Below are 57671 nucleotides of genomic sequence, written 5' to 3'. Positions count from 1 at the left end.
ATTTCGCGGTCGATCTGAGTTTGCAGTCCTACCCAGTCGATCTCAAGCTGTCCATCATGACCAACTGGACGGGCAAATTCATGCCAGCGATCGCGCAGGACGGTATCAATCGCAGTTTCGATAGCGGTTTGGAGCTTAGATCGCTCTAGCGATGTCACCACACCGCTCAGGTGAATTTGAGGCTTCGCCATCAGTGCTCCTGTCCAGCCGATCGCAGCAGCGACGGTCACAATGCCATCACCTGCTAGTTGCTGGCGTTCACGCAGCACTTTGCTGTTTACCACACCAGAGCGAGATGTATCCACAAGCTCAATGCCCGACGGCACTTTACCTGCAATCCGCATTGAGGTTGCAGTCAGCTCAACTACATCTCCGTTGTCAATAATCACCATGTTCTCAGCAGGTACGCCCACACTTTGAGCCGTCTGAGAATGCTTCACCAGCATTCGGTGTTCACCGTGGACAGGCAGAAAGAATTTGGGTCGGGTTAAGCCAAGCATAAGTTTTTGGTCTTCCTGGCAACCGTGTCCAGAAACGTGGATGCCATGCTCCTTGCCGTAGATCACCTTGGCACCCTTCATCATGAGCCGATCGATCGTGTTAACAACGGCGATCGTATTGCCAGGAATCGGATTCGCCGAAAAGACAACCGTGTCGCCCTCACGGATTTTAACCTGACGATGGTCGCCATTCGAGATGCGAGTCATCGCTGACATCGGCTCACCCTGCGAACCAGTGGTAAGAATCAAAACGTGTTCGTCCGCTAGTTTTTGGAGTACTTGCAGCGGCTGAAACAAGCTGTCTTCGCACTTGATATAACCCAGGGTACGAGCATGAGCAATAAGGTTCAGCATCGATCGCCCGACGACCGAAACCACACGCCCATTCTTCTTTGCCAGATCCAGAATCATGTTGATGCGGTGGACTGACGATGCAAACGTTGTGACTAGCAAACGCCCCTTCGCCTGAGCAAAAATGCGATCGAGGTTGGGATACACCGATCGCTCGGAAGGGGTACTGCCTGGAATTTCTGAGTTGGTCGAGTCGCTGATCAGGCACTGAACGCCTTTTTCGCCATATTCTGCCAATCGTTGAAAGTCAAAGTACTCGCCATCAACAGGCGTGTGATCAACTTTAAAGTCGCCTGTATGAATGACCACACCGACTGGGGTACGAATGGCAACGGTGAAGCTATCTGCCATTGAGTGCGTATTGCGGATAAACTCCACAAAAAACGATTTGCCGAGGCGAACCGTTTCACGCGGTCCAACAGTGCGCAGTTCCGTCCGCTTGGTCACGCCTGCCTCGCTCAGCTTATCTTTGAGCAACGCCATTGCTAGGCGAGGACCGTAGATGATAGGAATTTCAAATTGCTTGAGGTGAAAAGCAATACCGCCAATATGGTCTTCGTGACCATGCGTGACGATCATGCCCTTAATTTTGTGACGATTTTCCCGCAGATAGGTCATGTCTGGCAGGACGATGTTCACCCCATGCATCCCATCTGTCGGGAATGCAAGCCCTGCATCAAGCAAAATAATTTCGTCATTAATTTCAAAGACGCAGGTGTTTTTGCCGATTTCATGCAAGCCACCAAGGGGGATGATTTTCAGCGCGGGTGAAGTATTGTTTTGAGTCATTGGCATCCTTATCGAACGTGTAGAGAGTAAAGAAAATTGGTTGGTTGAGAATAGTTGAAGCGGTTACAGCCAACCGCTCGATTCAGTTGTCGAGCGGTTGGAAACCTGCAAGTAGGAGCGCTGGGGTGGCTAACCAACGTCAGTGTGCAAAAGCTGTATGAATCAGCAAGCACTGTACGATCGCCAGCTACTTAACGTCCTCGGCACAAACCTTGTACAGGTAGTGAGCGTATTCAGTTGTCTAGAAACTTTATGGGCTGTAGATGCCTAGAGTAGAGCCAGACGTTTCATCACTGACGTTAAGGTAGTCGTCAAATCAGTTGAAGAATCTGCCAGCGGGGGACGGGTAGAGCCGACTTGCCAACCCTGTAGTCTCAGTGCTGCCTTAATTGGAATCGGATTAGCAGTCACAAACAAAGCTTTAAATAAAGGAAAAAGCTCAATATGAATCTTGGTAGCGACTTGATGCTGACCCGCTTCAAATGCCTGAATCATTTGTTGAAGCTGTAAACCCACCAAGTGACTGGCAACACTAACGATACCTTTTCCACCGATCGCTAGCAGTGGCAATGTGATGGAGTCATCTCCAGAGTAGAGTGCAAATTCGGGTGGTGTCAAACGTTGAATTTCACTCGCCTGATCAAGATTCCCCGTTGACTCTTTGATCGCAACAATGTTCTCGATCGTAGCAAGGCGACCGACTGTTTCAGCCTGCATGTTCTGCCCGGTGCGCCCCGGTACGTTGTAGAGCATCATCGGCAGTTCAGGCGCAGCTTCCGCGATCGCCTTAAAGTGCTGATAAAGCCCTTCTTGAGGAGGCTTGTTGTAGTAGGGAACGACTTGTAAAGAACCATCTAATCCTAGTTTAGCTGCTTTTTGGGTTGCTGCGATCGCTTCTCGCGTCGAGTTTGAGCCAGTACCTGCGATCACTTTTGCTTTGCCTGCTACCGTCCGCTGCACCACCTGGAAAAGTTCGTACTCCTCATCCCAGGTTAGGGTGGGCGATTCTCCCGTCGTGCCACAGACGACAAGGGTATCGGTGCCATGCTCAGCGAGATGGTACGCCAACTTCTCGGCGATCGCAAAGTCTACTCTGCCATCGTCTTTGAATGGCGTGACCATTGCAGTTAAAACACGTCCAAAATTCACCACACGGTTACGGTTGCTAGTTGTTGGTTTTTAGTTGTTGGCTGCGGAGCTTTTAGCCACATCGTTTAGTCTTTCATGGGAGGCAGGCTTCAACACGAGGGTACAAGCGCTGCTTACTAGCTAATCGCTAACGGCTCTAATTTGCAAGAGCGATCGACGGTTGAATCAGATTTTGCTGTGCCAATAGTTCGGCAATCTGTATCGCATTGAGCGCTGCGCCCTTACGAATCTGGTCGCCGCAGAGCCAAAGTTCCAATCCTTTAGGATGAGAGAGATCCTGACGGATGCGTCCAACGAGTACGTTGTCTTTACCACTGGCATCGATCGGCATCGGAAAGTAGTTTGCCTTCCAGTCTTCTACCAGCGTTACACCCGGAGCATGACTCAGAACGCTCCGCGCGTGCGCCACATCAAACGGGTGTTCAAATTCCAGATTAAGCGCTTCAGAGTGTGCCCGCAATACGGGAACCCGTATGCAAGTCGCCGTTATCCGCAAATCGGGTGTCCCGAAAATTTTGCGCGTTTCGTTGACCATCTTCATTTCTTCTTCACAGTATCCCTGCTCGTCAAGCGCGGAGTTATGCGGGAACAGGTTGAATGCTAACGGATAGGGAAACAGCTCTGCCACTGGCTCTTGCCCCTGCAAAATTGCCTGAGCCTGAGTTTTCACCTCTGCCATTGCTCGCGCCCCAGCACCACTGGCAGACTGATAGGTTGCTGCAACGATGCGTCGAATGGGCTGTACCTGGTGCAGGGGGTAAACCGCAACTGCCATCAAAATTGTCGTGCAGTTGGGGTTGGCGATGAGTCCTCGGTGAGTAGCTGCCGCCTGAGGGTTCACCTCTGGCACCACTAGCGGGACGGTTGGATCCATCCGAAAGGCGCTGGAATTGTCAATAAATACTGCTCCAGCAGCGATCGCAGTTGCCACCCACGCCTTCGACACCGACGCACCCGCCGATGCCAGTACCAGATCGACGTTTTTAAAGCTTTTGTCCTCAACCGCTTCGATGGGCAGAGGTTCACCTTTAAACGAAAGCGTTTGCCCTGCCGATCGTGCCGATGCCAGTAATTTCAAGCTTGCGATCGGAAAGTCTCGCTGCTCAAGCAGTGCCAACAGCTCTGTACCGACTGCGCCTGTCGCCCCTAAAATAGCGACTCGATAGGGATGAACCAACGTACTCTCCTCCAGACAATAAGTATGAAAAGGCGAAATTTTAAAGAGGGGTGAGGTTAAAACGCTTAGTAGAAGCTATTTATTGTCCCTTCTTCCTGAAATGCTCGGCAGCAAAGACTTTCCAGCTCAATTTAGAAGTTCAGCTTCTCTACTCTTAGCGTTGTAAATCTTACCCACGTCATAAGTTCAGCATACGCTCTCAGGGAATGCCAGAGTTCTAACGAAATTTTTCGTAAACCCAACGTTAAGCCCGATCTTTAAGATTCGCTTACATTAATGAGCAACCGTCAAGCAGGATCAGTTACGATTACGTATTGCGGCGATGCAGTGAATGCGATCGCCACCTTGGACTGTCTGTTAATCAGACCGTTGAGTGAGTGATTCTACGCCCCTTGAGCGGCTCGTCAGGCTGTTAACCCACTAAAGTAAGTGTCTGTAGCGAATATACCGATGAAAGTTACCCAGGAAAAGCTTCCCGCCAGTCAGATTGGCTTGGAAATCGAAATTACGCCGGAAATGTCTCAAAAGGCTTACGAGCAGGTCATTCAGAAGTTTACCCGCTCAGCCAATATTCCTGGGTTTCGTAAGGGCAAAGTGCCACGACAGGTGTTGATTCAGCGCTTTGGCTCGGTGCAACTCAAAGCGACCGCGTTAGAAGAACTCATCGACGAGACGTTAAAGCAGGCGATCGAGCAAGAAAAAATTGACGCACTGGGTAACTTTCAACTGCGATCGTCGTTTGATGACTTGGTAAGCCAGTTTGTGCCCGGTTCAGCACTCACGTTTTCCGCCTCTGTTGACGTGCAGCCAGACGTAGCGCTGGCTCAGTACACTGGCTTTCAACTTCAAGCAGAAGAAGTAAAGCCTGATGCTGAACAGGTAGACAAAGTGTTGCTGCAATACCAAGAGCAAACCGCGACCTTGATCCCAGTTGAAGGACGCGCTGCCCAACTAGGCGACACGACCATCGTGGACTACAAAGGCGTACTGGTGGCTGATGACCCGGAAGCCGAAGCCGAACCCTTTCCCGGCGGTGAAGCCGAAGACTTTCAGGTCGAGCTGACGGAAGGAAAGTTCATTGAAGGCTTTATCGACGGCATTGTGGGAATGACACCGGGTGAAACGAAAGATGTTTCTGTACCTTTCCCGGACGACTATCCACAAGAAACGCTGGCGGGTCGGGCAGCCCGCTTTACCATCACTCTGAAAGAGATCAAGGAAAAGGAGCTACCTGACCTTGACGATGACTTTGCTCAAGAGGTGAGTGAGTTTGAAACGCTGACAGAGCTGCGATCGTCCCTGGAAACCCGCTACAACGAAGAAGCCGATGCAAAAACAACGGCAAACAAAGAGCAGGCAATTCTGGATGAACTGCTCAAGCACATTGAGGTTGAGCTGCCAGAAACGCTCGTCGAACGGGAATCAACCTACCTCCTGAACCAGACAGCAGCGCAACTGCAAAACCAGGGCATTGATGTCAAACGCCTGTTCAATCAAGAAACCGTTGCGATGCTCAAAGAGCGATCGCGCCCTGAAGCAATTGATCGCATCAAACGCACACTGGCACTGGGTGAAGTCGCCAAACGCGAGTCTCTTAAGGTTGAACCTGAAGAAATTAGTGTAAAAGTCACTGAACTGCTGGCAGAGTTGGGCGATCGTGAGATTGACCCCGATCGGCTCCAGGCAGTAGTCGCCGAGGATCTGCTGAAAGAGAAAATTGTTGACTGGCTGATTGAACGATCGACGATCGAGCTTGTGCCCGAAGGGACATTAGCAAAACCGGAAGCGGCGGAAGGAGGGGAGGCTGAGGAAGCAGAGGAGACTCTAGCAGCGACCGTTGAAACTGACGCGACAGACGCTAATACGGTAGATGTCACCGCATCGGTCGTTGAACCAACAACAGAGACTGAACCATCTAGGGATTCTACTTCTGACGCTCCAGCGATCGCGGCTGATGCCGAAGCCGATCCTGAACTCGCTGAATCGGCTGAGGCTGCCGAAACTGAAAAGCCGAAAAAACCGCGTAAAACGGCAAAGACAAAAGCAGAGTCACCAGACGAATAACATTTTGTCTATCTCTATCTGAAAAAGTTGAAAACCTCGGAGTTTAAGCAACTACATTGGTGACTATGCTTGATACTTGGTTAAACCTCCGAGGTTTGCGCCAGCCCTAACGTTTTGTCTCTATCTGTAAAGGGAATGCGTTGCGCCTTGAAATACCAGGGTTACAATAGCGGAGCATTTCACTTGGGGTGTCCACAAGTCCCTGGTTAGTTGAGGCATAATGTTTGGATATACACATGCGATTCCACCAGCGAATCGCGTCTGCTGACCCACAATCCGGTCTACAGTGATTCAGGCGATAACACCAACTATGTTTGTATCCCGCTCCGCTGACTACTCTATTAACAGCTTGAACCCCCTCGACGTTACCTCAACGGGTACTCATAACGTCGTACCAATGGTGGTTGAGCAATCTGGTCGTGGCGATCGAGCCTTCGATATCTATTCGCGTTTGCTTAGAGAACGCATCGTGTTTCTGGGCACTCCGATCGATGACACGGTTTCTGACTCGATCGTGGCTCAACTGCTGTTTCTAGAAGCTGAAGAACCAGAGAAAGATATTCAGCTCTACATCAATTCTCCTGGCGGCTCTGTTACCGCTGGCATGGCAATCTATGACACCATGCAGCAAGTTCGCTCTGATGTTGTTACCATTTGCTTTGGTCTGGCGGCGAGTATGGGTGCATTTCTGCTGGCAGCAGGTGCCCAGGGTAAGCGCATGTCTTTACCCAACTCACGCATCATGATTCACCAACCCCTGGGTGGCGCTCAAGGTCAAGCCGTCGATATCGAGATTCAGGCAAAAGAAATTCTCTACCATAAGCGCAAGCTGAGCGAACTGCTAGCGCACCATACAGGTCAACCATTGGAACGGGTAGAGATGGATACCGAGCGCGACTTTTTTATGTCTGCTGCCGAAGCCAAAGAGTACGGGTTAGTTGATCAGGTCATTTCCAGACAAAATCTTCCTAAAGCGGGAGAGGCTGTTGCTGCAGTTAATTAAGAGGCAGGTATGTCTAAATACGACTCCCATCTCAAATGTTCCTTCTGTGGTAAGTCTCAGGAGCAGGTTCGCAAACTCATAGCTGGACCAGGGGTTTACATTTGCGACGAGTGTGTCGATCTGTGCAACGAAATTCTGGATGAAGAGCTGTTTGATTCCAGTGCTGCGGCACCACAACCTGTGCCACGGCGCGAACAATCGCCTGAAAAGCGCAAAGCTCGGTCTGCAAACCTCTCTCTCGGTCAAATTCCGAAGCCCAGAGAGATCAAAAAGTACCTTGATGAGCATGTCATTGGTCAGGATGATGCTAAAAAAGTGCTTTCAGTAGCGGTCTACAACCATTACAAGCGCCTCAGCTTTATGCAGCCGAAGGGCAACGCTAAAGCAGCGTCTGAAGATCCAGTTGAACTACAAAAGTCCAACATTCTTTTGATTGGACCAACAGGCTGTGGCAAGACGCTACTAGCGCAAACCCTGGCGGAGATTTTAGATGTGCCTTTTGCCGTTGCTGACGCGACGACGCTGACGGAAGCGGGCTATGTTGGCGAGGATGTGGAGAACATTCTTTTGCGCTTGCTACAAGTCGCCGATTTAGATGTCGAAGAAGCACAGCGCGGCATCATTTACATTGATGAAATCGATAAGATTGCCCGCAAAAGCGAGAACCCATCCATCACCCGTGATGTCTCTGGTGAAGGCGTTCAGCAAGCGTTGCTGAAAATGCTAGAGGGAACAGTTGCTAATGTGCCGCCACAGGGTGGACGGAAGCATCCCTATCAGGATTGTATTCAGATCGACACCAGTAATATTCTCTTCATCTGCGGTGGCGCGTTTGTTGGATTAGACAAAGCTGTAGAACAGCGGATTGGTAAGAAATCAATGGGCTTTATCCAACCCGGAGAAGCCCAGCCGAAAGAAAAGCGGACAGCAGACGTGCTGCGTCACATGGAACCCGACGATCTGGTCAAGTTTGGCATGATTCCAGAATTTATTGGACGTGTACCTGTGATGGCAGTCGTGAATCCACTGGACGAGGATGCTCTCACCGAGATTCTGACAGAACCGCGTAATGCGCTGGTGAAGCAGTACCAAAAGCTCTTGAAGATGGACAACGTGACGCTAGAGTTTCGACAAGAGGCAATACGGGCGATCGCCCAAGAGGCGTATCGTCGCAAAACAGGCGCTCGTGCCCTCCGCAGCATCGTTGAAGAACTCATGCTGGATATCATGTACGAATTGCCATCGCGCAAAGATGTGACTCGCTGTAGCATCACCCGCGAAATGGTCGAGAAGCGATCGACCGCAGAGTTGATCATTCATCCATCTTCTTTACCAAAACCTGAATCGGCTTAGTTGCTAGTTGTTGGTTTTTAGTTGTTAGATCTAGAAACCAATAACTAAAAACTCTTGTTTTCAAATGTCTTACGCTATCGTTTGCGGCTTTAGTCACTACTACGAATGGATCACAGAGTCGGGAAGTCCAGAACCTTCTGGTAAGCCTGTGCTTGTTTTTCTGCATGGATGGGGTGGCTCTGCCCGCTATTGGGAAAGCACGGCGAGAGCGCTTTGCGATCGCTTCGACTGTCTCCTCTACGACATGCGCGGGTTCGGGCGATCGCGCTCAAATGCCAGCGAACCATCGCCGTTGGCGAACCCACCTGAAACCGCAGCCGAACTGAGCTACGAGCTAGAAACCTACGCCGACGATCTGAATGGTCTTTTGAGTGCTTTAGGGTTGCAGCGCGTTTATCTCAACGCTCACTCAATGGGTGCGTCTGTTGCAACGTTCTTTTTGAATCTGTACCCCGATCGCGTCGAGCGTGCCATTCTCACCTGTAGCGGCATTTTTGAGTACGACGAAAAAGCGTTCAATGCGTTCTATAAGTTTGGTGGCTATGTCGTCAAATTTCGCCCTCGCTGGCTGTATGGGCTGCCGTTTGTCGATCGGCTGTTTATGCAACGCTTTCTCCATCGATCGCTGCCAGGTGCGGTAAGTCGATCGTTTCTCGACGACTTTTTGATGGCGGACTACGATGCCGCGCTGGGAACAATCTTTACGTGTGTGAGTAAGAAGGCAACGGAAGTGATGCCTCAAGAGTTTGCACGGCTCACAGTGCCTACGCTGCTTGTTTCAGGCGATCGAGACATTATCATCCCCGCTGAAATGGGTCGGCAAGCGGCAGCGTTGAACGATAACATCCAGTATGTCGTCATTCCTGACACAGCTCACTTCCCAATGCTAGAGGATGCACCAACCTATCTTCAGCTTGTCCGAGAGTTTTTGGGTGTCAGCGTTCAAGCAGCGGTACTGGGTAATAGGGAGTAGGGAGTGGGGAGTAGGGAGTAGAGCGATAGAAGTCAGTTATCAGAATTAACTCAAAACTCACTTCACCCCTTGCCCCTCACCTCTGCTGGCAAAACATCGTAACTGCCGAATACTTTCAAGGTTTGTGTGTTGTCTGCGAGTTCTGCCAATGTTTTTTTAACGGCGGGTTCACGGGCATCGGCTTCCAGGTCGATGAAAAACAGGTAGTCGCCCAGCGATCGCTTCGTTGGGCGAGACTCAATTCGACTAAGGTTAATGCCCTGACTGGCAAAAACTTGCAGTGGCTTGACTAGAGAACCGGGCAAATCATGCACAGTGAAGGCTAGCGATGTATGACGACCGCCGGGAGAGGGCTGCTGGCTGAGCACCCAAAAGCGAGTGCAGTTATCGGGTTGGTCGTTAATCGCATCAGCCAGAATCGGCAGACGGTAAAGTTGAGCAGCGCGCTGAGACGCGATCGCGGCGCTCGTTAGATCTGCCTTCAGATATTGCAATGCCTCAGTCGTCGAGTTCGTAGGGATGAGATGAGCGCTGGGCAAGAAGGTTTCTAACCATTCCTGGCATTGGGCTAATGCCTGTGGATGGGAGTAAACAGTCCGAACGGTTTCCATTACCGTTGCATGAGATAGGAGTGCGTGAGCGATCGGTAAGACTAACGCCCACTGAACTTGTAAGCTACCCAACTCCCACAAACCATCCAGCGTCATAGGGACGCTACCTTCGGTAGAGTTTTCGACCGGAACCACAGCTACAGGTACCGTTCCTTCTGCAACCGCCCGCAGCGATAGAGCAATGCTGGGATAAGGGCACAGCACGGTTTCTTGCGCGGTTGTTTGCGCCAGCCAGTTTGCATACAAGAGCGCTGCGGCTTCCGCATAGGTGCCAGAGGGTCCCAGGTGGGCGATCGATACTGCCATAGCGTCTATTCCCTGAATCAGCCTGAACTAAAACTCACCATAGCAACAATTCTTCTCACACTTCTCAGACAAAAGGCATTGGTAACTCAGGAATTCTGCAAGAATAGTCTGTCATAGGGTGGAGCGTGTATCTACTTAAAATGATGTAGTTCCACTCCTTTACATTTGTTTAGAATTAGACATATCTACGTAGACAATACCTGCTATCTCTCCTTGGTTGATTAGCTATGTACACTCGCTTCACTGCCGCTCAAGCTGTCGAAATGGTAGTTTCAGAGCAGCTTGTTCCCATTCAGCACTATTTGCGTCAGCCGCAGCGAGTGGTTAATGCTTTAGCAGCATCCAGCCAAATCGAGCAGTTAGAGGACGAACGCTTTCGCCTGAAGATGCGCCCGTTAACCTTCATGGCGCTGACTGTGCAGCCGATCGTCGATTTGAGAGTTTGGGCAGAGTCAGATGGCACCGTGCATGTGCAGTCTGTTGGTTGTGAGATTAAGGGCGTTGAGTATATTAACCAACGGTTCAAGTTAAGTCTGATCGGCAAGCTGCAACCCGTTCAGTCGAATGGCATAACAATTTTAAGAGGTAAAGCAGATTTGGAGGTGCAGGTCGATATACCGATGCCGATCGCGCTGACACCAAAGCCGTTCCTTGAGGCAACTGGCAACGGCTTGCTCAAAAGCGTTCTGCTGACTGTCAAACAGCGTTTGATGCACCATTTGCTGGCAGATTATCGTGCATGGGCAGTTTCAAAGCCAGCCTTTACAACCACCGCAGCTACCCCAATTTTGCCGCACAGCCCCACTGCTTGAGGTGAGCATTCCTATTTTTGACCCTAAGCTCTAAAGCGCGAATGAGTTCTGAAGCGCGAACGTAACAAACTCAAAGGTCTAGTGTGGGATGGCAGGGTCTAAACGATCGCCGATGCCAGCGCGATGGTCCATACAATTGCAGCGCTGCTCGATGAGTTGGTGTACCGTAACCTTTATTCGCTGCTAAATCATAGTGGTGATACTTCGCTGCCAGGCGCACCATCAAAGCATCACGCCATACTTTAGCAAGGATGCTGGCAGAGGCAATCGCAATCGATCGCTGGTCTCCTTTGACAAGCGTTTGCTGTGGCACTGCCAGACCAGGAATTCGTTGGTTGCCATCGACTAAGCATAAATCTGGCGTTAATTTCAGCTTGAGCATGGCGCGCTTCATTGCTAGCAGAGACGCTTGCAGAATGTTAAGGCGATCGATTTCCCAAACAGAGGCATAGCAGATTTGATACGCTAAAGCGCCAGCGCGAATCTGGTCTGCTAAAGCAAGCCGTCGTCCTGCCGACAGAAGCTTGCTGTCAGTAACACCTGCAGCAGCAAGCACGTCAATGGCATCGACAGGCAAAACAACAGCTGCCGCTACAACAGGACCAAATAAGGCACCGCGCCCTACTTCGTCTACCCCAGCAATGATGCTTGTAGGCGGGTAGGCTTGTAGTTCACTAGGTAAGTCTAGTTGCTCTGCCCAAAGGCTGACGTTACGTGTCATGGTAAAGATTGTACGCGTAGAGACCATGCGCGCTGAGACGTTTCGCATAGCATAGATCTCTCCTCGTCATCTTTCGGCTAGGAGAGTTGATACCGGGTTGCTGCTATCACTAGGCACAGTTGGGCTATCAGTCTGATGTGACTGCCGAAGAACGACGACGGCGACGACGGGTAATCGGCGCACCGTTAGCATCAAGTTGATCACCGTTGGCATCAAGTTGATCGAGTTCCGGTGGCTCTACTGCATAAAGCTCGGCATTTGGGCTAGCTTCGGGGCTAGCTTCGACCTCAGGCTGGATGATGGAGTCTTGCTCCGGTTCCGGTTCTGTAAGAACCGTTTCGACAAACCGTTGCTTCGGCTTTAAGGGCATTCCGACGGGTTCTAACTGTGGTGTCAGAGTCATTTGTTCTGGTTCCGTTATTGCAGGCACTTCTCCTGGCAAAACAACCGAGATAATGGCTGCTTTGGGATTTTTCACTTCCTGACTGGACAGTACCAGCGGCGAAATCCCCATCCAGGCATAGATATCTTGCTCTTCTGGTGTCATTTCAACCGCAACAACTTCCGGCGGCTCTTGCGGTGCTCGTGATGTCTCACGCCTCGATCGCCCACGCCGTTCTTCCGGATAGCCAAGCTCTGGGACGCTTTCCGGTGCAACGCTTTCTGGTACGTATGTTTCGTCTAATGCGGTTCCTGGCTCATGAGCAGGCAAACCCTCCCGACTGGGCAGTAATTCTTGCGGGGTACTCTCACGACCACCGCGACCACGACCGCGACCACGAGCCGGACGCTCCGGGCGATCAGAACGACTAATGAACGGTAGGTCGGATGGCGGTGATTCCCCATCGCTCACTGGATCGAGTTTGAGCGTAGGAGCGCTGGGATAGGACGGGCTACCTGTACGAACCTCATCACCTGGGCGACGACGGCGACGGCGACGGTTGTTGCCGCCCAGTTCTTGATAGCTGGGATGGTTAAGACCAAGATCCTGCTGCACATCGTCTGAATCATCCAGATCTTCGCTGCGATCCTCCCAGGTTGGTTCCAACACGCTGGGTATGCTCGGCAACACTAAATCGCGTCCGCGCCCTCGTCCGCTGATACTGCGATCGCTGGTTCGTGAGTCTCGCAGCGATACGGCTGTCGGACGCTCCACAATTTCGCCCTCTGCCGTGTCGCCATCACCTGGTAAATGTACCAAATGTCCCAAGCCGCCGCAGGTAGGGCAAGCACGACCAAAGATTTCGTAGATATTTTTGCCCTGTCGTTTCCGCGTTAGTTCCACCAACCCGAGTTCAGTCAGTTGGGCAATCTGAGGGCGTGACTTGTCGGCTCTCAATGCCTTGTTAAAGTGTTCCAGCACCTGCAGCTGGTCGCGGCGCTGATCCATGTCAATGAAATCAACCACAATGATGCCAGCAATGTTACGCAGTCGGAGTTGACGAGCAATCTCAGTCGCCGCTTCACAGTTCGTCCAAAGCACTGTTTCGCGGGCAGTGGCAGAGCGGGTAAAGGAACCAGAGTTGACATCAATGACAGTCAAGGCTTCGGTACGCTCGATAATGACATAGCCACCAGACGGCAAATCGGTTCTCGGTTTAAGCGCCTCGCGGATCGCGGCGTTGATGCGAAAGTACTCCATAATAGGGGCACGATCGCGATGGTGATCAATCAACACACCGCGTGGCAGGTCACCGCCACCCCAGTTGGTCAACTGCTGCCTGACCCGTTTTAACCCTGTATGGGAATCCACTACAATACGATTGACATCGGCGCTATAGACATCGCGCAGCACTCGTTGAATAAAGTCATCATCCCGGTTCAGCAATGCAGGCGCACGGGTCGTCGTTGCCTCTTGTAAAACTTGTTCCCACTGCTTTTGCAGTACTTCTAAGTCTTCAATGATGGCATCTTCAGGCATATTTTCTGCTTCAGTACGCACAACAATGCCCATACCTGCTGGTTTCACCAAGATTGCCAGCGCCCGTAAGCGGTTCCGTTCGTTCTCACTACGAATGCGGCGAGAAAGATTTACCCCTTTCCCATAGGGCATGAGCACCAGGTAACGTCCTGGCAGCGAAATGTTGCCTGTCAAACGCGGTCCTTTGTTGCCCGTCGGCTCCTTCATGATTTGCACCAGCACTTTTTGCTGCGGTGCGAGCAACTCAGTAATGGAGCCAGCCATCCGACGAAGCTTCAACGGACCTAAATCGGTGACGTGGATAAAACCGTTGCGCTCGCTATCACCAATGTTGACAAACGCGGCATCAATGCCTGGTAAGACGTTTTCGACGATACCCAGATACACATCACTAACTTGATGGCTACCTGTTGCAACAATCAGCTCTTGAATCTGATCTTCCGAAAAAACTGCAGCAATGCGGTGCTGCTCCGCGATAACAATTTGCTTGGACATTCAATTTCCTCAAGGATTGACGGCAGCGGGAGAGTATAAATGAGTAGTCCTCTCGCGTTTGCTCGTATATGTATGCCACTGCATAGCGTGTAAACTCTGTGGTTACGCAGTGGGAATGAAGCTGTGCCGATTCTGAGACGAAGCCTGCTCTAGCAGCCTCAGAATGGTTAAGTATGGTAAAGACCGCTGAAGTAGCAATCAATCAAATCGGACTGCCGCCGATCTACAAGAGACGGTAGCAGACTCTGTAAAAATGAAATGGAAGTCTGGCAAAGAAAGCTACATCCAGCGCCAAGCGCTGGTTCACTTAGCGGTACCCCTAAGAGTCTTCAACCCGCAGTAGCCTCTGTTGAGTTGCATTATAGCGTGTACAGATTTCTCTGCCACTAAAATTCAAGAATCGATAACTGGAGCATTACAGAGAAAAGATGTGGATATGCAGGGAAAAGCTTGTAATGCTAAAACTCAAGTCAGCCTTAACCCCCAACGGCTTCTAAGAAGTTGCCGCTAGGAACTGATCGTCACAATACCTGTGTTGTCTAACTCTAAACGACTAGGAGCCTTGGCTTAAAGTTCAAAGCATTAAGACTCGATCGTTGCCAAAAGCAACCGATCGCGATGCACTTGCAAGAGCTGCAATTCACGGTTGGAGACCTGTTCCAGCATGAAAACAACGTGATCGGGACGGAGTAACGTCCCATCGTTGCGGCAACTGCCCGTGTAGCGAAGCGCGATCGCTGCATCATTCACCGCTGCCTCTACTGTTAAGCGAACCAGGCGATCGCGCAGATTCACAGTTTGCGTTTTACCGGCTTTGGTCGTGTGCTCAAACCAGAGCGTGTCGCTGGCTTGAATGGCATCCACCCACTGCTGCCATGCGCACAAAGCCGGAAACTGCATAGACGTGGTCGTTTCGTCTAGCTGAGCTACGCCAACGGTGATGACATACTCTGCGTTCTCTAGTAGCTGCGTAGCCGCAGGCGCACTGACCGCAACCGTTTCGACGTGATAGATCGGCATTGCAGCCGGAAGCTGCGCTTCTAGCTGCGATCGAAAGGTTGCGACCTCCATGACTTCAGTGAGTTCAAAATCGACGATCTCACCGGAGCTCGTGACACCAAGCGGCAGCGCACTGGCAGGAATAATGCGAGGTCCAGGGTGAAAGCCACCTGTAAAGGCGATCGGTAGACCTGCCCGACGCACAGCACGGTCAAAGAGACGAATTAAGTCAAGATGACTCACCAAAGCCATTTCGCCCTGCTTGCCCAACCAGACCCGCAATCGTTGGACTCGCTGCTGATTGGGTACAAAGTGCCCAGCAAACGCTGGTATTTCTAGTGGTGGCACGACTACGTTATGCCCAAAGTCCGTGCCGCAAACCCCACAATGAGAGCAGCCATCAAACGAGCAATCTGGCACGGTAGCCGCCTGCAACGCTCGCTGTAGGTCTTCTTTGAGCCACTGTTTATCAATGCCTGTATCCAGATGATCCCAGGGAAGAGGAGCGTCAAGGGAAGGAGAGGAGCTTAGGGATAGCTCAACGTCCTTTTCATCCTTTATTCCTAAGCCTTTAGCCTTTTCCTCAAACACATTCCACTCACCGTTCTCAACCTGGCGATATTTCCAGTCCAATCCTGATTCTGCGATCGCCTGTGCCCAGGCAGCATGAGCGCGTTCCAAACTTTCCCACCAGGCATCCATCCCAGCTCCCAGTTCCCAGGCGCGTTGAATGACTGAGGACAGTCGTCGATCGCCCCTGCCTACAAAATCTTCCATCGCCGAGAGACGCACATCCGTGAAATTGACCTTTAAACCTCGAATGCGATAAAACTCCTCTTTGAGCAACCGTTGCTTCCGGGCAAATTCTGCCGTCGAGACCGAATGCCATTGAAAGGGGGTGTGAGGCTTCGGCGTGAAATTAGAAATGGTGATGTTGAACTGGAGCCGCTTTCTACCTCTAGCGCTGCACGCTTGCTGGAGCCAACGCACCGTTTCGGCAATACCTACAACATCGACATCCGTCTCACCTGGGAGACCAATCATAAAATAAAGCTTGACTTTATCCCAACCTTGCTCCCAGGCAGTTTTAACCCCCCGCAGGAGTTCTTCGTTGGTTAAGCCTTTATTGATAATATCCCGCAGGCGTTGAGTACCCGCTTCGGGCGCGAAGGTTAGTCCAGATTGGCGCGTACCGCCTAGAATGTTCGCAATGTTTTCGTCAAAGCGATCGACCCGTTGACTCGGCAACAACAGCGAGATATTTTCATCTTTGAGTCGATTTTTAATCTCCATGCCCACAGCAGGCAACGCCAGGTAGTCTGAGCAACTGAGCGACAGTAGCGAGAACTCGTTGTAACCCGTCGCTCGCATCCCTTGCTCGATCGCGTCTACTACAACCGCTGGCTCCACATCGCGTGCTGGGCGTGTCAGCATCCCTGGTTGGCAAAAGCGGCAGCCGCGCGTACAGCCACGCCGAATTTCCACAGTTAAGCGATCGTGCACCGTTTCCACATACGGCACCAGACCGACGGAATACGCTGGCATCGGGTCAGCAACCCGTCTCAAGAGACGAGCAGGCACATCCGGACGATTGGGCTGCACCGACCCATCAGGAGCCATGTTATAAAAACGGGGTACATAAACACCTGGCACCTGAGCCAAATCCAACAAAACTGCTTCTCGACTCAAGCCAGCAGCTTTTCCTTCTTCTAGAATGAGCCCAATTTCTGGTAACAGTTCCTCACCATCCCCCAAGGCAATGAAATCAAAGAAGTCAGCGTAAGGCTCTGGGTTGGAAGTCGCCGTTTGCCCCCCAGCAAAGATCAATGGATAGGCTAGGTTGCCTGCATGCTGCCGCTCACGCCAGGTCAGGGGTATGCCAGCCAAGGTCAGCATTTCAAGGATATTGGTTGCACCTAACTCATAGCTAAGGCTGAAGCCCAGAATGTCAAAGTCAATTAAAGACCGACGTGATTCCACTGCAAACAGCGGTGTTTGCGTTGACCGCAGTTTCGTTGCCAGGTCAGGAGCAGGCAGGTAGGCTCGATCGCACAACTGCCGAGGCTGAGTATTCAAGATGTTGTAAAGGATGATGTGTCCCAGGTTGGACGCACCCACCTCATAGACCTCTGGATACGTGAGTACCCAATGGATTGCTGCTGCATCCCAGGGTTTGTGAACTGAACCCAACTCGTTACCCAGATACCGAGCAGGTTTCAGAATTTCTGGGGTTAGCAATGCTTCAACAGCAACCGTCACAGCAGACTTTCCTCTTACGTTTAAAGCGTCAATCGAACTCTGGTACCGCTTAGTATACCAATGTTGCGTAGACTAACGCCTGCATGAGTTAAGCGCTTAACCCATAAAGCCAGCAGGTACAATTAAAGGTGCTTATTCCTGTCAGCTTTATCACCGTCCAAAGATTAAGAAGAATCTCAAACTTACACGCTACTCAAGCAATCGCTTCACTAAGCGCCTGACGCTCATTCAAAATCTCGAAGGCGCGATCGAGTTGCGTCAACTCAAAAATGATTCGGACAGAATGCGAAATGGAGCAGAGGCTAAACCGCTGATTCAGGCGCTGTGACATGCTTAATGCAGCAACCAAAGCCATCAAGCCATCACTGTCGATCGACTCCACCTGAGACATATCAACTAACACACTTGAATGCTCTTCGGACAAAATAGCTGTGTTTAGCTGATGTTGAAAGGTAGTTATGTTTTCAGAGTGAAGAGAACCAAGAGGTTGAATAACCGCAGTAGTTTGAGGACGAACGAGTACATTCTGCATAAGAAAACCTTAACTGGGAGTAGTAACCAAGAGAATTTCGTCTCATGCACCCAACCATAACCGTAGATTCTCGGTTATGACTAATGACTAACCCCTAGTTAGTGGAAACTTTATGCCCTAACCTCAAGTAGTTAAAGTTCTGATTAAGCAGTTTCACCTAAAAGTACGCGAGGACACCAACTGGTAACCCTTTTTACTTTATGTAGCACCAGATACTGCACAAGTAATCGCTTACCGAAAGCGAAAGGTGGCTAGCAATAATGTTATTTCAGCGTGTCTTTCAACACCGTTCGCGCTGCAAGATGGTTCCGAGTCGAGGTTAAAATCTCCGCCTCGCGCCCTAATCGAGCGGCAGTGTCCTGCATCTCCAAAAGTGCTTGCTGCTCATCCGCAACGCCATACAGGTTGCTGGCGATCCAGTAAGATAATTCGATCGGATGCTCTGGCATCGTGTCGGGCAGTTCTATCTCTTGACCAGTCAGCTTTGCTGAAAGGCGAACAACATCCTGTAAAAGTTCCGACACGTTGGTTGCCAAGGAATTTAAATCGCTTTCGGGGGGGGTATCCTCAATCCACTCGACTAACCCAACCCGATAAGGCTTCTCACGGACATATTCTAGGACTCTGAAGCGTTGCTGCCCCAGCGTCAAGACTTTCATACGATCATCGGGCAATCGCTGAAACTCAATGATCTCAGCGCAGCAGCCGATCGCAGCAGGCTTACCCTGTAACTGATCCCACATCACAACGCCAAAGCGGCGATCGCCTTCCAGGATCGTATTCATCATGATCCGATAGCGAAACTCAAAAATATGAAGTGGAAGGGGTCGCCCCGGAAATAAGACCACTTCAGGCAAAGGAAAAAGAGGTAATTCTCGAACCGCGATCGATGAAGAAGATGCCATTAGTTATCAGGTAAGAGACAGTACTTCTACCTTTACTGTACCGCATCTAGACTGAAGGATGGCTGCCTGGGACAGGTTTTGACAGCGTGGAAGTATAGAACGTATCAGTCTAATAAAGCTAGCTGTGTAAATACATCGTAATCTCACAAGACCACTTCTATTCCCTCAAAGGGCAGTTCTTGCCTGCCCTCTGAAGCTTCTAGAGTTTGACCTCAATATCAACACCAGCGGGTAAATCCAGTTTCATCAAAGCATCGATCGTCTTTGAAGAAGGTTGGTAAATGTCAATGATGCGCTGATGGGTGCGCGTTTCAAAATGCTCACGGGAGTCTTTATCGACGTGGGGAGAACGAAGCACACAATAGATTCGACGTCTCGTAGGAAGCGGAATCGGACCGATCGCAGTAGCATTCGTACGGTTTGCAGTATCCACAATCTTTTCACAAGATGTGTCAAGCAAACGGCGATCAAACGCTTTCAGTCGGATACGAATCTTTTGTTGCTGAATAGTTGCCATTGGAATCACTCTAAATTGTCAAGGTTCTGTTTAACGGATAGCAGTCAGCAGTCAGCGGTCAGCTATCAGCTTTTTCTGTTTGAAACGGATGTGGACTAAATCTTTTGCCTGATCACCTAGAAGCAGAAGCTATCAGCAGTCAAAGCCAACGCTGACTGCTGATAGCTGACCGCTCATAACGCAACTACTTGAGGATTTTAGCAACCACTCCAGCACCGACCGTACGTCCGCCTTCACGAATCGCAAAGCGCATTCCTTGCTCAATGGCGATCGGGTTGATGAGTTCAACCGTCATCTTGATGCGATCGCCAGGCATCACCATTTCGGCTTCGCCGCCTTCGTCGGTAGTGAAGTCGCTGATCGTGCCAGTCACGTCAGTGGTTCGCACATAAAATTGAGGGCGGTAGCCAGGAAAGAATGGCGTGTGACGACCCCCTTCTTCCTTCTTCAGAATGTATACTTCAGACTCAAATTTTGTGTGAGGCGTAATCGACTTTGGTTTGGCAATGACCATACCGCGCTCAATGTCATCTTTTTGCAGACCCCGCAGCAGTACGCCCGCATTGTCGCCAGCCATGCCTTTATCAAGGCTCTTCTTGAACATTTCGATACCCGTTACGGTCGTCGAACGAGTATCACGAATGCCAATTAGCTCAACCGTGTCGCCCACCTTGACTTCGCCCCGTTCAATGCGACCAGTTGCAACAGTTCCCCGACCAGTGATCGAAAAAACATCCTCTACTGCCATCAAAAACGGCTTGTCAATGTCACGCTCTGGCGTAGGGATGTACGAGTCTACGTTGTCCATCAGTTCGTAGATTTTGTCAACCCATTCGTTGTCACCGCGCTTGGTCTTTGGGTTGGCGGTCATCGCTTCTAACGCTTGCAACGCCGAACCAGCCACGATCGGAATATCGTCGCCAGGGAAGTCATACGAACTTAGCAGTTCACGCACTTCCAACTCAACCAACTCCAGAAGCTCATCGTCATCGACCATGTCTTTCTTATTGAGGAAGACAACTAGCTGAGGCACACCGACCTGCTTTGCTAGAAGAATGTGCTCACGGGTTTGAGGCATTGGACCGTCTGCGGCTGATACAACGAGGATACCGCCATCCATCTGTGCTGCCCCAGTGATCATGTTTTTCACATAGTCAGCATGCCCGGGGCAGTCTACGTGAGCGTAGTGCCGATCGGCTGTCTCGTACTCAACGTGAGCCGTATTGATCGTGATGCCCCGTGCCTTCTCTTCTGGTGCAGCATCAATTTCGTCGTACTTTTTAGCCGCCGCCTGCCCTAGTGCCGATAGGGTCATCGTGATTGCAGCCGTTAGCGTTGTCTTGCCATGGTCAACGTGACCAATGGTACCGATGTTAACGTGGGGTTTATTCCGTTCAAACTTTGCACGTGCCATGACTTAGTTATTCCTCTTCCTGATTATGCGTTCCCTTTACTTTTAGCGATGATCGTTTCAGCCACACTGCGAGGCACCTCATCATAGTGACTGAACTCCATCGTGAATATGCCCCGACCCTGCGTCATTGACCGTATATCTGTAGCATATCCAAACATTTCTGCCAATGGAACCTTTGTGGTTACTTTGGCAAGCCCCTGCTCAACTCCCTGTGCTTCAATTTGACCTCTACGCGAGATTAAATTACCCATGACAGGACCAAGGAAGTCTTCGGGAACCTCAACCTCAACCTTCATCATAGGCTCTAGTAGAACAGGTGAAGCTTTCATTACGGCGCTCTTGATTGCCATTGAGCCAGCAATCTTGAATGCCATTTCAGAAGAATCAACATCGTGATAGGAGCCATCAACCAGCGTTGCTTTAAGATCAATCACTGGATAACCAGCTAAGATGCCCGACTCACAGGCTTCCTTCATGCCTTGTTCGGCTGGACCGATGTACTCTTTGGGCACCGACCCGCCAACAATTTTCGAGACAAACTCAAGACCGCTACCTGATTCAGTTGGCTCCAACTCAATAACAACATGACCGTATTGACCTTTGCCGCCACTTTGACGAACAAACTTTCCTTCTGCCTTAACAGCTTTGCGGACAGTTTCCCGATAAGCGACCTGAGGGGCACCAACGTTAGCTTCAACTTTGAACTCGCGCAGCATGCGATCGACCAGGATTTCCAGGTGCAGTTCACCCATACCCGCGATGACCGTTTGATTTGTTTCGGGATCAACATTCACTCTGAACGTAGGGTCTTCTTCAGACAAAGATTGAAGCGCTTTCGACAGCTTCTCCATATCTTGCTTTGTCTTAGGCTCTACCGCAACTGAAATGACTGGCTCCGGGATAAAGAGCGATTCTAAAATCACAGGAGCATCATCATCGCAGATTGTGTCGCCTGTAAAAGTATCCTTAAGTCCTAAAACAGCCCCTAAGTCACCAGCTCTCATTTCATCGACTTCGATGCGATCGTCCGCTTTCAAAATAATCAGACGAGACACGCGTTCCTTCTTGTCCTTAGTCGAGTTCAGAACATAGCTGCCTTTTTTCAAAACGCCGGAATAGACCCGAATGAATGTCAGACGACCGTAGGGATCAGCCATGATCTTGAACGCCAGGGCAGCCATTGGCTCCGAATCGTCAGCGTGCCGCTCAACCGTACCGCCAGCGGGTAGGAGACCCTGAATCGGAGGCACGTCGGTCGGCGCAGGCAAATAGTCAATGACAGCATCCAGCATGAGTTGAATGCCTTTGTTTTTGAAGGCAGAGCCACAGAGCATGGGCACGATCGTGCCAGCAATCGTACCGTTTCGTAAGGCTGCTTTAATTTCAGCCTCAGTCAGCTCTTCACCATCCAGGTATTTTGCGGTTAAGGCATCATCCGTTTCTGCAACAGATTCAACTAATTTAAGACGATATTCGGCAGCCAAAGCTTGAACATCTTCAGGGATCGCTACCTCTTCAATGTCCGTCCCCAAGTCATTGTTGTAGATAAAGGCACGCATTCGCACCAGGTCAACAATGCCTCTCAAGGCACTTTCACTGCCGATCGGTAACTGAATCGGTACAGCGTTCGCCCGCAGCCGATCGCGAATTTGCGCGTAGACCTTGTAGAAGTTCGCTCCGGTTCGATCCATCTTATTGACAAAGACGATCCGGGGTACTTTATAGCGGTCAGCCTGCCGCCAGACGGTTTCCGATTGTGGCTGTACGCCACCAACCGAGCAAAAAACGGCGATCACGCCATCCAAAACTCGCATCGAACGCTCAACTTCGATCGTGAAATCGACGTGACCAGGCGTATCGATGATATTAATTTGGTGGTCTTTCCAGCTTGTGCTGATCGCAGCAGCGGTAATCGTAATACCGCGCTCACGCTCTTGAGCCATCCAGTCAGTAGTGGCAGTCCCTTCGTGAACTTCGCCGATCTTGTGAACCACACCAGAGTAAAACAAAATTCGCTCAGTGGTTGTGGTTTTGCCAGCATCAATGTGGGCTGCGATCCCAATATTTCGCACTCGTTCAATTGGGATGGTACGTGGCACAACTACCTCCTTGGTCTCTACCGCAGCTCTTACTGCATTACTGCGTCTATTAAAATTTTATACTTTCCAGGCTGGGTTAAGGGGAGTGATACCCACACCATGGAGTTAATAGCGGTAGTGAGCGAATGCTTTGTTTGCTTCAGCCATCCGATGCGTTTCTTCACGTTTACGGATGGCGCTCCCCGTCTCATTCGCTGCGTCCATTAACTCATTGGCGAGCTTGCTTGCCATCGTGCGACCAGGACGCTGGCGCGAATACTGAATCAGCCAACGCAGCGCCAGGGCTGTACCTCGTTCAGAGCGAACCTCCATAGGCACCTGATACGTTGCGCCGCCAACACGTCGCGCTTTTACTTCTACCAACGGGGTCGCGTTCTTCACCGCCCGCTCAAAAACTTCGATTGGATCAGAGCCGGTACGCTGTGCGATCGCCTCAAAGGCATCATAGATGATATGAGAAGCGACTGACTTCTTTCCATGATGCATGATGCGTCGAACCATCATACTAACCAACCGAGAATTGTGGACAGGATCGGGAGGAACGGAGCGTTTTTGAATAGCGGTACGACGAGACATAATAGACCTTGAAAAAGATAGACCTTGAAAAAGTAAAACGTGAAGAATCAGCGCTGAATTTGGTCGGTAGCAATCAGTAACAAATTCAGTTGCACAGACCAGCGAAACAATCAATCAGATTAGAGTGGACCACTGCTTAACAGCGATGCTGCCAGCCAGACAGCTAGGTCGAATGGCAAAAAGAGCTAAGGGAGCTACTGTGCCACAGAGTAGTGGCAACTTAGCACTGTAGTACTAGAGACCTAACTGGCTTTTTTAGGACGCTTAGCACCGTATTTGGAGCGACCTTGCTTACGATCTTTGACTCCAGCGGTGTCTAGGGTGCCTCGAATAATGTGATAACGTACCCCCGGAAGGTCTTTTACACGACCGCCCCGAATCATTACAACGGAATGCTCCTGCAGGTTATGCCCGATACCTGGAATGTAAGCGGTAACCTCATAACCAGACGTTAAGCGAACCCTAGCCACCTTACGGAGCGCTGAGTTGGGCTTCTTCGGTGTTGTTGTATAGACTCGCGTGCAGACACCACGACGCTGAGGGCAACTCTTCAAAGCGGGGGATTTGGTTTTCTTCTGCGTTTTCTGACGCTCAGTGCGAATGAGTTGCTGAATAGTGGGCATGGTATGAGACGTGTGCGGTTCCGTGAACTAACTTTTTACAAACTCTAATCATACTGACAATACCCAGTTCACGTCAACACAATTTTCAGGACACTGTTGCAAGCATGAGACTGCTCTGTTGTACTCGACTGAACTTGTACTCGACTGAACTCAGCCAAGGGCAACTAGCTCACACCGTTGAGTTGCCGAGGGAGAAGGAATTGCCACAACCGCAGCTTTGCATAGCATTAGGGTTATGAAACCGAAAACCGCCTCCCATTAGGTCTTCTGAGTAGTCTAGTGAGAGACCGTCAATTGCTGGAAGACTCTGGGCATCGATGACGGTTTGTATACCGTTGCAGTCGAAGAGGCGATCGCCTGGGTGTATGACTGCATCAAACGTCATGGTGTAAGAAAGCTCTAAGCAGCCAGTTGGTTGAGCGCTGAGGCGAAATAAAAGTTGGGGATCGCTCCGCTTTGCTCTCAAGCGTAAGACTTCGCTGGTAGCAGCATGGCTGAGACGTATCATCTTAAAGATTCTGAAAAACTATTCTGAGCTTACCTTACAGCAAGTTGAGGCGATATTGCTGAGACGAATGGCTCAGAATAGCGTTCTGAAAACACTGAGCGCACGACGCGATCGTCGTGCGCTGATTACAGCCACCAGGGTCTATTTGGAGCGTGCGTAATCATCCTGAAAGCGAACAATATCATCTTCGCCTAGATATTCTCCATTTTGCACTTCGATGAGCACGAGTGGAATTACACCGGGATTCTCTAACCGATGGGTAGTGCATTGAGGCACATAGGTGGACTGATTGCTGCTGAGAATGTGTTCTCGATCGCCGCAAACGACTTTTGCCGTTCCAGATACTACAATCCAGTGCTCGCTACGGTGGTGGTGCATTTGTAAGCTTAGGCGGTGACCAGATTTAACCTCAATGCGTTTGATTTTGTAGCCTCGACCTTCTTCCAGAATGGTAAACGAACCCCAAGGTCGTAGTTCTGTAGCTGCAAGTGTTTTTTGTGCGCTGGCAAGCGGCAATGCCAGGGAGGTGGTTTGGTGATTTTCTTGAGGTTGAACCATGACTGCTATCTTCTTAGAGGATGTTCTACGAGGACTAAATAAGGTGTTTGATGAGCAAGTAATGACAGACGAGTGACGCGTACGGAATGAAGCTCTAGCGGACAGATGCTATATCGTCGCTTGCAAACCTAGCAAATTCCTAGCCGCACGTCTGCCTGCGAGAACTCGCATACCCCAATCCATACAAAAGCTTTACATCTAAGTCAATTGCTGAAGCCAACCTTAACGAAGGAGTTGTACAGAAATAACAGCATGGTCTGTAGCCGTCAGCCGTCAGCCGTCAGCGAAAAGCCGATCGCTGATCCAAAAGTGTGCAATTATTTTTTAGCAAGCTCTAAGGCATCGGTTTATCGGTTGGGTTGAATCAACACGCCAATGCCATTATGGACGCGGGCAGCAGTACGGGGCAGTCGATCGAGCAGTTGCCCACCGAGATAGAGTGTCGTTGAGCTACCGCCGTCAAGGTTAAGTGCGTTGACGGCACCCATCTGCTGCATGATTTGGGCAATGTCGGTGAGTGTGGCACCAGTACCATCAAGATTGTTGTGAACCGTGACAAGCAGCAGGTTGCCATCGGCTGCTTGCCCGATCGCGCTACGGTTTGCTTGCTCGATCGCAAAGGCGTTACTGAATTGTTCGGCTTTGGGGTTCAGGACAATTTGACGGTTTCGCACAAGCAGTGGTCCTCCGCCAATGATTTGCTCGTAGCGACTGAACTCTGGAGGCGTGACCATTGTTTCCAGGCGTAAAGACGCGCCTACGGGAAGTGAAGCAAGGGCGTTACGATTCGATCGCAGCACTAATAGATAGCCGTTAGTAGGAATAGGCAACTCAGTGCTTCCCACTGCTCCGCTGGACAGTTGGTTGATCACGCGATCGTTCTGCACAGTCACCAGAATTTCGTTATCGCTGATGGGGCTGTAGCGTGTGCCCCAATCGCCTGTATAACGGGCAATACCAGCCTGAATGTAGGCGCTGTTGAGATGGGTGAGCGTTAGGCGCTGTCCATTAGGAGTTATGAGGGCTTCCTGGAGCATGAGGCGATCGAACTTCGTGTCTCCACTTGCATTCCAGGCGATCGCACCACGTCCCAAAATGGGACCAGAAAGCCACCGTCCATCCAACCGCACCGCACCCAACGGAAACTGATTATTACGATTAAAAAACCCACCATTGATAGCAGCAGCGACCTGTGCTTGTTGTGCCGTGCGAAGCAAAGGGGCGATTCCTGCAAGACTGGCAAGGTTGGGCAGAATCGGCTTCAGGCTGACTCCAGGCTGCCGGGGATCAATCGCTAGCCAGATGACTGGGAAGCGTGCGGTGCCAACAGTAAGCGTTTGGGTACGCCAGCGTAACCCTGGTGCCCAGAGAATGTCGCGATCGACCATCGCATCCGGACGCACATCCACAATTAAACGGTTGGCATTAGGCAGACTCCATACACGGGGGCGCATTGGACTGGAGAGGCTCAGCCGAATTCGAGTTTGATTAGCACTTGGTTCGACACTAATCGCTTTGAGTTGATTGCCCATACCAGGTTTAAAGTTTTGCAGCAGAGCAGCAGGGATCTGGGCATCGAGAGTCAAAATGACTTCCTGGTTTTGCTGATCGACTTGCCAGGGAGCGGATCGATCAAGGTCAAGCACCAGCCGATCGCCCCAAGGCTGTCTACTCTGACGGATACCCAGGACAGTGGCGGATGGGGAAGTAATTTGCAGCGTGGCACCGTTGGCTTGCAGTTGCCAACCCGATCGCTGTGCCAGTTCGGTAATATCCAAATAGCGCAGGGTTCTCGTGAGCCACGTTGGAAGGTTGAGAGGAGCGGTAGTAGGATCAGAAAACCATTGCACGGGCTGTCTCGTGGCATCGGCTGTGTTGAGTAGCTCGACTCCGATCACTTGTGAGAGTCCTGCATCACTGATGCCAAAACGCTGCCCATTGGTTGACCACTGCACCCAGGCTGCGGATAAAGTACGACCGTTCAGCAGAATTTGATTACCCTGTTGGCTTGGCGCAGGCAGTGGAGTTGCCTGACTGATACGATCGCGCTGGCTCAATGAGGCTTGGCTGTACTCCGGCGCTGCGATCGCATACTCACTCAGTTGGCTGAGACAACCGAAGTAGAGCGCTCCCGCAATGAGGAGCAAGCAGCGAGGGAGCCACGATCGCTGAAACGGGTAGTGCGCTGAGTGTGCAGATAACTTAGACCACTTATGCATATTCATGTCTGATCACAATTTTTCTTTGGCAACAGGAGATGTCGAGCAACAGCAACCGGGCTTTACAAAATTACCAGAAGGTGGCTGAAACTGTGCCAGGGTTTAAAATAGGTGCCACCCAGTCAGGCTTTCGTTCATCATGCTGTCACCACTGTTAGGAAATTATGACCGGACTCACTGTTTTAATGTTGCTTGCTGCTTGATACTGAAGGACAGAACCCTATTAACTCAAGTTGCTAGTAAGAAGCGGCGGTGGCAGCGAAGCAAATAAAATCTCCCCAGAAGTCCGAAAGCCTGGAGAGAAGAAAAAATGATTACCGAACCCTATAGCGATTCATGCCATCACCGATGACCTGCGCAAAGCCATCGGACATCACGAAGATTGCCGATTGCAACTGAGCGATGCCGAAGTGATCACGACTGCCTTTCGCTGCCCGCTTCTTTGGCAGCAATCAGCGTCTGGCACAGACTGATCTCAAACCCACCACGGAATACTGGCTCAATTCCTTCCCCGTGCCCCTTTGCGACAACATTCGCATTTCCCGTGTGCGCTGAGGGCTTAGCCCTACCGCCTCGTAGTGAGATCTACGCCGATGCTGCTTACACTGATTATCAAGCAGAGGATGACCTCCACACTACCAATGGCATTACCTTACAGGTCGCTCGTAAGCGCAATTCCACACGTCCCGATTCATCGGCTTGGGCGTACAGCAAACAAACGACCCGCCATGACATCGAAACCGTGTTTAGCACCATGACCGCTCGCTTTCCCAAGTCGATTCATGCCGTGACCATTGATGGTTTTTTACTCAAGTTGGTGGCGTTCGTTGTTACCTTGACGGTGGAGTCCGCCTTTATCGCTTGAGCCAGGTATTAAGTCGCTGCCTGCCCAAGGGCGTGAACGTTGGGCACCTTTCGCTTGCCAATCCTTTGCTGGCTTGGCTTATGTTGATTGACCCGCAACTTAGGTTAATAGGCACTCCTAAACTGAACACCCTTTTCCTACTGGGAGAGAGGAATGAATTTTAGCTGGTTCCCTCTCCCAGCGGGTTAGGCAAATCGCGACGGAGCAATGCCTGCGAGAGGCGATCGAGTACGCCCTGCCAATCGTCCGGTTGAGTTTGGCGGAACAACCGCATGGTGGGATACCAGGGCGTATCTTCACGGTGCAGCATCCAGCGCCAGTCGGGTAAGAAGGTGAGCAAGACCCATACAGGTTTGCCAAGAGCGCCAGCCAGATGAGCGATCGACGTATCAACAGTAATGACCAAATCTAATTGGGCGATCGCAGCGGCAGTATCTGCCAGATCACTCAGTTGGCTGCTCAAATCCTGTACTTGAGACTCCCAGCCTAGTTCTGCCAGATTTATCTGGGCAATGCCCTTTTGCAAACTGTAGTAAGCAATATCAGGCAATTGCAGCAAGCGTTGAAAGTGCATCAGCGGGCAAGAGCGGCTCTGATTTTTCTTGTACAAATGTCCGCCAGACCAGACAATGCCGACTTTGAGCGGTGGCTGATGGCTCTGATCAGGTTGTTTTGCGAGTTCCTTCAAGCGAGGTGGGATTGCAAGTTGCACCCGGCTTTCTGCGGGCGGCGTTAGATACGGTATTTGAGCCGGAACCGTTTCTAGCGTTGTGCCCAAAATGCCTGGGAGGCTCATGAGCGGGGCATAAACGTCGAAGTTGGGAACAGGATAGCCCAACGGCACTAGCTGCGCGATCTCTGGCACGGTTGACAGTAAACGCATCAAGGGCTGATGACAGGTCAACACAATGCGTCCACCCCGTTGCGCCACGATCGCGGCATATCGAATGAACTGAATCGTATCGCCCAAACCCTGCTCGGCATGAAGCAAAATGGTGCGTCCCGTCAGATCGGAGCCATCCCAGAGAGGCTGTCGAAAGGGGCAGGGTGGAAACTCTTGAGTCTTTAAGCGCCACTCATACTCTGGAAACCCCTGGTGGTAATTGCCCTCGGTGAGCAAGATTAGCGATCGATTGTAACGGGCACTGGCATCCTCTGGGTTGAGTGTTAACGCCTGATCGAAGCACAGCATGGCTTCTTGGAAATTGCCCTGGTGTTGCAGTGCTGTCCCCAAGCTGTTGAGTGCGTCCGGGTAATCTGGTCGCACTATCAGCGCTCGACGGTGATACTCGATCGCAGTAGTGGCTTTGCCTTGCTGCTGCAAAATGGTGCCGATCGTGTTCAGTGCCACAGCATCGTTGGGTTGCACAGACAGGGCTTGCAGGTAATAACTCAACGCTTCGTCTAGCTTGCCTTGCTCGACCAGAATGACACCCAGGTTATGGTATGCCTGCCCGTTCTCTGGTTGAAAGGTGATGATTTGGCTGTAGGAGGCGATCGCCTCTTCAATCAGTTGTTTACCTTGCTTCCAGAGGGCAACACTCAGATTTTCCCGCGCGCCTACATACCCCGGACGCAGCGTCAATGCCTGTCGATACAGCGCAATGCCTTCATCCAGCCGACCTTTCTGACACGCGATCACGCCCAGCAAATTCAGCGCATCGAGTTGCTGCGGTTGCTGCTGCAAGATTTGACGGTAGAGTTGTTCTGCCTGGGGCAACCGTCCTGCTTGATGATGGGCAGTGGCAGCAGCCAGCGTTTGGGAGATGTTGATCTGAGCAGGGTAGATTTCCACGGGTGAGGGGTGGGGAGTGGGGAGTAGGGAGTGGGGAGTGACACGTCGAAGCCTGCCTTCTGCCTTCTTCATTCAAACATGCCCGGAAACAAGTGGGTTCTCTACAGTTGTCTCCGCTGCGATAGCGAACGAATGGTTCAGTGGTTTAATTTTCGTTAAGATACCTAACAAGCAATTAGATCAGCATTCACGGTGATATCGATCGCTTGCAAGCCTTGTTGACTGAGATGTATCCCTAATTTCACGCTAGCTTTAGTATGTTTGACCTTTTCCCGTTTGATCTTCACCTGAGCGCAGTTGCGATCGCGGGCACAGGTCTGTGGTCATTGTCTTTGTATCTGGGGTTTTCAACGATTAGTGATTGGGTGACGCATCAGCTCAATCGGTGGTTCAATTTCGCCGAGCGATCGCTGTACACGTCGATCGAAGAGTTTGAACGGACTCGTAAAGGCAGAGAAGCTCAGAATGCTTTTTATGCTTCTATTTTTAGCATTGTGCCATTCTTCCTTGTAGGCGCACTCTGCAACTACACTGTGGAGCTGACTCTAGGGCGCAGTTGGGCAATCAGCGTGGGTATGCTTGCCTGCATTAGCTGTGGCATTTATGAACTGGGACGACGGGATGGGCAGGGGATGGAATAGAGCACAGGCAAAGGGAGCAGAGGAGGCAAAGGGAGCAGAGGAGGCAAAGGGAGCAGAGGGAGTAGGATTGATTCAATCAAAACTCCTTACTCATCCTCACTCTTCACCTGAGCTTGTTGTGGAGTGTTGCTTTTGATGCCATGCACGCGATTATTGCCATCTGTAAGATGCGGTAGGTCTGACGAGGTGTGGAACCAGAGCGATTGCTGTGGCAGCCCGATCGCAATGCCTTCTTCATCAAGGGCACGTTTCAGACGACGGCGAAATTCGCGGGCAACGTTCCATTGTTGGAGTGGCAGGGTTTTAATCCACACGCGCAAGGTGATACCGTCGTTGCCAATTTCATCCACACCCAGAACGTCGGGCGGTTCGGGGATTCTGTTTTTCCAATCAGGATCGCTGGTCATCGCTTCGCCTACTTCCTTGACGACGGCGATCGCACGATCGACATTCGCGTCGTAGGCGATCGTGATGCCCAGATCAACGCGCGACCAATCCTTCGAGAGGTTTTCGACTACTGTAATCGAGCTGTTGGGAATGGTGATCAAACGTCCTTCGGAATTGCGGAGTTGAGTGATGCGAAGATTCATCACTTCCACTAGCCCCGACGCTTTGCCAATCTGGATCACATCACCTACGGCGTACTGGTCTTCCCACAGAATCAGCAAGCCATTGATGACATCCTTAATTAAGTTTTGGGATGCGAACGAAATGGCTAAGCCCAGAATGCCTGCACCCGCAAGCACTGGTCCCAGTTCAACACCAATGATTGACAGCGCACTGAGAACACCCATACTGACCCAAACGGTGGCAACGACGCTCCGTAGCACTCGTGAAAACGTGGTGACGCGCTGTGCCACACGTTGAGACGTGTCGGGAGACAGGAGTTCGTTGGTGGTCAGAGCGCTGAAAAGGCGATCGATAAACGTATCACTCACCCGAATGAGAAGGTAGGTAGCGATCACGACTCCCAAGATCTTCAACGGTCCCGACAGTATGAGCGACTGTACCCAACGGGTGTAGGGAAACAGCCCCAAGATGAAAAAAATGCCGCCTAACCAAAGACTCAGCTGGATCACTTGCAGCAGTCGGCGCTGTATATCGTTCAGGTTACGCTGCCGTCGCTGGTTGATTTGCTCTTGCACTACTGCCATTGCTGCGGTGCTGGTGGGTTCAGTCTCTGCTGAAATCTCGATCGCAGCGGCAGCCTGAGCGTGCAGTCGCTGTCGTTGTAACTTCAGCCAGCGCTGTAGCAATGCCAAAATACCGCTGACAGCAACCACGCCGATCGCAAGCTGCCCAGCTAGCGAACCTTGTTTCAGCAGGTACTGTGGCTGACGCTCCTGTCTGGCAGTGACTAATGCGTCTTTAGTGATCTGAGTTAGCTCGGTTGCCCGTTGCTCAGGATCTTGTCCCTGAAGTTGGGCATCCAGGGTTGTCACTGTCATCAGGTAGCGCGCTCCTACTGAAATGACGGGCAATCGACTTTGCTCATCGACGATCGACTTCACATCTAAGGTTTTAGGTTCGGTGTTGCTGGCAGCAATCCGGTTAAGTGTCTCCTCGATTTTTTCGACCCGCTCTTTAATCGGCGGCTTGCCGTCCGCTCGATTGCCCGGTTGAGACGCAACGTTTGGAGCGGCGATCGTAAACAGTGTTCGCCCATCCAGTGTGATATCGGCTGTCGCGATCGTCGGTGCAGTAGAAGCGGATGGACTTGGCGCAGCGGCAATCTTGGGTGCAGCACCATTGGGCGCTTGCAGGTAAGAAGGCACCACGCTCTGCCCTAAGCTTATTGAGCCTGCTGTAACAATCTGCATTGCCGTAAGAAGCCCTAACCCAAGACTAAGCGCCCGCCAGCGATGCCTGGTTAGTTGCAAGATGCTCAGCCTCAGATGGGCTGCTCTGGCTTGGCTTTGGGTTGCATACAGTGTCATACGGTTATCTAGCGCACAGTCAAAACGATCAAGTTAGTGTTTTGCCATCCTGACAGTGATGACCACGTAACTACCTTAATCTGCTCTGTCGCTGAACCATCCAACTAAGGGAAGATTGACTAAAGCAACACTTTACGGTGCGAACCTTTGGTCTTGAGTGACCGCCTTTGCTTTGGGTCAGAACGAGACTTGGCTTCTATGATGGACAAGGCGTTTTTCAACCGTAGTTAAACTGAGAACGCCGTTCACTGATGATGGTTTACTTCACAAGCCCATTCACCTACTCTTTCTCCTACTGACACTATGTCAATTAAGAACCTTGTTTCTCTAGGCTTGCTCGTTTTTATCCCGATTTCGATCGCGGCAGAGCGGTTGGAATGGGATGCGTTAATAGTATTCATCACGTCCGCAATCGCTATTGTGCCGCTTGCCATCTGGCTCAGTACCGCAACCGAAGAAGTAGCTGTGGCAACGGGACCGTCGATCGGCGGTTTGTTAAATGCCATCTTTGGCAACGCGACCGAGTTAATTATTGCGCTCTCGGCGTTGCGGGCAGGCTTGCTTGACATTGTAAAAGCCAGCATTACTGGCACCATTATCAGTAATTTGCTGCTGGTCATGGGACTGTCGATGTTCCTGGGAGGGTTGCGCTATAAAGAACAGGCATTTCAACCGATCGTGGCGCGAGTGAGCGGTTCGACTATGACGCTGGCGGTCACCGCGATCGTGCTTCCGGCGATGGTTATTTCGACCTCAAATGTGGTGGATCAGGTTGCCATCAGTCGCCTCTCGATCACCGTGGCGATCGTCCTGATTGTTGTCTACGCGCTCACTCTGCTCTTTTCCCTCAAAACGCACAGCTACCTTTACGATGTGAGTGTAGTGGAGCTAGAAGCGGATGCTGATGGCGAAGCAAGCACTCACCCTGCACACAAGCCCAATCTGCCGCTCTGGATCGGGGTGCTGCTCGTTGCCACGATCGCTGTTGCCTTCGAGTCCGAAATTTTTGTGGGTGCTGTAGAAGAAGCTACCAAAGGACTGGGTTTAACACCGCTCTTTACAGGTGTCATCCTGCTGCCCTTAGTCGGTGGTGCCGCAGAGTACGTCACAGCGGTGCGAGTCGCCATGAAAAATAATATGGATCTATCTGTTTCTGTGGCGATGGGGTCAAGTTTGCTCGTCGCGCTACTGGTTGCACCCGTTTTAGTGCTGGTCGGGCAAGCGATCGGGCAACCGATGGACTTGAGCTTCAACTTGTTTGAAGTGGTTGCTGTGATTATTGCCGTAGCGATCGCTAACTTAATCAGCCTTGACGGACGCTCCAACTGGCTAGAAGGCGTTTTGCTGCTGGCAACGTACACCGTTCTAGGAGCCGCGTTTTACTTCCATCCAGCGTAGGAGGGAGAGGAGTGAAGAGTGAGGGGTGAAGAGTAAAAGGCAGAGAGTTTTGAGTTTTGAATTGTTCCCTGCCCTGCTTGCTTCCCTTGCTTCCCCTGCTCCCTTGCTTCCCCTGCTCCCTTGCTTCCCCTGCTCCTTTGCTTCTGCCTCCTGCCTTCTGCCTCCTGCCTTCTGCCTTCTGCCTTCTGCCTCCTGCCTTCTACCCCTATTTCTTTTGCCCTTTCACCTTTTTCAGCGCCCAAACGCCCAAGCAACCAAAAGCAGCGATCGCGCCGCCCAGTTCGGAGGGTTCAGGAACCGCTGCGACACCAGCGCCAGGTAGTGGCGCGTCCGGTAAAATAGTAGTGTCGCTGTACGTGACAGCACCAACCAGATTTCCACTGTTATTGTTATCGGTTGCGCCAACGTAAAAATCATTGTTAAAAATACGAAAGCCTAGCGCCTTTTGGGGTGGCTGAAACTGGGAAGGTACAACAAGAAAATCGAGTCCTACTAACTGACCATTGGCAAAAAGTGCAACTGGATAGTCAGTAAAGTACCGCTGTCCGCTATAATTCAGGTCGTTTTTCTCAGTATAAATATTGTTTAGAAAGTTAAATAAAAGGGTCAAATTTCCTTGTGAAGCAGAGACATATTCGCTGCGAATTCCCGTTGAGCCAGTATTGTCACCAGTAGGATAAGGCTTCAAACCAGCAGTATCATACGTAAAGCTTCCTTGCTCAATTGACCCTTTGCTTAAGCCCTGTGTTTCGTAAGCATTACTGTTAATCTTCACCGCAAAATTGTACGTAACGCTAAAGGCATGAGCGGGCTGGATCGTTGTTGCAAAGCTAAGAGTGGTGAAACCAACGATCGCCGCCCCAGTAGATTTAAAAAGGACTTTAGCAATCGCTTTCTGCGTAGCAAGCATCACCACGTTAATGTTTCTATGCTGATGGTTTGACATAATCACAATGACCTTAGCGAGAGACACGCTTGGCTCTCTCAGCTCGTTTCGTGTTAAAGCTTGCGATGATGCACATCCATTTAGATAAAAGAGATTGCCTTTAAAATCTTTATTGGCGGCTCATTGATTGATTGAACCCAAAAGATGGCTAGGCTTAATGGCAACTCACGTCTGATTTAGCAGGATGCTACGGTTTAGGGCTAGGAGGTTCAGAACTGGGAGCTTAAATGTTTTACTCAAGCAGGATTTATGATGTTTGTAAGCTAACCAATGCGCGATCGGGTTGCCTAGTGCAATCACGGAGACTTCACTAAATGAGCATTGGCTAAAATTAAGTAATTGTTGAGCGAATGGTTGAATTCAGTGGGTTTACAGGCTTTCAGCGTGTCTCCAGCAAAAAATCTACGACGGTTGCCGTGTAAAGGCTCTATAAAGGGGCAAACTTTGGGGAACTCGGTCTTTGACTGCTGGTGAGCAGCACGCGCTAGTCAAATTCGTCCCTCGAAACCCAAAATTCAAATACTTTAAAGCGCTATCATAGCGTTTGTTACAGGGGTCACAGTATGGGAAGACAGCGATCGCTCTTAGGCTTAATTTTGGTTCTGCTCATTGCCGCCGTGGTGATCATCGTCAAGATCCCAACGCGTCTCGGTTTAGACTTGCAGGGTGGTTCTCAGCTCACACTTCAGGTAAAGACGACCCAAGAGGTTAAAGAGATTACAGAGCGAGAACTCGAAGCCGTTCTCAAGGTCATTGAAGGTCGGGTGAATGGGCTAGGCGTATCAGAACCTGTGGTGCAAACGGTTGGCAAAGACCAGATTTTAGTCCAGCTACCGGGCGTAAACGACCCACAGCAGGCAGAGCGAGTGTTAGGTGGAACCGCTCAATTAGATTTCCGCAAACAGAAGTCGGGGACAGAAACGCAGCTACAAATTGAAAAGCAAAACCTACGCGAAAAGCTGGAGACGCAGGCACAACTGAAAAAGACACCCGATCAAGCCGCGATCGCCAAAAATCAGGCGGAACTGAAAGCCACGAATGGAGCGATCGCCGACCTGTTTGACAAAACCGAATTGACGGGCAAAAACCTTAAAGATGCCTACCCAGAACCAGTGGGTGCCAGTCAGAATTGGCACGTCGGGTTGAAGTTTGACCCGCGCGGCGGCGAACTATTTGCAGAACTAACGAAGAGTATTGCAGGTACAGGGCGCACCCTGGGAATTTTTTTGGATAATGCGCCGATTAGCGCTGACTTTGCCTACACAGTAGACGTTCAGTATGCTCAAACAGGCATTACGGGCGGTGGTGCAGTGATTGAGGGTAACTTCACGGCTGAACGCGCCAGCGACATTGCCGTTCAACTCCGAGGTGGTGCCTTGCCTGTCCCCGTCGAAGTGGTTGAGAACCGAACGGTAGGCGCAACGTTAGGACGAGACAGTATTGAACGCAGTATTTACGCCAGCGTCGGTAGCTTGATTCTAGTTCTCCTCTTCTTGGGCATTTATTACCTGCTGCCAGGCACGATCGCCGACCTGGCGCTGGTCATCTACGCTCTCTTGTCGTGGGCTAGCTTTGCCTTGTTGGGTGTGACCATGACGCTGCCTGGAGTGGCTGGTTTTATTCTTAGTATTGGAATGGCGGTCGATGCGAATGTGCTGATCTTTGAGCGTACTCGTGAAGAACTGCGTGCTGGTAAATCGTTGTACCGCTCGGTTGAGGCTGGTTTCTACCGGGCTTTTTCGAGCATTTTAGACGGCAATGTGACGGTTGCGATCGCGTGTGTTTCCTTATTCTGGCTAGGCTCAGGTTTGGTGAAGGGCTTTGCTCTCACCTTGGCGATCGGGGTGGCTATCAGCTTCTTCACGGCTGTTACCTGCACTCGTACGTTTTTGATGGTATCAATTAGTTCACCTGAGTTGCGTCAGCCCAAATTCTTCATTCGCAATCCATCAGCGACGGCGGCAGAAATTGAGAGCCGCACGCGAAAAATTAGCGTTAACCGCACCCGTAAGCGTTGGTGGACTGTCTCAACAATCGCCATTCTCGGCGGGTTGATTGCGATGGGTATCTCTTGGCAGCAATTGGGAAGCCCCTTACGTCCAAGTCTAGAGTTTATCGGCGGTACAAGGCTACAGTTTGAGTTGGACTGTACTCAGCCGCAGAATTGCCGTCCGATTTCGCTTGATGCAGTGCGCGACGTGTTGAGCGAACAGGGAATTGACAAGAATAGTAGTGTGCAAATTCTGGGGAATGACCAGCGTGCTTTCTCAATTCGCACGAAAGATCTAGGGGTAGACCAGCGCACTGCTTTGACCAATGCCTTGAGTACTGAAGTCGGCACCTTTGATATCAAGAAAACTCAAATTGATACAGTTGGTCCAACCATTGGTCGGCAGCTCTTGTCCTCTGGGTTAATGGCGTTACTGGTTTCCTTTGTTGGCATCGTGATTTACATTAGTCTGCGCTACCAAATAGACTTCGCGATCTTCGCGATCGTGGCGCTACTGCACAATATCTTGATCACGTTGGGCATTTTTGCACTTTTAGGACTGTCGCCGTTACAGGTTGAAGTTGACAGTCTCTTTGTTGTGGCTCTGCTGACGATTACGGGCTTCTCGGTGAACGACACTGTGGTGATCTACGATCGTATCCGCGAGCTGATGGAAATCAACCCCGACCGCTCTTTCAGCGAAACGGTAGATGATGCCGTTAACCAAACGCTACAGCGATCGCTCAACATTGCTTTCATCGTTCTGCTCACCCTCTTTGCGCTGCTGCTCTTTGGAGGAGACACCTTAAAGTACTTCGCCCTTGCCCAAATTATCGGTTTTACTACAGGCATCTACACCAGCATCTTCATTGCCACAACCCTGTTAACTTGGTGGCGTGAGCGAACGGAGAAATCTGCCCCAATCGTGCCAGCGCTCGTTGATGGTGATACGGGCGATCGTGCCTCTAGCGATATCTCTGGTAGCTCAGACGAAGCGTAATCGAGCAACTGTAGATGAACCAGCCTGACGAACATAGATCAACTGAAATAGCTGTAGCGCCTACCGATAGTGACTTCCAGCAAGAAGTTGAGCGGCTCTACCAACTAACCCTCTACAGTCGCTGGTGCATGGTTGCAGGGCTGTGGTTAACGGTTGGCACCCTCAGCGTGTGGGGTTTGCGCTATCCTATTTCACTCCTGCTGGATTATTTTACGTGGTCAGCCGTGCGCTATGGGCTGGCATTTAACCGTTTGCCCGCGATCGGGTTGGCTACCTGCATTGGCTTCACGGTTGCAGTGTTGCTTTGGCAAAGCCGCAATGTTCTTTTTGGACTATCGGAGCACGATCGACAGCAATTAGAACAACAGGTGCAACGGATTCGCCTTCAAGGACGTAGCCATCCGCTCTGGAAATCGGTCTGTCAACGCAAGTAAACAGATACCTGATCCTTTGTTAAAGGATGTTTGAATGCTTCGCCCCTACTACGCCTAAAATCCAGGTCTTTCTGAAGAGTTAGTTCATACATTTGGATTAGCAGGTATGGAAATTGAGCGGTCAGCTTTCAGCCGTCAGCGGTCAGCGGTCAGCGGTCAGCCACCAGCTTTTCTCTAACCGGGTTCGCTGACTGCTAAAGAGAGTCATAGTGCTTCTCACGCTTCATCTAGAATCGCTCTGGTAGAGCAGCATCAGGAAGTGGTAATGGCGCATTATTTTCTAGAAGTTTATTCTTCGATCGAGTGAGTAAAGCCCATGCTCTTAATAGCAAAAGTGCAGAACCAGGGAAACAAAATTCCCCGACTCTGCACTCTGTTCATGCCTCGAAGTTTTACAGATCAGTCAACGTCACCCAGTACCTGACTGAAACCACAGTTCTTACCAGAGAGCTCGCACACTGCTATCTGTTGGTTGCTGCTGTGAGGTGCTCGTGTCGCTGGTCGATGAGCCTGAATTGCTATCAGACTGTGGGCTTTGTGGTGAGGATTGCGTGCTGCCTTGAGGAGCTGCCTGATTCCGTTGCATATTCGAGCCGTCTCGGTTCTGCTCAACCTGCTGGCTTGAATCGCCACCTGTGGTTGAACCTGGCTGGTTCGCTCCGGGCTGATTCGTGCCGCGCTGACCATTGCTACCGTTGGGTGAAGAATTCATCTGACCTGGAGTACCCTGGTCACGCCCTTCAACCCGATTGATAGGGTCTGAACTATTGTTCTGCTGCATTGTTGAGCCACTGTTGGGCGCATTATTTCCCGTGCTGGGAACCTGATTGCCGCTGCTGGGCACCCGATTCAAATCTTCTCCACCATTGGTTGTGCCAGCATCTTGACCACCTGGATTAGTTGGCTTTACGGTGGAGGGCACATTTGGGTTGGTGTTGCCTGGAGATTGCTGCGAGAAACCGGGAAGGCTAATCAGAACGCTCAAGCCAGCGACACCTAGAAAGCCAGCCGCTTTAACAAGTAAAGTCTTAGAGTTGTTTTTGTTCATTTGTTTTTCCTTTTTGGTCTCATTTGAGACGAACGATCGGCAACTTTCAAACAGCTAAAGACTGATTTGTATGCCTGAATTTGTAGCCATTCCATTAATTGCAAACGTAATAGAACGAGCTGATGTATATTCAGGCAGGGACAAACTTCATTGCTGTTCTTTTACCACTAAAGGTTAGAAAGCCTGACCTGATTATTTCTCTGTCTAAGGGGTAAGCCTTCACTCTGCCGATCGAATGAATGTCCACGTCTTAAAGCTATGTGCCAGGCATAGAAAAGCGATCGCCCCATTAGCAAGCTAATGGGGCTGGGATCGTTATTTAAAGCTCCACGCAGCGATCGCCACGCAACTCCAACCGACTAGAAACGCTACCCCACCTAGAGGTGTTATGGCACCCAGCCATTGGATTCCCGTAAGACTGAGCGCATATAAACTGCCAGAGAAAATCGCTATGCCAGCGATGAACGCATACCCTGCGGCACTCAGCGTTGACGAATCGCTTTCGGTTCGACTGAGCAGCACCGCGACCAGAAACAGCGCCAGCGCATGGTATATCTGATACCGGGCAGCCGTTTCAAAGATTTCCAGCGCACGTTCTGTCAACCGCTCTTTCAAGGCATGAGAGGCAAAGGCTCCGGCTGCGACGGAAAGCCCCGCGAAAATGGCAGCAGTGGTTAGAAAGATGCGCGTTAACAGCATTTAGAACCTTGGCAGTTGGTTAAAAATCAATAGAAATCGGGTTTCCCAACAATTTCCCAACCAAGAGACTCGCTTCCTGATTTATAGCGGTTCCCATTAGAGTGCGGTACAAGGGCTGAGGTTTTAAGGCAGGAGGAAAGCCGCCGTGCTCTTTCACTTCTGCCCTCTGCCCTCTGCCTTCTGCCTCTTTGCGACTGTACTTCCTGGATTAGGAACCGCCATAACATCAGAAACCCGATTTCTTGCCATATCTTAATTTTCGATCACCATCACCGTCGCACCGATCGCCTCCAGTTGCCTTTTGTACTGCTGCGCGATCGCCTCACTCACGCCTGTTGTCAGTGGTGTTGGTGCCGCTTCCACCAGATCTTTTGCCTCCTTGAGTCCTAATCCGGTGATTTCCCGCACAATTTTAATGGCAGCAATTTTGTGAACGCCTGGTACCGCTTCTAAAATGACATCAAAGTGACCGTAAGCGGCGATCGGTTGACCAACTACAAGCCGCTGTTTTTGTGGTTGAACCTTACTAGCACTGCTACCTGGGAGGCTCGCACTGCCTAGATTAAAGCAATAGAACATATTGCCTTCGTCATCCACATCAAAATTGGCGCTAAATTCTCTGGCGCGCTCATCCAGGTATGCTTTTGCCATTTCGCCTGTGAGTCCGGTTTCCATTGCAAAGCCCAGTGAAGTAATCCGCCCGTTTCCTTGTTTAAGCAGCTTGAAGAAAGAGGTTTGGAGGCGATCGCTCATTTCTTGCTGGTCTTTACGGCGCGCACTCAAAACAAGCCAGCCGCCAAGCGCAGTTGTTGGCAACCCAAACAGGCATAACGCCGCTACAGCGCCTTCTTTATTCTTTGCTGTCGGATTCGCTATATCGGTCACAGCCAGCAAAGCGATCGGCAAGCCAATGCCCAACAATACACCTGCTGTGAGTTTCGTGATGAGCTTCATAGACCCAAGATTCAGACCCAGTGATGCCGCGATCTTAGCTCTTGGAAAGTCTAAAGTATGAAGTATGAAGGATAAAAATTTAGCCTTTAGCCTTTCTCCCTTGTCACTTCCAGCAAGCGCGAAAAGTAGAAGCTGGTTTTGGTCATCGCGTTGCGCTGCACGGTCCAGCCTTGGCTTTCGAGAATTTTCACGACAGTAGCTTCACGGTGCAGGTAAGCGCGAGTGGCTTTGCTGGGTCCTGGAAAGAAGTCGCCAATCTTTTTTAAGAGGCTATACGCGAGGGTTTTGGGCGCAAAGCTGAGAATGAGGCGCGATTCGGCTAAGGAACTGAGATGGGAAATCATATCAGCCGCTTTGTCTTGAGGATAGTGGATTAGCACATCCAGGCAAATGACGGTGTGATAGCGACCGCTCAGGGTTTCCAAATCTTGAACGGCAAAGGTTGGGTTAGTGGTTTGTCCTAACGTCGCCTGCGATCGCTCCTTCGCTTCGCCCACCATTTTCTCAGAAATATCGCTGGCAAAAACGGTCGCGCCTGCTTCTGCTAGCGGAATGCTAAGACTGCCTACGCCACAACCCGCATCGCAAATGGACAGTTGCGCCAGATTACCATCTGTTCTCAGCCAACTCAGCACGGTATCAACGGTTTGCTGGTGCCCAGTGCGAATGTCGAGTTGGACTTTGTTGACTTCGCCATCGCCATAAATTCTGCGCCAGCGATCGAACCCGGTGGCATTGAAGTATTCGCGCACAACAGTCTTATCGTCAACAGCAGTCATAAGTTCGGCTTACATGGTTTTGCTAACAGCTTCATCCTATTACTGTGTGGGACGGAAACCAAGGGGGCGCGGGCGCAAAGAATGGTTTAGTTGAAGTCTAGATTCTGCCGAGCGGTCATGAGAAAGGCTTGGGCTTGGTTCATCAGCGTTTGGGCATCCAACTGGGACAGATCTGGATCAAGGTCATAATCGGCGCGGGTGCGTTGAGCCTGAGCATCGATCAATTGACGATGGAATACGGTAGGAACTTTGTCAAGGCGAACCAGGTGTTGTCCAAAGGCGCTAATGACCGCAGCGTGAGTGGAAAAAGACAGCCCTTCTTGATCGAGTAGTGCTTCCGCAACCTAGAACATCGCATAGTAGGCACGGGAAACAGCAAAGTCATAAAAGCCTTGTTCAGTAAGACTTTGGGCGGCTTCCAGGCTGCGCTGTGCTTTAGCAAGCAAGGCTTGTTGTTCGGGAGTCACAGGACGATACCATCAGACCGAATGTTTCGTAACAGCGGTGAGTTCTCAGTTTCAAAGCGTGAGCGTGGCATAAAAAGTCGAGAGATCAGAAGATTGTGCTCCAGGCATAGTTGAGCAATAAATTGACTGGTGCGATCGAGTTCCTCACTGGCATTCACCGGATCTTGGAGCACGATTAGCACGTCTACATCTGATGTTGCGGTTGCGTCACCTCATGCCTGTGAGCCAAACAGAATCGCGCGATCGAAACGGTCTTGATACTCTTGTTGGAGGTATGCCCGCAGCGGCAGCAGAATGTCTAAAGTTTTACGATTGGGCTGAATGATGGACATTAACATGACTCAAGTCTGATCGGATTTTACTGATTCAAAACGCCCTTTACAAGCGTTGCCAGGTAAGCTCTCCATTGTCTGCTTGGTGCCAGCGGAGAAGGTTAGCAGGCTGTCCGATGTAGTCGGTGGGTAAACCGATCGCCCGACGAGGCGCAGTGGTAGCAAGGGCGATCGCCTGCTCCACATCACAAAGCCCCCATTTCACGAGATTTTGCGCTCCGACTAACAGCGGTAGCGTTGTCCCAGAGAGCGTGCCATCGGGCAACCGAGCTGTGCCGTCTTTCACTTCAATCTGGCGAGTGTCCCAGGGATAGGTGCCATCGGGCAATCCCAAGGGTGAGAGGGCATCGCTGACAAGGAAGATACCGCGATCGTATTGGCTTGCCTTCAGCAGAATATCCATCATGATCGGTGAAACGTGCTGACCATCGGCAATCAGTCCACAGAAGACGTTGGGATGGACGATCGCCACACCCAATAAACCTGGCTCACGATGATGCAGGACTGGCATCGCGTTAAAGGCATGTGTGACCATCGTTGCGCCCTGATCGAATGCCTGCTGTGCCTGAGCAGCCGTTGCTTGTGAATGTCCCAGACTGACGGTAATGCCGAGCGATCGCAGATAGGGAATGACCGTTCCCGTCGTATCCAATTCAGGCGCTAAGGTCATCACTTTAACGATGCTGGCATAATCGCCAAGGATGCGCTTGATCGTGTCAATCGTCAGCGGCAGCAGGTATTCGGCAGGATGGGCACCGCGCTTCGTGTGGTTGAGGCAGGGACCTTCTAGGTGGATGCCGAGGATTTGTGCAAACGGGGTGTGGGGTGTGGGGTGTGGGGTGTAGTGGGAGAGAATGGCGAGCGATCGCTGAATGTTTTCGATAGAGGTGGTGACGATCGTGGGTAGGAAGCCATCTACGCCTTGCTGCCAGAGAAATTGACCGATCGTATGGAGTTGATCGCGGTTATTGGCACTCAAATCAGGAAACGCCAGCCCTAACGCGCCGTTGATTTGCAAGTCGATGCCCCCCAGCGAAACCCAGTCACCTGCAAGATCGATGTGTTCAATGGCGCTTTCGATCGCAGTTGATGGTAGCGATACTGGTGCACTCATAGGCGCGATCGACCGGATGATATTTTCCTCAATCGAAAGCTGCTGCAACCCCACGCGATCGGGCAAACGGGCATTGATTAGTTTTAGGATAAGGTGAGCCATAAGACCGCCGCGCTACTGGGTCAAGTATTGAGTCAAACACAGGCAAACATTCACAGACTATAGCTGTCGCTAAGACGCTTAGGACATTTGGATCAAAAGGGGTGTGGGGGCTTTGCCCCCAGCCAGGGGTTTCACCCCTGCACCCCGTCCTAACAGATATGCCTGTGGCTATACCTTACAGCGCTGCGTAGAGCTGCAAAGGCACCACGGCAAAAACACGATCACTCTCTAAATAGCTGTAAAACTAGCGGCACGATGTCTGTGGTAAGGCTCGCTATGATTGTGCTGATGATGTTGCTTGAAGCTTGCTAAAAAACAACTGCACACTTTTGGATCAGCTATCAGCTTTCGCTGACGACTGACGGCTGACGGCTGACGGCTCCAGAGACAGGCAAACTCTCAACCATTGCTCAGCGGTGCCATTGTCAAGTGCATCACATTGATACGTTACTTGCAGCCATTTTCGTTCGCATTCACCACACCCTATCCCCCACACCCCACACCCATATTCACTTGACTGTGGCTTACCCAATCAGTAATCGTTGTAATCGTCTGAGACATCCTGTTACATATGCCTATCAACGCGTCTGAGTTTCTCAAAGCCTGCGATCCCAGTCGGGCACTGTCCATTAGCAATCCGCAAGACCGGGACTATTACATCGATTTTGCGCCTGTGCGAGGCAGCAATATCATTCAGGAGTTGAAGCGCACGATCGCCCTGCTCCCCGACGAAGGCACCTGTCAGTTGTTTACGGGACACATTGGCTGCGGCAAATCGACTGAATTACTGCGACTGAAAAACGAGCTAGAACAGCTAGGTTTCTATGTCGTTTATTTTGTTTCGACTGAAGATCTGGATATGTCGGATGTGGATGTGACCGACATTTTGATTGCGATCGCCCATCAGGTCAGCGAGAAATTAGAAACCGATCAAATCAAACTGAAGCCTAAATATTTCGCCAATTTGTTCACTGAAATTGGCGAAATTCTACAAACGCCGATCGAAATTTCTCAAGTTGATTTCTCGGTTGGCATCAGTAAAATTACTGCCCGTACCAAAGACAGTCCGCGCTTACGAAACCAGCTTCGGCAATACATGGAACCGCGCACTAATGGTATTTTGCAATCGCTGAACACTGAGCTGCTGGGACAGGCAAACCTGCAACTCAAGCAGCGTGGTAACCAGGGCTTGGTGGTAATCATTGACAACCTCGATCGCGTCGATGCCCGCCAACTACCATCAGGACGAACACAGCCAGAATATCTGTTTGTCGATCGGGGAGAACAACTCTCCAAACTCAACTGCCATGTCGTTTATACCATTCCACTTGCATTGGTCTTTTCCAATGAAGTCGAGATTTTGAAACAATGGTTTGGTGGTGGTGTGTCGCCCAAAATTCTGCCGATGGTGCCTGTCCGCCGCCGTGATGGCAGCCATTGTAACGAGGGTATTGCGCTGCTACGGCAAATGGTCTTAGCAAGGGCTTTCCCCAACATTGATGCTGCTCAACGCCTTGCCCGTAGCCAGGACGTGTTCGATCGCGTGGAAACCCTCGATCGCCTTTGTCTCGTCAGTGGTGGTCACGTCCGTAACCTACTGGGTTTGCTGCGTAACTGCGTTCAGCAGGGCGATCCACCCTTTTCTCACGATGCTATAGAGCATGTTATTCGTGGGCAACGCGATGCACTGGTGAGGACGATCGATGATCGCGAATGGGCACTGATCTTTCAGGTCGTTGAACAGCAAAGCGCCAGAGGCGAAGTTGAGTACCAGACGCTTCTTCGCAGCATGTTTATCTTCGAGTATCAGGATCAGCAGGGCGGCTGGTTTGGCATTAACCCTATGTTGGTGGAGACGAAACGGTATCAGGCGTGGGCGGAGGGGAGAGGGGAGAGAGGAGTGAGGAGTGAGGAGTGAGGGGTGAAGGGGAAGCAGAGGCGGAGGAGTGGTGGAATGAGAAGATGAGGAACTATCAGCTTGGCACGGGCAGTCTACTGCATTATCTGCAAGCTGGAATCTATCTCCCATTCCCAACTCCCGACTCCCGACTCCCCATTCCCGACTCCCAACTCCCCATTCCCGACTCCCAACTCCCCATTCTCACTCCAGCGTGTAACGTGGAACATATAGGGTATCCAAAGGGCTGTACCAGTTATGAGTACGACCGAGCAACCCCAACAAGATGTGGAACGAGAGAATGAACGATCGCTGGATACGCTGATTCGCGCTATCACGCTATCGCAGCATCAGTTTGCGCTCATTTTAGTACGCTGTAACTATACTCAATTGCGCGATCGCATGGTGCAGCAGCTCAAAGCACGCTGTCCGCTTCCCATTCATGAATACACTCTGCCCGAAAGCGCGACGACCCTATACACCAGCATTCGGACAGAGATGAGGGAGACTGGGCAGGAGTGTGAGGAGGGGGAGTCGGGAGTTGGGAGTCGGGAGTCGGGAGTCGAGGCTCAAGACAACCCGCTAACAGCGAACAACCAACAACTAAAAACTGCTCCAACTCAAAATTCTTCATCACAGTGTCAGCCTCCCAACGCCCTCATGATCTACGGGTTAGAGTCGGTGACGGCAATCGATCAGGTACTGTTAGCGACCAATCTGGTACGCGAAGAACTGGGCAAAAAATTTCCGTTTCCGCTGGTGCTGTGGATGAACGATCGCATTCTGGCGAAGCTCGATCGGCTGGCACCGGATTTAAAGAGTTGGGCAGGCAATACTGTTATTTCCTTTGAACTGGGGACTGCCGACCTGATTAAAGCATTGCATCAGCACACCGATCGCCTGTTCACATCGATTCTGGATGCAGGCGATGAGCAGTTTCTACCGAACTGGGCATTGCTTCAGCAAAGCAATAACAGCCTCTGGGGTACCAATTCACTCCGACGCACAGAGTTGGAATTTGCGTTTGATCGCATTCTAAGTAGTGGTCAAACCCTCCATCCAGCGCTACAGGCAAGCCTCGATTTCTTGCTAGGGCAGGATGCTCACGCACATGGTGAATTGGAGACCGCACGAACTTGCTACGAACACAGTCTGGCGTTTTGGCGCGAAGAAAGTCAGCGACAGCGATCGCAAAAGCTATCAGAGTCGTTTGTGCTGTTGCCGTCTGCCAGTGAACGGGCGGCGTGTGTACTGGTTCATTTGGGGCTGTGGTGGCGATCGCAGGCAATGCAGCAGCGCACAGCCTATGCTTACGCCTGTCAACAAGCACGAAACTACTTTCGACGTGGGCTGCAAGTGTTTGAGCAGGCAAACCGTCAGGATCTCGTTGCACGATTCATCATTCCGCAGGCAGAAGCATTGCAGAAACTCCAGCAGTGGCATGAGCTGGAGACGTTGACCAAACACGCGCTAGTACTGCATAAGCTCTATGCCGATCCAGTCCGACAGGCTCGTGATCACGGCTTTCTGGCAGAGGTTGCGTTAGCCCGTTCTGCCTGGGTAGAGGCAAAGCAGCAAGTGGAACTGGCGCTCCAAATTTTAACGTCATCCACAACGAAGCTAGAACAGACAACTGATCCATCCACTCCCCATCTGGAATACAGTCTGGACGTGGCGTGGCGCTATCATCACGGTTGGTATTTGCTGCTGCTCGCTAAAGCAGAAGCAAAGCTGGGACAGGTAGAAACCGCGATCGTTCACCTGGAAACTGCTCAAAACCAAACCTATCCGCCTGATGATCCTCAGCTCTATATCACCATCCTCCGAACGTTGCGCGATCTTTACTTCCAGCAGGGACGCTATCGAGAAGCGTTTCACACAAAGCAAATGCGGCGATCGCTCGAACATCAATATGGCTTTCGTGCGTTCATTGGCGCACTCCGTCTGGAACCCCAGCAATCTCTACTCACTCTCATTCCCGGTCAACAACCACCAGAAGCGCCCCTGGCACAAGAAATCAGAGCGTCTGGTCGCCAGCAGGATGTTAATCGTTTAGTCCTCCGCATGGGACGTAACGATATTAAGCTGACTGTGATCCACGGTCCTTCTGGGGTGGGCAAAAGTTCGATTGTCAATGCGGGGTTAGTCCCAGCTCTGCACGATCGGGTGATTGGCGATCGCATTGCCTTGCCCATCCTGCTGGATCTTTATACAGATTGGCAAGCGACATTAGAAGCAAAACTGGCAAAAGCGTCGAGCAGTCAGGAGTTAGCCGTTAGCCGTCAGCCGTCAGCCGTCAGCCGTCAGCCATCAGATCCGAACTTCATCCTTCATCCCTCATCCGCCCCTCACTCCTCACCCCACCGCGAAGCGGAAGCAAACTACACTCCTCATCCCCTCCTCACCCAACTTCGCCAAGCCACTAGCCTCAACTTCACGCCTGTCCTCATCTTCGATCAGTTTGAGGAGTTTTTCTTTGTTCACGAAACGTTGCCGGAGCGTCGTCCGTTTTATGAATTTTTGCGCGACTGCCTGAATCTTGATTTTGTCAAAGTCGTCCTCACAGTGCGGGAAGACTATCTCCACTATCTGCTAGAGTTTCAGCGTCTTGCCAGTCGAGACAACATTAACCTGGACAGCATCAACGACATTCTGGGTAAAGATGTGCGCTACCCGCTGGGAGATTTTTCGGTAGCCGATGCCCGATCGATTATCAAAAGCCTGACCGATCGCGCTCAGTTTTACCTGGATGACGCGCTAGTCGATGCGTTAGTCACCGATTTGGCAGGTGAAGGAGGCGAAGTGCGGGCGATCGAACTGCAAGCAGTGGGCGCTCAACTGCAAACCGAAGGCATTACCACACTCACAGAGTATCGTCAGAAAGGACCAAAGGAGAAACTGGTTGCCCGATCGCTCGAAAATGTGATCGAAGACTGTGGTCCTGAGAACGAAGATGCCGCGCGGATTGTGCTCTTTTTGCTAACTAACGAAAACGGCACTCGTCCGCTCAAAAGCCGCGATGATCTGGAAACCGATCTGGTAGACCTGGGCTTGACCGCTGAAATCAATAAACTCGATCTCGTGCTAGAAGTCCTTGTTGGTTCTGGGTTGCTGTTTCTCGTACCCGAAAATCCTGCCAGTCGCTATCAGCTTGTGCATGATTATCTGGTGAGCTTCATTCGCCAGCAGGAAGGCGAAACCGTTGCTGGCTCTGAACAGCACGATCGCTACTCGCCAGAGGAGCCAGAATCAGAACCTGTTGTCAAGCGGCTCATCAGCCTACGACGGCAAAACGTCTTCCTTAAGTCCAAACTCAAACAACTTCGCTCCGTTGACACTTTCGTACCCTCACTGCTGCTAATCGTTTTCTCAGCGCTACTGGTCATTGTTCTGACGTTTGGCTCCAAGCCACGACCAGAGGCACAGAAGCACAGAAGAGTGGAGGTAGACGACGTTTACACACTTGCCGAAATTAACCACCAAAAGCAGCCTGCGTTTAGCCAAGCTTCCCAAAAACACATCATCTTTGGGTTCACCATACACAAGACAAAAGTCAGTCTCTAAAAATGTTTCTGCCTTCTGCCTTCTGCCCTCTGCCTTCTGCCTTCTGCCTTCTGCCCTCTGCCTTCCCACAGCGACCCTCTGTGCCTCACACTGCATCTACATTGAGCCAGTTGCGGTAGGGTAAGCAATGTCGTTGAAACTTCCGCAGCCATGTCTGTCAATGCTCCCACCGTACTTGCGCTCGATTTTGATGGTGTCCTTTGCAATGGCATGAAAGAATACTTTCAGACAGCATGGCGTGCCTACTGCAACATTTGGCAACCAGACGACACAACATTACCAGGTGAATTAGCGGAGCGCTTCTACCGCACTCGTCCAGTCGTCGAAACGGGCTGGGAAATGCCCCTACTGCTACGATCGCTTCTACTCGACACCCCTGAAGCTGACATTCTGCTACATTGGACTACGATCGCCAAACAACAGGCAGCAACAGACGGTATAGAGCCTGCTCGACTCGCCGCTGAAGTCGATGGAGTCCGCGATCGCTGGATTAACAAGGATATTGATAGCTGGTTGGCAGAGCAAAAATTTTACCCCGGTGTTATTCCGCAACTTCAGGCATGGTTGACCACTTCTCTACAGGTGGTTATCATCAGCACCAAAGAAGGGCGTTTCATCCAGCAACTCCTGCGGCAGCAAAACGTTGATTTTACGCGGCTGCAAATTTTTGGCAAAGAGGTGAAGCGCTCCAAGCCAGAAACACTGCGATCGCTCATCGCAGACCATAACAGCGCATCCCATAACAGCACGGCAACCTTCTGGTTTGTCGAAGATCGCCTGCAAACACTACAAGCCGTCCGCCAGCAGTCGGATTTAAGCAATGTCAAACTGTTCTTAGCCGATTGGGGCTATAACACCCCAGCAGAACGTGATTCTGTGATACACGAGCCACAAATACATCTACTCTCTCTGCAACAGTTCAGTCAAACTTGGGTAACGTGGACAACTGAGAATAACGCCTAAACCAGTGGGGTTTGCCTCTCAGACGTTCACAGAAGACCGGTGGGTTGTAGCGCTCTCGCTGAAAGTATGTCTCTGAAAGTGGTTGGCACAGAACGGTTTTTGGACGCGATCGAGTAACAAAAAAGAGCGTTTGCTGAGCAAAGTCGATTAAATTGGGGAAGACCTTAACTTAGTCGTCAATGAGGTAACTCCGAATGGTCGAGCATCGCTTCCCAACTACTATGCCACGGTCCAACAAAGCACTCGACGACGGTTCCTACCTCGACTACTTCTACGACATACCAGGCAGTATGCCAGGCACGCTCAACATTGAATCAGATGCCTCCTTGCCTGTCATTGTGCTGATCGACTACAACGAAGAGCAAGCCGAACGGCAGGAGGTTGAAACGCCCGAAGACTGCATCCCTTTTCTGGATACCGAATCCGTCTCTTGGGTTGATGTCAAAGGTTTGGGAAGCGAAGATGTGCTGCGCCGTTTGGGGAAAGTATTTAGCCTTCATCCTCTAGTGCTCGAAGATATTGTCAACGTCCCGCAGCGACCTAAAATTGAGGAATACGATGAGCAACTGCTGATCATTGCGCGGATGGTCACGATGAAGTCATCCGGCAATGGGTTTGTTAGCGAACAGGTAAGTCTAGTATTGGGGCGACACTACCTATTGACTGTGCAGGAGGAGCCAGACTACGACTGCTTTGGTCCCGTTAGCGAACGTATTCGTACCAATAAAGGCACTATTCGTAAGCACGGCGCAGACTATTTAGCCTATGCCTTATTGGACTCAATTATTGATGGGTTTTTTCCAGTTTTAGAAGAATATGGTGAAAAGATTGAAGACCTGGAAGCTGAAGTGGTTGAAAACCCGTCGCGTCAAACCTTAGAAAAAATTCACGCCATCAAACGCGAATTGTTAGGTTTACGGCGTGCCATTTGGCCCCAACGTGATGCGATCAATGCACTCATTCGTGATGGCAATGCTTTGATTAGTCCTGATGTAACGATCTATCTACGAGATTGCTACGACCATGCTATTCAGGTACTTGATATGGTGGAAACCTATCGAGAATTAGCTGCTAGTTTGATGGACGTATACCTCTCATCAGTCAGCAACAAAATGAACGAGATCATGAAGCTTTTAACCGTAATCTCGTCCATCTTCATTCCTCTAACATTTATTGCTGGAATTTATGGTATGAACTTTAATACTGAAAAATCGCCTTTCAACATGCCTGAACTCAATTGGTACTGGGGCTATCCATTGGCGATGGGATTCATGGCACTAATTGCCTTTGGTATGGTCTTCCTTTTTTGGCGGCGAGGATGGTTTGAAAACTTCTCAACCGTGAAAGCTAAAGACACCTCTCCCGATCAAAAATCGCTCCATTCTTCACTGCGCCGATGAACGTTGTTGATCCGATTATTTTAACTTCATATTTGCTGTGTATTGCCTATTTTTTGTACCTCATTGTTGATGCGTTCAACGACGAGTTCACAGTTCGTTTGGATGCGGATTTCCTCAGCACTCAGCTCACCGAACAAAATCTACAGGATTTACTTGCTATTAGCTTCAAATTTGATAGCCGCTATGAATTTGACAAACTAAAACAACTGGCAATTAGCATCAGCAACAAAGCAAGCCACGAAAAAACAGATGACAAGCCATACAGCATTTCGATCTACGTGGATTGGGATTACTGCGCCTTCACCGATCTGGAGGGTCGATCGCGCCGCGTCACTCGCTTAATGCCCGGTGCAACGGTTGATCTGTTTCAAACTCAGGTCTTTAGCACGATCGCCCCCAGCACCACACTCAAAGAAGCCATTACAGCCGAAGATCTGCTGCAACGCAAAGGCGATCGCAAGGCTGACAAACTCGATACCGCTTCGCCACTCAATCTGGAAGTGGAAATCACCAAACCACTAATTGATCCTGCCGCACTAAAAAAGAGCGATAAGTTTATGAAGCGCTATGCCGATCTGGAATTTTTTCTAGGGCTGGCGTTCCGCATTGTAGGACCCAACCGCTCGATCGGGGGCGATCGGGTCTACGTCCTCTGCAAATTTGTCATGCACAAACTCCCCTGGACTGCTGGCTTACCCTGGAATCCCAAAAAGTAAAGGGCACTCCCATGCCCTCTAACGACTAGACTGATCAGAGGGGAGAGTAGGCGCAGGCAGTTGCGGACTGTAGTCAAAAGCCATGTGCTCAAGGCTGCAATCCGAGGAAAGTCCGGGCTTCCCAAAGACCAGACTTGCTGGGTAACGCCCAGTGCGGGTGACCGTGAGGATAGTGCCACAGAAAAATACCGCCAATGAAAAGGCTAAAGGCTGAGGGCTAAAGGCTAAAACAAGCTTTTATCTTTCATACTTTATCCTTTAGCCTTTCAAGGTAAGGGTGCAAAGGTGCGGTAAGAGCGCACCAGCAGCATCGAGAGGTGCTGGCTCGGTAAACCCCGGTTGGAAGCAAGGCTGCGGAACAACGGTTGGTCTTTTACCCGTTCCACGTAGAAAAAGGAGAAATCCTGTTTCTGCCCGTCCGCTTGAGGTGCTTGGTAACAAGTGTCCCAGATAGATAACTGCCGTCTTGAATGCACAGCGTTTAGGGCAACAGAACCCGGCTTATGTCCTGCTCTCCCCTATTCCCGAAACCCACCCATATCGAACAGACTCGCTGCTTAGTTTTATCGAACCTTGTTGATTCAACAAAGGAATATATAGATTCAGCAAAGCGGCTTGAGTAGGCTGTACGCCACTTTGAACCTGCACTACGATGATGGCATCAGTGACGAACGTTACTGAATCGATGTTGTTGAATGCACCAAGGCATCAAAGGGTTTCATAGCAGCGTTTATAGGGCAATGGTGTGAGTAACCAGACCTCCCAGATTGTAGTGGCAAGTGAACCAAAAATAGTGTTGAGTGGTCAGCAGCTACTAGCGGTAGGTGAGCATAAGCGAAGCGGTTTAATCATCTGTAAGGCTTATCATGCAGAGTTCGCAGGTCCTGGTGCCGTTGTCGGTACGCTAGTAGAGCAAGCCTGCGTGAACGTCATTGCGATCGGTGCACCTGAAATCATACCAGTCGTCACACATCAACAACGTCAGACCGCTTACAGCCGCAGAATTCAATGGAATCGCTGGTTGCAAAAGATTACAGAACATACAGACCCGATACAGAGAGCCGAGAAACTGTTTGCCAGCTTTGAAGAGTTTTTTGGTGCTCAAGCGCTGACGGGTTTAGCCGATGAGGTACTGGCTTTATTGATTGGCGTGTTGCCGTCGACGATTGCTACCGTACGGTTACACTATCGTCTGCCAGAACAACTGGATGCACTAGATCTGCCACCAGCGTATGAACCGATAAAATTCAGCTCTGTAAGGTTGAATTCGCGATCGCTCTACGCTAGCAGCCAGCCATCAACTAAAACCTGCGCCAGCTTTTTAGAAGCGCTCTATAACGTCCCTAGCAGCGACTAATGTGTTGATAGACAACCAGACCAGTCGTATCGTGCTGATTCTCAGAGACCTGATAAACTATCAGGCATGACACTCCAGTACCCCCACCGCCAGAAACAACTGCAAAATCTGGTGCAAAAGCTAGGCTTGCCTGAGCAAACGCCGATTCAATGGCAGCTACTCGATCTGGCGCTGACGCATTCCACCGTCTCGGCGACTGCAAACTATGAGCAGCTTGAGTTTGTGGGTGATGCCGTCGTACGTCTGGCGACAGCTGTTTTCTTACTAGAAACCTATCCTGAACTGCCAGTGGGAGAGTTTGCAGCCATTCGATCGGTGCTGGTGAGCGATCGCATTCTGGCACAACTTGCTGCTAAGTACAGATTAGAACATTATTTGCTGGTTTCGGATAGCGCCTTGAAGGATAAGCTTGGTCAAGAATCGCGTCTAGCGGATTCATTTGAAGCGGTGTTGGCGGCTCTTTACCTGAGTACACAGACGCTGACATTGGTGCGTCCCTGTCTGGATCATCACTTTCAACAGTTAGTGACCGAGATCCTTAACGACCCCGCTCGCCAAAATTACAAAGCGGCGCTTCAGGAGTGGAGTCAGGGTCACTACAAGACGCTACCAGAGTATCGAGTGATTCAAGCAAGGCAGGTTCAGGACAAAGATCAGGGTCAGCGTTTTACGGCTGAAGTCTGGCTGCAAAATGAATGTCTGGGGCAAGGGAGCGGACGATCGATCAAAGCAGCAGAGCAAGCCGCCGCCCAAGTTGCGTTTACGTTGGTCAGCAAACGCTTGTAGTAGCCTATAGCCAACATCAGTAGCATTAGATAGGCTACAGGTGAGAAGCCGTGCTAACCGTTGCCACCTATCCAACTGAGGAGATGGAGTGATCAGAGATATCTTGCGGTAGCGTGGTGCCTGTGGTGTCTCGATTGTGACCATTAGGAGAAGGCGAGTCATGGCTGCTGTCTAGTTCGACTGATGAACTGGTCTCACTCGATGGCAACCAGATCCGAAACGTACTGCCTTTACCAAGTGTCGATTGAAATGAAACGGTGCCGCCATGCAATTCAGCGAACCGTTTTGTCAGGGCTAAACCTAACCCAGTGCCTTCATGTCTGCGTGTCAAAGACGAATCGACCTGTTGAAAGGGGCGAAATAAGAGATGCCATCGTTCGGGTGGAATGCCAATGCCAGAATCAGCAACTTCAAGGCAGAGATAGGGCGTGTTGGCATTCACAGGGCTGCGATCGGGGCGAGCATCCTGCTCTAGCTGATGACCATAGCCAATGCGGCTGCTTAATTTGACGTGTCCGCCTTCTGGCGTAAATTTCACCGCATTCGATAGCAGGTTAATCACCATCTGACGCACTCGTAGTTGATCGAGTACAACTCGACTGAGATGCTTTTCGACCTCGATCGAAAGCGATAAGCGCTTCTTCTCGGCGGCTGGCTGCACCATTTTCAAGCACTCCTGACATAAATCCTGTACGGAAACTGGTTGCAGGCTGAGTTCAAGTTGACCCGCTTCAATTTTGGCGATGTTCAGCAGATCATTGATGATGTTCAGCAGATGCTTGGCTGAATCATCTGCTTGCTGTAACAGTTCTAGCTCTTCATCGCGGCTGTCACAGCAGCCATCTTTAACCAGTCCAATGCAGCCAAAAATGGCGTTTAGAGGCGTTCTCAGTTCGTGGGAAGTGGTCGCTAGAAACTCGCTCTTCATCTGGTTTGCGGCTTGTGCTTCCTGCCAGGCTGTTTCTAGTTCTTCCGCCCGTTCTTCTAAGCGCTCGACCATGTTGTCGAGTGCTTCAGCGAGTTGATTGATTTCTTTAATCTGAAAGTTTTTGGGTGCTTGATGAGAGAGCTGACGTTGATAAATATGGAGAGCGTAGCCACCGAGTTGTTCGAGTGGGCGGGCGAGATCACGGGCAATATAAATAGTGGCTAATAAATTCGCACTTAGCAGCCCTATGGTGAGAATCAGGAGCACTTGCTTAATGTCTTCTAGCCCAGAGAGGGCATTTTCGAGAGGGGCGACAGCGAGCACAACCCAGGTGCGACTTTCACCGGGGGTAACAGAAATCTGAAGGCGATTGTAGCCTGCCAGCCATTCGGTCTGACTGTCTTCAAAGGAGATGAGGTGGAAAAAGTCTTCTTTGCCAGCGATCGCGCTGTTGACAATTGCCTGTAGGCGATCGGCATCTGCTTCCTGCTGAATATTACGACCGATGCGATCGGCTTTGGGGTGAGCCAGAATCGTGCCATCTTCGTCGATGACGACTGTGTAGCCAGATAGCGATCCTGGCTGGCTGGTTTCTTGGCGATAAACCGCCCATTGAATGCTCAACGCATAGCGTAACCGCCCAAAAGAGTCATAGACAGGTGCGCTAAACACACGGTCAAGCTGTCGTAAAGGGGTGGATTGCTTGGCTGCTGTGGCTCGGCTGACAGGTGAAACGCGGACACTGGCAAGGGGCGCACGCATGAACTGGCTTTGAGCTGACCAAAGGTTATCGAGCACCTGGCTGATGGAGCGATTGCCGCAGGTGCTACCGTCAATTTGCCCCGTTTGGACGTTGATGAGCTGGACACATTGAACACCTTTCGGCAACCAGCGATTGATACGCGTCACAAACTCTTGCGCGTCCTGCGACTGGTCAAGCTTGGTTGAAAAGTCTTCGCTGGCAATGACCAGGTTCGATCGCATAACTTCGATCAGGTCGCGGATATTTTCTCCCTTTCTGACGGCGCTCTCGGTCAGGTTTTGGCGAGCCGTTGCCAGCATACTGTCGCGTACTTTTTTGTATGCCACCAGCTCACCCGTTATCAAGACGGGAATGCTCAGCAATAAAATACGCGACAAAAGGATGCGGCGAAACGAAGACTGACCTGGTTTAGCCATAGGACGTTTAAACTGAAGTGCGATACCCAATAGCAACCACGATCAACGAGAGACTGCTCTGCTCTTTCACACCCATCCACGTGCGCCACGGTCGCTAGTGATGCAGCTAAGCTGCGGTTAAAGAAGAACTATCCACAATTATTACAACGGTTACACCGATTATTCCAGTTGGAAGCGGATTTAAATATCAAAGCTGAGGCAGATGAACGGGGCGATCGCCCGACCACAACGGTGATCCTCGCCATGAGTGCTGATGGCAAAATTGCCGATCGCAGCCGCGCGGCTGCGCGCTTTGGGTCTGCCCTCGACAAAGCCCATTTAGAGCAACAGGTCGCAAAGGCAGACGGTGTGCTGCTTGGCGCAGGTACGTTGAGAGCATATGGTACAACGTTGCGGGTAGTGCAACCAGAATGGTTGGTGCAGCGCCAGCAGCGAGACAAAGCGCTACAGCCTGTGCAGATTGTGTGTTCGCGATCGGCAGTCATTAATCCCCAACTTTCCTTTTTCCAGCAGCCCGTACCGCGTTGGCTGCTGACAACCACGATCGGTTCACGGCAATGGCAGGAAGGAGAAGCGTTTGAGCGAATTTTTGTTGTCGAGACAGCCACTGGCGAAATTGCTTGGCAAGCAGCGTTTGAGCAACTTTGGGCATCTGGGCTAAAACACCTTGCGGTGCTGGGTGGTGGCGCACTCGTAGCATCCTTGCTGGAGGCAAACTTAGTGGATGAACTGTGGCTAACGGTTTGCCCACTGCTTTTAGGTGGAGTGGATGCGCCTACGCCTGTTGATGGCGCTGGGATTATGGCAGCACTAGCACCCCGCTTGCAGCTTTTGGAGGTGCGATCGATCAGCGATGAAGTGTTTTTGCACTACAAGGTGAAAAAGGGGTGAGGGGTGTGGGGTGTGGGGTGTGGGGTGTGGGGTGTGGGGTGTGGGGTGTGGGGTG

General features: G+C 50.9%; 48 protein-coding genes, 1 other RNA gene and 2 pseudogenes (1 of these 51 running past the window's edge). 21 read left to right on the top strand and 30 right to left on the bottom strand.

The genetic code is table 11. From position 1 onward, the window contains the following. From AC5JO6_RS25135 to AC5JO6_RS25125, 3 genes are all read right to left on the bottom strand, one after another. Nucleotides 1-1640, bottom strand: partial view of a ribonuclease J gene (locus AC5JO6_RS25135; protein ID WP_496083783.1) — the 5' portion only. It extends 124 nt beyond the left edge of the window; 1640 of the gene's 1764 nt are visible here — the first part of the coding sequence; it begins with the start codon at nucleotides 1638-1640; its stop codon lies off the left edge, out of view. 267 nt (nucleotides 1641-1907) lie between these two features. Continuing rightward, nucleotides 1908-2792, bottom strand: coding sequence for a 4-hydroxy-tetrahydrodipicolinate synthase (dapA, locus tag AC5JO6_RS25130; RefSeq protein ID WP_496083782.1), 885 nt, complete (start codon nucleotides 2790-2792; stop codon nucleotides 1908-1910). Nucleotides 2793-2925: 133 nt separating this feature from the next. Further along, nucleotides 2926-3966, bottom strand: coding sequence for an aspartate-semialdehyde dehydrogenase (locus tag AC5JO6_RS25125; protein ID WP_496083781.1), 1041 nt, complete (start codon nucleotides 3964-3966; stop codon nucleotides 2926-2928). Nucleotides 3967-4416: 450 nt separating this feature from the next. On the opposite strand from AC5JO6_RS25125, the gene tig reads away from it, so the two are divergent. The 4 genes from tig (at nucleotide 4417) to AC5JO6_RS25105 (ending at nucleotide 9359) form a co-directional block, all read left to right on the top strand. Beyond that, nucleotides 4417-6030, top strand: a complete 1614-nt coding sequence (gene tig, locus AC5JO6_RS25120; RefSeq protein ID WP_496083780.1) for a trigger factor — start codon at nucleotides 4417-4419, stop codon at nucleotides 6028-6030. Nucleotides 6031-6340: 310 nt separating this feature from the next. Further along, nucleotides 6341-7033, top strand: coding sequence for an ATP-dependent Clp endopeptidase proteolytic subunit ClpP (gene clpP, locus AC5JO6_RS25115; RefSeq protein WP_496083779.1), 693 nt, complete (start codon nucleotides 6341-6343; stop codon nucleotides 7031-7033). Between the two features lie 9 nt (nucleotides 7034-7042). Continuing rightward, nucleotides 7043-8386 (top strand): ATP-dependent protease ATP-binding subunit ClpX, encoded by a 1344-nt coding sequence (clpX, locus tag AC5JO6_RS25110; protein WP_496083778.1) that lies wholly within the window; start codon nucleotides 7043-7045, stop codon nucleotides 8384-8386. Between the two features lie 64 nt (nucleotides 8387-8450). After that, nucleotides 8451-9359, top strand: coding sequence for an alpha/beta fold hydrolase (locus AC5JO6_RS25105; RefSeq protein ID WP_496083777.1), 909 nt, complete (start codon nucleotides 8451-8453; stop codon nucleotides 9357-9359). A 62-nt stretch (nucleotides 9360-9421) separates the two neighbouring features. Here the strand turns inward: AC5JO6_RS25105 and pheA are convergent, their stop codons facing one another. Then, entirely contained in the window at nucleotides 9422-10276 is an 855-nt protein-coding gene (pheA, locus tag AC5JO6_RS25100) for a prephenate dehydratase (protein WP_496083776.1), read from the bottom strand. Between the two features lie 227 nt (nucleotides 10277-10503). Between pheA and AC5JO6_RS25095 the strand changes: the two genes are divergently transcribed. Next, on the top strand, nucleotides 10504-11088 hold the full coding sequence (locus tag AC5JO6_RS25095; protein ID WP_496083775.1) for a DUF1997 domain-containing protein: 585 nt from the start codon (nucleotides 10504-10506) through the stop codon (nucleotides 11086-11088). Nucleotides 11089-11158: 70 nt separating this feature from the next. On the opposite strand, the gene AC5JO6_RS25090 is transcribed toward AC5JO6_RS25095, so the two are convergent. The 13 genes from AC5JO6_RS25090 to AC5JO6_RS25030 form a co-directional block, all read right to left on the bottom strand. Further along, complete coding sequence (locus tag AC5JO6_RS25090; RefSeq protein ID WP_496083774.1) at nucleotides 11159-11809, bottom strand: ribonuclease HII; 651 nt, start codon at nucleotides 11807-11809, stop codon at nucleotides 11159-11161. 127 nt (nucleotides 11810-11936) lie between these two features. Then, nucleotides 11937-14225: a ribonuclease E gene (gene rne, locus AC5JO6_RS25085; RefSeq protein ID WP_496083773.1), complete on the bottom strand. Its 2289-nt coding sequence runs from the start codon at nucleotides 14223-14225 to the stop codon at nucleotides 11937-11939. 582 nt (nucleotides 14226-14807) lie between these two features. Then, the gene (locus AC5JO6_RS25080) at nucleotides 14808-17483 is read right to left on the bottom strand and encodes a TIGR03960 family B12-binding radical SAM protein (RefSeq protein ID WP_496083772.1); all 2676 of its coding nucleotides are present in this window, start codon (nucleotides 17481-17483) and stop codon (nucleotides 14808-14810) included. A gap of 193 nt (nucleotides 17484-17676) precedes the next feature. After that, on the bottom strand, nucleotides 17677-18015 hold the full coding sequence (locus tag AC5JO6_RS25075) for an STAS domain-containing protein (RefSeq protein ID WP_496083771.1): 339 nt from the start codon (nucleotides 18013-18015) through the stop codon (nucleotides 17677-17679). A 263-nt stretch (nucleotides 18016-18278) separates the two neighbouring features. Beyond that, nucleotides 18279-18920 carry an LON peptidase substrate-binding domain-containing protein gene (locus tag AC5JO6_RS25070; protein ID WP_496083770.1) on the bottom strand — a complete coding sequence of 214 codons (642 nt, stop codon included), beginning with the start codon at nucleotides 18918-18920 and terminating at the stop codon, nucleotides 18279-18281. Between the two features lie 199 nt (nucleotides 18921-19119). Next, nucleotides 19120-19437, bottom strand: coding sequence for a 30S ribosomal protein S10 (rpsJ, locus tag AC5JO6_RS25065; RefSeq protein WP_008179644.1), 318 nt, complete (start codon nucleotides 19435-19437; stop codon nucleotides 19120-19122). A gap of 184 nt (nucleotides 19438-19621) precedes the next feature. Beyond that, nucleotides 19622-20851 carry an elongation factor Tu gene (gene tuf / locus AC5JO6_RS25060; protein WP_496083769.1) on the bottom strand — a complete coding sequence of 410 codons (1230 nt, stop codon included), beginning with the start codon at nucleotides 20849-20851 and terminating at the stop codon, nucleotides 19622-19624. Nucleotides 20852-20874: 23 nt separating this feature from the next. Continuing rightward, nucleotides 20875-22950: an elongation factor G gene (gene fusA, locus AC5JO6_RS25055; RefSeq protein WP_496083768.1), complete on the bottom strand. Its 2076-nt coding sequence runs from the start codon at nucleotides 22948-22950 to the stop codon at nucleotides 20875-20877. Nucleotides 22951-23055: 105 nt separating this feature from the next. Then, nucleotides 23056-23526 carry a 30S ribosomal protein S7 gene (gene rpsG, locus AC5JO6_RS25050; RefSeq protein WP_496083767.1) on the bottom strand — a complete coding sequence of 157 codons (471 nt, stop codon included), beginning with the start codon at nucleotides 23524-23526 and terminating at the stop codon, nucleotides 23056-23058. Between the two features lie 242 nt (nucleotides 23527-23768). Continuing rightward, nucleotides 23769-24149 carry a 30S ribosomal protein S12 gene (rpsL, locus tag AC5JO6_RS25045; RefSeq protein ID WP_496083766.1) on the bottom strand — a complete coding sequence of 127 codons (381 nt, stop codon included), beginning with the start codon at nucleotides 24147-24149 and terminating at the stop codon, nucleotides 23769-23771. A gap of 169 nt (nucleotides 24150-24318) precedes the next feature. After that, nucleotides 24319-24657: a HesB/IscA family protein gene (locus AC5JO6_RS25040; protein ID WP_496083765.1), complete on the bottom strand. Its 339-nt coding sequence runs from the start codon at nucleotides 24655-24657 to the stop codon at nucleotides 24319-24321. A gap of 141 nt (nucleotides 24658-24798) precedes the next feature. Next, nucleotides 24799-25215, bottom strand: a complete 417-nt coding sequence (locus AC5JO6_RS25035; protein ID WP_496083764.1) for a phosphomannose isomerase type II C-terminal cupin domain — start codon at nucleotides 25213-25215, stop codon at nucleotides 24799-24801. Between the two features lie 347 nt (nucleotides 25216-25562). Beyond that, complete coding sequence (locus AC5JO6_RS25030) at nucleotides 25563-27434, bottom strand: phosphodiester glycosidase family protein (RefSeq protein ID WP_496083763.1); 1872 nt, start codon at nucleotides 27432-27434, stop codon at nucleotides 25563-25565. Between the two features lie 326 nt (nucleotides 27435-27760). Here AC5JO6_RS25030 and AC5JO6_RS25025 point away from each other — a divergent pair. After that, a pseudogene (locus AC5JO6_RS25025) lies at nucleotides 27761-28299 on the top strand (transposase family protein). Between the two features lie 160 nt (nucleotides 28300-28459). On the opposite strand, the gene AC5JO6_RS25020 reads toward AC5JO6_RS25025, so the two are convergent. After that, a complete protein-coding gene (locus AC5JO6_RS25020; protein WP_496083762.1) occupies nucleotides 28460-30166 on the bottom strand; it encodes a tetratricopeptide repeat protein in 1707 nt (568 codons plus the stop codon). Nucleotides 30167-30351: 185 nt separating this feature from the next. Here AC5JO6_RS25020 and AC5JO6_RS25015 point away from each other — a divergent pair, with 185 nt between their 5' ends. Beyond that, the gene (locus AC5JO6_RS25015) at nucleotides 30352-30735 is read left to right on the top strand and encodes a hypothetical protein (RefSeq protein WP_496083761.1); all 384 of its coding nucleotides are present in this window, start codon (nucleotides 30352-30354) and stop codon (nucleotides 30733-30735) included. Nucleotides 30736-30821: 86 nt separating this feature from the next. Here the strand turns inward: AC5JO6_RS25015 and AC5JO6_RS25010 are convergent, their stop codons facing one another. Next, a complete protein-coding gene (locus tag AC5JO6_RS25010; protein ID WP_496083760.1) occupies nucleotides 30822-32555 on the bottom strand; it encodes a mechanosensitive ion channel family protein in 1734 nt (577 codons plus the stop codon). A gap of 420 nt (nucleotides 32556-32975) precedes the next feature. Between AC5JO6_RS25010 and cax the strand changes: the two genes are divergently transcribed. Next, the gene (gene cax, locus AC5JO6_RS25005; RefSeq protein ID WP_496083759.1) at nucleotides 32976-34070 is read left to right on the top strand and encodes a calcium/proton exchanger; all 1095 of its coding nucleotides are present in this window, start codon (nucleotides 32976-32978) and stop codon (nucleotides 34068-34070) included. Nucleotides 34071-34275: 205 nt separating this feature from the next. Here the strand turns inward: cax and AC5JO6_RS25000 are convergent, their stop codons facing one another. Then, nucleotides 34276-35016 (bottom strand): hypothetical protein, encoded by a 741-nt coding sequence (locus AC5JO6_RS25000; RefSeq protein ID WP_496083758.1) that lies wholly within the window; start codon nucleotides 35014-35016, stop codon nucleotides 34276-34278. A 563-nt stretch (nucleotides 35017-35579) separates the two neighbouring features. Here AC5JO6_RS25000 and secD point away from each other — a divergent pair. From secD to AC5JO6_RS24985, 3 genes and pseudogenes are all read left to right on the top strand, one after another. Beyond that, a pseudogene (gene secD / locus AC5JO6_RS24995) lies at nucleotides 35580-36980 on the top strand (protein translocase subunit SecD); the annotation flags it as partial. After that, nucleotides 36954-38006, top strand: coding sequence for a protein translocase subunit SecF (secF, locus tag AC5JO6_RS24990; RefSeq protein WP_496083925.1), 1053 nt, complete (start codon nucleotides 36954-36956; stop codon nucleotides 38004-38006). The pseudogene secD and the gene secF, both read left to right, overlap by 27 nt. Before the next feature lie 14 nt (nucleotides 38007-38020). Continuing rightward, on the top strand, nucleotides 38021-38440 hold the full coding sequence (locus AC5JO6_RS24985) for a hypothetical protein (RefSeq protein ID WP_496083757.1): 420 nt from the start codon (nucleotides 38021-38023) through the stop codon (nucleotides 38438-38440). Nucleotides 38441-38879: 439 nt separating this feature from the next. On the opposite strand, the gene AC5JO6_RS24980 is transcribed toward AC5JO6_RS24985, so the two are convergent. From AC5JO6_RS24980 to nagA, 8 genes are all read right to left on the bottom strand, one after another. Further along, entirely contained in the window at nucleotides 38880-39488 is a 609-nt protein-coding gene (locus AC5JO6_RS24980) for a hypothetical protein (protein ID WP_496083756.1), read from the bottom strand. Nucleotides 39489-39803: 315 nt separating this feature from the next. Further along, nucleotides 39804-40187, bottom strand: coding sequence for a DUF423 domain-containing protein (locus tag AC5JO6_RS24975; protein ID WP_496083755.1), 384 nt, complete (start codon nucleotides 40185-40187; stop codon nucleotides 39804-39806). A 252-nt stretch (nucleotides 40188-40439) separates the two neighbouring features. Next, nucleotides 40440-41141: a bL12 family ribosomal protein gene (locus tag AC5JO6_RS24970; protein ID WP_496083754.1), complete on the bottom strand. Its 702-nt coding sequence runs from the start codon at nucleotides 41139-41141 to the stop codon at nucleotides 40440-40442. Between the two features lie 86 nt (nucleotides 41142-41227). Next, nucleotides 41228-41920 carry a magnesium protoporphyrin IX methyltransferase gene (gene bchM, locus AC5JO6_RS24965; protein ID WP_496083753.1) on the bottom strand — a complete coding sequence of 231 codons (693 nt, stop codon included), beginning with the start codon at nucleotides 41918-41920 and terminating at the stop codon, nucleotides 41228-41230. An 86-nt stretch (nucleotides 41921-42006) separates the two neighbouring features. Continuing rightward, nucleotides 42007-42144, bottom strand: coding sequence for a hypothetical protein (locus AC5JO6_RS24960; RefSeq protein WP_496083752.1), 138 nt, complete (start codon nucleotides 42142-42144; stop codon nucleotides 42007-42009). Nucleotides 42145-42264: 120 nt separating this feature from the next. Next, complete coding sequence (locus AC5JO6_RS24955; protein WP_496083751.1) at nucleotides 42265-42387, bottom strand: HEPN domain-containing protein; 123 nt, start codon at nucleotides 42385-42387, stop codon at nucleotides 42265-42267. After that, complete coding sequence (locus AC5JO6_RS24950; protein WP_496083750.1) at nucleotides 42384-42569, bottom strand: hypothetical protein; 186 nt, start codon at nucleotides 42567-42569, stop codon at nucleotides 42384-42386. Before AC5JO6_RS24950 ends, AC5JO6_RS24955 begins: the two co-directional genes overlap by 4 nt. Before the next feature lie 196 nt (nucleotides 42570-42765). Beyond that, on the bottom strand, nucleotides 42766-43935 hold the full coding sequence (nagA, locus tag AC5JO6_RS24945) for an N-acetylglucosamine-6-phosphate deacetylase (RefSeq protein ID WP_496083749.1): 1170 nt from the start codon (nucleotides 43933-43935) through the stop codon (nucleotides 42766-42768). A gap of 571 nt (nucleotides 43936-44506) precedes the next feature. Between nagA and AC5JO6_RS24940 the strand changes: the two genes are divergently transcribed. The 3 genes from AC5JO6_RS24940 to AC5JO6_RS24930 are packed head-to-tail and all read left to right on the top strand — an operon-like array spanning nucleotide 44507 to nucleotide 49396. Next, nucleotides 44507-45853, top strand: a complete 1347-nt coding sequence (locus tag AC5JO6_RS24940) for a P-loop NTPase fold protein (RefSeq protein ID WP_496083748.1) — start codon at nucleotides 44507-44509, stop codon at nucleotides 45851-45853. Next, a complete protein-coding gene (locus tag AC5JO6_RS24935) occupies nucleotides 45850-46137 on the top strand; it encodes a hypothetical protein (protein ID WP_496083747.1) in 288 nt (95 codons plus the stop codon). The genes AC5JO6_RS24940 and AC5JO6_RS24935 overlap by 4 nt, the downstream gene beginning before the upstream one ends. Further along, nucleotides 46091-49396 carry an nSTAND1 domain-containing NTPase gene (locus AC5JO6_RS24930; RefSeq protein ID WP_496083746.1) on the top strand — a complete coding sequence of 1102 codons (3306 nt, stop codon included), beginning with the start codon at nucleotides 46091-46093 and terminating at the stop codon, nucleotides 49394-49396. Before AC5JO6_RS24935 ends, AC5JO6_RS24930 begins: the two co-directional genes overlap by 47 nt. Here the strand turns inward: AC5JO6_RS24930 and AC5JO6_RS24925 are convergent. Then, nucleotides 49393-49548 (bottom strand): hypothetical protein, encoded by a 156-nt coding sequence (locus AC5JO6_RS24925; RefSeq protein WP_496083745.1) that lies wholly within the window; start codon nucleotides 49546-49548, stop codon nucleotides 49393-49395. The two genes, AC5JO6_RS24930 and AC5JO6_RS24925, sit on opposite strands and share 4 nt — an antisense overlap. Here AC5JO6_RS24925 and AC5JO6_RS24920 point away from each other — a divergent pair. From AC5JO6_RS24920 to rnc, 6 genes are all read left to right on the top strand, one after another. Then, nucleotides 49547-50359: an HAD family hydrolase gene (locus AC5JO6_RS24920; RefSeq protein WP_496083744.1), complete on the top strand. Its 813-nt coding sequence runs from the start codon at nucleotides 49547-49549 to the stop codon at nucleotides 50357-50359. The genes AC5JO6_RS24925 and AC5JO6_RS24920 overlap by 2 nt on opposite strands. A 221-nt stretch (nucleotides 50360-50580) precedes the next feature. Then, on the top strand, nucleotides 50581-51759 hold the full coding sequence (corA, locus tag AC5JO6_RS24915; protein ID WP_496083743.1) for a magnesium/cobalt transporter CorA: 1179 nt from the start codon (nucleotides 50581-50583) through the stop codon (nucleotides 51757-51759). Further along, the gene (locus tag AC5JO6_RS24910; RefSeq protein ID WP_496083742.1) at nucleotides 51756-52475 is read left to right on the top strand and encodes a hypothetical protein; all 720 of its coding nucleotides are present in this window, start codon (nucleotides 51756-51758) and stop codon (nucleotides 52473-52475) included. Before corA ends, AC5JO6_RS24910 begins: the two co-directional genes overlap by 4 nt. Nucleotides 52476-52518: 43 nt before the next feature. Further along, nucleotides 52519-52994, top strand: an RNA gene (rnpB, locus tag AC5JO6_RS24905) — RNase P RNA component class A. 226 nt (nucleotides 52995-53220) lie between these two features. Next, nucleotides 53221-53832 carry a hypothetical protein gene (locus tag AC5JO6_RS24900; protein ID WP_496083741.1) on the top strand — a complete coding sequence of 204 codons (612 nt, stop codon included), beginning with the start codon at nucleotides 53221-53223 and terminating at the stop codon, nucleotides 53830-53832. 66 nt (nucleotides 53833-53898) lie between these two features. Further along, the gene (gene rnc, locus AC5JO6_RS24895) at nucleotides 53899-54618 is read left to right on the top strand and encodes a ribonuclease III (RefSeq protein ID WP_496083740.1); all 720 of its coding nucleotides are present in this window, start codon (nucleotides 53899-53901) and stop codon (nucleotides 54616-54618) included. Nucleotides 54619-54685: 67 nt separating this feature from the next. On the opposite strand, the gene AC5JO6_RS24890 is transcribed toward rnc, so the two are convergent. Then, on the bottom strand, nucleotides 54686-56725 hold the full coding sequence (locus AC5JO6_RS24890) for a sensor histidine kinase (protein WP_496083739.1): 2040 nt from the start codon (nucleotides 56723-56725) through the stop codon (nucleotides 54686-54688). A gap of 243 nt (nucleotides 56726-56968) precedes the next feature. Between AC5JO6_RS24890 and AC5JO6_RS24885 the strand changes: the two genes are divergently transcribed. Continuing rightward, nucleotides 56969-57616, top strand: a complete 648-nt coding sequence (locus tag AC5JO6_RS24885) for a RibD family protein (protein ID WP_496083924.1) — start codon at nucleotides 56969-56971, stop codon at nucleotides 57614-57616. Nucleotides 57617-57671: the final 55 nt, after the last annotated feature.

The organism is Tildeniella sp. (assembly GCF_059505325.1).
The sequence above is the reverse complement of the archived record's forward strand: the minus strand, read 5'-3'. Positions and strand labels throughout refer to the sequence as shown.

What these genes read in the sequence shown, in the direction of transcription:
- bchM (WP_496083753.1), bottom strand. Translation starts at nt 41,920, where the DNA reads ATGACTGCTGTTGACGATAAGACTGTTGTGCGCGAATACTTCAATGCC.
- AC5JO6_RS25030 (WP_496083763.1), bottom strand. Translation starts at nt 27,434, where the DNA reads ATGCATAAGTGGTCTAAGTTATCTGCACACTCAGCGCACTACCCGTTT.
- AC5JO6_RS25015 (WP_496083761.1), top strand. Translation starts at nt 30,352, where the DNA reads ATGTTTGACCTTTTCCCGTTTGATCTTCACCTGAGCGCAGTTGCGATC.
- AC5JO6_RS24975 (WP_496083755.1), bottom strand. Translation starts at nt 40,187, where the DNA reads ATGCTGTTAACGCGCATCTTTCTAACCACTGCTGCCATTTTCGCGGGG.
- AC5JO6_RS25105 (WP_496083777.1), top strand. Translation starts at nt 8,451, where the DNA reads ATGTCTTACGCTATCGTTTGCGGCTTTAGTCACTACTACGAATGGATC.
- AC5JO6_RS24930 (WP_496083746.1), top strand. Translation starts at nt 46,091, where the DNA reads ATGAGTACGACCGAGCAACCCCAACAAGATGTGGAACGAGAGAATGAA.
- rpsL (WP_496083766.1), bottom strand. Translation starts at nt 24,149, where the DNA reads ATGCCCACTATTCAGCAACTCATTCGCACTGAGCGTCAGAAAACGCAG.
- cax (WP_496083759.1), top strand. Translation starts at nt 32,976, where the DNA reads ATGTCAATTAAGAACCTTGTTTCTCTAGGCTTGCTCGTTTTTATCCCG.
- AC5JO6_RS25040 (WP_496083765.1), bottom strand. Translation starts at nt 24,657, where the DNA reads ATGATACGTCTCAGCCATGCTGCTACCAGCGAAGTCTTACGCTTGAGA.
- rpsJ (WP_008179644.1), bottom strand. Translation starts at nt 19,437, where the DNA reads ATGGCAACTATTCAGCAACAAAAGATTCGTATCCGACTGAAAGCGTTT.
- AC5JO6_RS25000 (WP_496083758.1), bottom strand. Translation starts at nt 35,016, where the DNA reads ATGTCAAACCATCAGCATAGAAACATTAACGTGGTGATGCTTGCTACG.
- AC5JO6_RS25010 (WP_496083760.1), bottom strand. Translation starts at nt 32,555, where the DNA reads ATGCAGATTGTTACAGCAGGCTCAATAAGCTTAGGGCAGAGCGTGGTG.
- AC5JO6_RS24910 (WP_496083742.1), top strand. Translation starts at nt 51,756, where the DNA reads ATGAACGTTGTTGATCCGATTATTTTAACTTCATATTTGCTGTGTATT.
- AC5JO6_RS25035 (WP_496083764.1), bottom strand. Translation starts at nt 25,215, where the DNA reads ATGGTTCAACCTCAAGAAAATCACCAAACCACCTCCCTGGCATTGCCG.
- AC5JO6_RS24925 (WP_496083745.1), bottom strand. Translation starts at nt 49,548, where the DNA reads ATGGCTGCGGAAGTTTCAACGACATTGCTTACCCTACCGCAACTGGCT.
- clpX (WP_496083778.1), top strand. Translation starts at nt 7,043, where the DNA reads ATGTCTAAATACGACTCCCATCTCAAATGTTCCTTCTGTGGTAAGTCT.
- rpsG (WP_496083767.1), bottom strand. Translation starts at nt 23,526, where the DNA reads ATGTCTCGTCGTACCGCTATTCAAAAACGCTCCGTTCCTCCCGATCCT.
- AC5JO6_RS24885 (WP_496083924.1), top strand. Translation starts at nt 56,969, where the DNA reads ATGAGTGCTGATGGCAAAATTGCCGATCGCAGCCGCGCGGCTGCGCGC.
- rne (WP_496083773.1), bottom strand. Translation starts at nt 14,225, where the DNA reads ATGTCCAAGCAAATTGTTATCGCGGAGCAGCACCGCATTGCTGCAGTT.
- AC5JO6_RS24940 (WP_496083748.1), top strand. Translation starts at nt 44,507, where the DNA reads ATGCCTATCAACGCGTCTGAGTTTCTCAAAGCCTGCGATCCCAGTCGG.
- tig (WP_496083780.1), top strand. Translation starts at nt 4,417, where the DNA reads ATGAAAGTTACCCAGGAAAAGCTTCCCGCCAGTCAGATTGGCTTGGAA.
- AC5JO6_RS25075 (WP_496083771.1), bottom strand. Translation starts at nt 18,015, where the DNA reads ATGCAGAATGTACTCGTTCGTCCTCAAACTACTGCGGTTATTCAACCT.
- tuf (WP_496083769.1), bottom strand. Translation starts at nt 20,851, where the DNA reads ATGGCACGTGCAAAGTTTGAACGGAATAAACCCCACGTTAACATCGGT.
- corA (WP_496083743.1), top strand. Translation starts at nt 50,581, where the DNA reads ATGCCACGGTCCAACAAAGCACTCGACGACGGTTCCTACCTCGACTAC.
- rnc (WP_496083740.1), top strand. Translation starts at nt 53,899, where the DNA reads ATGACACTCCAGTACCCCCACCGCCAGAAACAACTGCAAAATCTGGTG.
- AC5JO6_RS24920 (WP_496083744.1), top strand. Translation starts at nt 49,547, where the DNA reads ATGTCTGTCAATGCTCCCACCGTACTTGCGCTCGATTTTGATGGTGTC.
- clpP (WP_496083779.1), top strand. Translation starts at nt 6,341, where the DNA reads ATGTTTGTATCCCGCTCCGCTGACTACTCTATTAACAGCTTGAACCCC.
- AC5JO6_RS24890 (WP_496083739.1), bottom strand. Translation starts at nt 56,725, where the DNA reads ATGGCTAAACCAGGTCAGTCTTCGTTTCGCCGCATCCTTTTGTCGCGT.
- pheA (WP_496083776.1), bottom strand. Translation starts at nt 10,276, where the DNA reads ATGGCAGTATCGATCGCCCACCTGGGACCCTCTGGCACCTATGCGGAA.
- nagA (WP_496083749.1), bottom strand. Translation starts at nt 43,935, where the DNA reads ATGGCTCACCTTATCCTAAAACTAATCAATGCCCGTTTGCCCGATCGC.
- AC5JO6_RS24970 (WP_496083754.1), bottom strand. Translation starts at nt 41,141, where the DNA reads ATGAAGCTCATCACGAAACTCACAGCAGGTGTATTGTTGGGCATTGGC.
- AC5JO6_RS24985 (WP_496083757.1), top strand. Translation starts at nt 38,021, where the DNA reads ATGAACCAGCCTGACGAACATAGATCAACTGAAATAGCTGTAGCGCCT.
- AC5JO6_RS25090 (WP_496083774.1), bottom strand. Translation starts at nt 11,809, where the DNA reads ATGACACGTAACGTCAGCCTTTGGGCAGAGCAACTAGACTTACCTAGT.
- AC5JO6_RS25070 (WP_496083770.1), bottom strand. Translation starts at nt 18,920, where the DNA reads ATGGCATCTTCTTCATCGATCGCGGTTCGAGAATTACCTCTTTTTCCT.
- AC5JO6_RS25095 (WP_496083775.1), top strand. Translation starts at nt 10,504, where the DNA reads ATGTACACTCGCTTCACTGCCGCTCAAGCTGTCGAAATGGTAGTTTCA.
- AC5JO6_RS25020 (WP_496083762.1), bottom strand. Translation starts at nt 30,166, where the DNA reads ATGAAGAAGGCAGAAGGCAGGCTTCGACGTGTCACTCCCCACTCCCTA.
- AC5JO6_RS24980 (WP_496083756.1), bottom strand. Translation starts at nt 39,488, where the DNA reads ATGAACAAAAACAACTCTAAGACTTTACTTGTTAAAGCGGCTGGCTTT.